This is a genomic window from Vreelandella sp. EE27, assembly GCF_968206495.1.
In genome coordinates, this window is sequence record NZ_OZ309109.1 from 1,799,978 (window position 1) to 1,856,796 (window position 56,819).

Here is a 56,819-nt window from a genome sequence, read left to right on the forward strand (position 1 = left end):
CGAGCCGGCGCCGGGCTCGGACATGGCAAGCGCGCCGACATGCTCGCCGCTGATCAGTTTGGGCAGGTATTGCTCTTTTTGGGCGGGGCTGGCGTTACGCTTGATCTGGTTGACGCAGAGATTGGAGTGCGCGCCGTAAGAGAGCGCAACGGAGGCGCTGGCCCGAGAGATTTCCTCCATGGCGATGCAGTGGGCGAGATACCCCATGCCGCTACCGCCGTCCTCTTCCCCCACGGTAATGCCCAGAAGGCCCATGTCGCCGAACTTCTTCCATAAATCGTTGGGGAATTCGTTTTGCTGGTCTATTTCCGCAGCTCGGGGGGCAATCTCGCTGGCGGCGAAGGCGTTCACCTCGCGGCGCAGCATGGTCATGTCCTCATCCAGGCCAAAGTCGAGTTCCGAATAGAGCGAGTGCATGGTCGGTCACCTGCGTTTTGTTGAATTATTTTTGAGTTTTCCGTGAGCCTTGGCCGCCGATATCAGGAGGAGGGCTCCGGGCGCTTTTTCTCGGCCGGCTTTTGTTCGAGTTCTTCCAGTGCCTGGCGGCAGCGACTTTCGGCGCTTTCGAGCTCGAGCTGCATCATGGTGATATCTTTTATCTGCTGCTCGAGCGCGGCGCGGCGCTCGCGGATTTTGCTCAGCATCAGTGTGAGCTGCTTTTCGCTTCCGCTGCGGGTTTCGTCCCACAGCTCGAAAAGTTCACGAATCTCGGCAAGCGACAGCCCCAGCCGTTTGCCGCGCAGGGTCAGCTTGAGCCGCACCCGGTCCTGGCTGCTGTAAATACGCGTTTGGCCGCGCCGCGTGGGGCTTAAAAGCTCCTGGTCTTCGTAAAAGCGAATGCTGCGGGTGGTCACATCGAACTCGTTAGCCAATTCGCTGATCGAGTAGGTTCTGCTCATAAAAGGTGTCTCTGACAGGGTGTTTTAAGCCGACTCTTGTATCGAGGCTAAAACAAGTTGACGTTAACGTAAAGAAATAGCCGATTGCGCCCTCATCGCCTGTGCCAGGAAGCGGCGGAGAACGTTGCGCTTGGGCAGGCAAAGCGATAAGTTAACGTATACGTCAATTCAATGGACGTCTAATCAATAACGACAACACGTAAGGCCCGCGCCGCCACAGCGGGGGCATTTGCAGGAGACTCGCCATGGATTTCGAGCTGAGTGACGACCAGGTAGCCTTTGCCGATATGGCAAAGGTCTTTGCCCAGAGGGAGCTGGCGCCTAACGCGGCCCGGTGGGACGCCGAGGCGCTCTTTCCGGTGGAAGTGATCAGAAAGGCCGGCGAGCTAGGGTTTTGCGCCCTTTACGCCCCGGAACGCGTAGGCGGGCTTGGCCTTTCCAGGCTGGATGCCAGCATCATCTTCGAGCAGCTTTCGATGGGCTGCACCTCGACCACGGCGTATCTCACCATTCACAACATGGTGACCTGGATGCTGGCGGATTTCGGCAAGGCTCACGTAGTCGAGCAGTGGGGGCCACGGCTTGCCACTGGCGAACTGCTCGGCTCGTATTGTTTGACCGAGCCGGGAGCCGGGTCGGACGCCGCCTCGCTCAAGACCACCGCCAGGCGGGAAGGCGAAGAGTACGTGCTCAGCGGCAGCAAGATGTTTATCTCCGGCGCCGGTAGCACCGACTTTTTGGTGGTCATGGCGCGCACCGGTGGCGAAGGCGCGGCCGGCGTTTCCGCCTTTGCCGTGGACGCCAAAACCGCGGGTATCAGCTACGGGCGTAAAGAAGACAAAATGGGCTGGAACAGCCAGCCGACCCGCATGGTGACCTTCGAAGACGTACGCGTACCCGAAAGCCACCTGCTGGGCAGCGAAGGCGAGGGGTTCAAAATCGCCATGAAGGGCCTGGACGGTGGGCGGATCAACATTGCCACCTGCTCGATAGGCACCGCCCAGCAGGCGCTCAACATGGCCTGTGACTACATGCGCGAGCGCAAGCAGTTCGGCAAACGACTGGCGGAGTTTCAGGCCTTGCAGTTTCGCGTGGCCGACATGGTGACCGAGCTGACCGCCGCCCGCCAGCTGGTGCGCATGGCCGCTACCCGGCTGGACGCCGGCCACGCGGATGCGTCCACCTACTGCGCCATGGCCAAGCGTTTCGCGACCGATGTGGGTTTCAAAGTGTGCGACGAGGCGCTACAGCTCTACGGCGGTAACGGCTACATCAAGGAGTACCCGCTGGAACGCTTCGTTCGCGACACGCGAGTGCACCGCATTCTGGAAGGTTCCAACGAGATCATGCGCTTGATTATTTCCCGCCGGGTGTTGGCCGAAGGCGCGGGCGAGCTATAGTGAAGATGACGTTTGACTGAACAAGGATGCTTCAATGAGTAGCGTACTGTTTAACGAGCACGCCACCAAAGACGGCCACACCCTGGCTGAAATCGTGCTCAACGCCGAGCGCTCGCTCAATGCGTTGACCCTGGAAATGATCGAGGCGATCCGCCCGCAACTGGCCACCTGGCAGGATGATCCGAAGGTCGTGGCGGTGCTGCTCACCAGCGCCGGGGATAAAGCCTTCTGCGCCGGCGGCGATGTAGTGAGCCTGTATCAATCGATCACCGGCGAGAAAGACGACCCGGACTTCCCCGAGCGCTTTTTTACCCATGAGTACCAGCTGGATTTCGAGCTGCACACCTACGCCAAACCGATCATTTGCTGGGGCAGTGGTATCGTGATGGGCGGTGGCATGGGACTATTGAGCGGCTGCAGCCATCGCGTAGTGACCGAGACCTCGAGACTCGCCATGCCCGAGGTCACCATCGGCCTTTACCCGGATGTCGGGGCGAGCTGGTTTTTGAACCGCCTGCCCGTGGGCACCGGGCGCTTTCTCGCCATGACCGGAAGCCCCGTGAACGCCCGGGACGCCGTCCACCTGGGGCTGGCCGACCGCTGCATCGCCGCCGATCAGTTCGAGGCGCTGATGAGTTCGCTCACGCTTGCCGACTGGCAAAAAAATGGCACCATCGACGCCCTCGGCGTGGTCAACCGCTCACTGCGCGAGTTGGAGCAGGCCTCTACCGCCAGTTTCGTCGAAATGGCCACCCCGGTACTCGATTCGATTCCGCTGATCCGTGAGTTGATGGATCACGACACCACCGAGCAGACCGTGGCCGCCATTCTGGCGGTAGAAAGCGACGACAGCTGGTTTAGCCGTGCCCAGAAAACCCTGGCCCACGGCAGTCCCGTGTCGGTCACGTTGATCGACGAGCAGCTCAAGCGCGCCCGCTATATGTCGTTGGCCGAGGTGTTTCGCTCGGAGCTTTCGCTGTCGGTGCAGTGCTGCCGTCACCGGGAGTTTCCCGAAGGGGTACGTGCGCTACTGGTCGACAAGGACGCCAACCCGGCCTGGACCTACCCGGACGCCGCCTCGGTGGAACAGTTCTTCATCGACGAGCTCTTGGCCTCGCCCTGGGAGGAGAGCCCGCTGGCCTCGCTTCGCTAATAAAGGCGGCTATCGATAAAACCAACAACAAGGACAATCCTGATGACCAGTATCGCCTTTATCGGTTTGGGCAACATGGGAGGCCCGATGGCTGCGAACCTTGCCAAAGCCGGGTTCGATGTTCGCGCCTTCGATGTCAGTGAGCAAGCATTAAAGACCGCCAAAGCCCAGGGGTGTGAAGTCGCGGCCTCGGCGGTGGAGGCCGTGCAAAGCGCCGACGTTATAATCTCCATGCTGCCCGCCGGGCAACACGTTCGCGCGCTGTTCCTGGAGGGCCAGGCGCCGCTTTTCGACGTCATCAAACCCGGAGCGCTGGTGATCGATTCCTCCACCATCGATGCCGGCACCGCCCGCCATGTGGCCGCCGCCGCCGAAGAGAAAGGCATCCATTTTATCGATGCACCGGTTTCCGGTGGCGTAGGGGGCGCCCAGGCCGCAACGCTTACGTTTATCGTGGGCGCAAGCTCAGAGCAGTTCGCCCAGGCCAGGCCCATACTCGATGTCATGGGCAAGAACATTTTTCACGCCGGCGAGCACGGCGCGGGGCAGGTGGCCAAGGCGTGTAACAATATGCTCCTCGCGATCCTGATGGCCGGCACCTGCGAGGCGATCAATATGGGCGTGAAAAACGGCCTCGACCCCGGCGTACTCTCCGAGATCATGAAGCAGAGCTCCGGCGGCAACTGGGCGCTCAACGTCTATAACCCCTACCCGGGGGTGATGGAAAACGCGCCGGCCTCGAAAGGCTACCAGGGTGGTTTTTTGGTGGATTTGATGAACAAGGACCTGGGGCTTGCCATGGACATCAGCCAGCAAAGCGCTGCTCCCGTGCCCATGGGCTCGGCCGCCCGCGCGCTCTTTACCCTGCATAAAGCCCAGGGCCACGGCCGGCTCGATTTCTCCAGCCTAATGACTTTTTATCAAGGCAATGAAAACCCATAACGGGGTAGCGAATCCTGCGAGGTGCAACGTAAGGTGCCCGCAAAGGCCAGCCTTGCCACGCTATTCAACGCAAGCCACACTTCATGTCTTACCATCGCTCAACGACAAGGATTGCCATGATTACGCTATGGGGCCGCGACAACTCCACCAACGTTAAAAAAGTACGCTGGGTACTCGAAGAGCAGGGCCAAGACTACGAGCAGATCCAGGCGGGCCTGCAGCACGGTGTCAACGACACGCCACAATACAAGGCGATGAACCCCAACGGCCTTGTGCCGGTTCTCAAAGACGACGCCACCGACAGCGTGCTGTGGGAATCCAATACCATCATGCGGTATCTGGCGGCTCAGTACGGTGAAGGCACGCTCTGGCTTGAGTCACCGGCCAAGCGCGCCCAAGCCGAGAAGTGGATGGATTGGGCTAATACGCGGCTCTCGCCGAACCATCGCGTCATGCTGATGGGCTACGTGCGCACTCCGCCGGAGGCCCGCGATCTCGAGAAACTCGAAGCCGGCACTGCCGCGTGTGAAGAGCTTTTCCAACTGCTCGATGAGGCGTTGGAAAATCAAACGTGGCTTTCCGGCGAGCAGTTCGGTCTGGCCGATATCGCCGTGGCCCCGTTCGTCTACAACCTCTGGAACTGCGGCCTCACCTGGAACCCACGTACTCACCTCGAGCGCTGGTACCAGGCCCTGACCGAGCGCTCTGCCTTTCAGAAAGTCGTCATGATCCCGGTCAGCTAAACAAAACAGATCGCACCCCCGGTAACACCGGGGGTGCGTTAATGACTCGCCAGATCTGGGCCGAATGGCAGCGCTCGACAAAATCATGGCAGGGCGCCGACAGGCTTTTAAACCCTTGACCCCATGCGGCTAGCAACAAAGACGGTTTCATCAGCATAAAATTAATCAGGATTGATGCAATCAACGCAAACTTGAAGCTAAGCTGGGATTGGCGCTGCGTTACGGGTATCACGCTCGGGTAGAAGTACTCGCCGTCTAACGCCTTTTCTGTACGGTAAAATAAAAAGAACAAAGCTCCTGTATTTATTTTCCTTGGTAAGGCTCTTTACAGGCGATCGACATGGCTTTTGTTGGCAATGAACCTCATCACAATGCTTTGAGCTTGCTCGTCAAGGCGGCAGCCTGCTCAGTAGATTGCCCAACCGGGCTCCTGGTAGGCGGTGTAGAGACTGAATGGGGCCTTCTGGCAAGCTACCCAGACGAGCGCCAACTGGCGTTTAATAGCCAAGCCGAACAGTGGCTGAAATCGAATTTCACCGACAGCCAGCCCCTCATCATCGATGACGCGTTAGCTCGATCCCTGCCCGATTTTTTTCGAAAGCTAAGTGGCCCCGGGCATGAATTTATCGTTGGCCAAGCGGTAGAGGACGAAAAGGGGGAAACGATAGGGGTACTGTTGTTAAGCGGTTCTTCGCCACAAAAGCGATTGAGCAATGCACAAATCTATGCCTTACAAACGCACGCGGCGCTCATTAGTCAAACGCTTCAACGACAAGCCGAGTCGTTTGTTTCGCAGCAAAAAACGTTCATGGAACGTCTTCGTTTATTAGAGTCCGTCGTGGTCAATGCCAAGGATGCGATCCTGATTACAGAGGCCGAGCCCATCGACGAGCCTGGCCCCAGGATCGTCTATTGCAACCCGGCTTTTTTGAATACCACGGGTTATACGTTATCCGAAGTGATCGGGCAGACGCCGAGAATACTTCAATGCGAGCAGACCAGTCGTGACACCCTGGATCTCATTCGAAACGCGCTTTCAAAATGGCAGTCCATCGAAGTCGAAATTCTCAATACCCGCCGCGACGGCAGCCACTTTTGGGTCGAGTTGAGCATTGTCCCGGTAGCCAACGAGAAAGGCTGGTTCACTCATTGGGTTTCCGTGCAGCGGGATATCAGCGAGCGCAAGAAATCCGAGCATTTGACGTTACAGGCGCTTGCCGACCGGGAAGAAAAGGTCGCTTTGGAAAGTCGTTTAAAAGAGCGCGAGCGCATCGAAGAAGAGTTGTCCTACGCCGCTTACCACGATGACTTGACGTCGTTGTATAACCGGTCTTACCTGATGACGCTGCTGGGAGACCTCTTTAGCAATGACGACTACCCCAAAACACCCGACGCTACGGTACTTTTTCTGGATGTCGATAGGTTCAAATTCGTCAATGACAGCCTTGGCCACCGAACAGGCGACATACTGCTCGAAAAGGTCGCACGGCGGCTCGAAAAATGTATTAGAGAAGAGGACGTATTAGCCAGGGTCGGTGGCGATGAATTTGCCATTCTGCTGGTGGGCGAGGCCCCATCGTCGCTGGCGACCAGGCTTGCCCAACGCATTGTCGATCAACTGAGTTTGCCGATCGTGATCGATGGGCACGACCTTTATACCTCCTGTAGCATCGGTATAGTCACCGCGGATGTGGCGCATACCTTGCCAGAGGATCTACTGCGTGATGCTGACATTGCCATGTATGCCGCCAAGAAACATGGCCGGGGGCGGTGGGCCCTGTTCGATGTATCCATGCGCGAGGCGGCCATCGAAGCGCTGGCAATGCAGAATGCGCTAAAGCAGGCCGTAGCGAATAATGAGTTCTCCGTTGTCTATCAGCCTATTTACAGCACCCTTTCAGGGGATATTTCCGGCGCCGAAGCATTGGTGAGATGGCATCATCCGGTGCTTGGCCGGGTATCGCCGGACCGCTTTATCCCTGTCGCCGAAGATATCGGGGTCATACACGAACTAGGCCGCTGGGTCATGCAAGAAGGGTGTGCTGAACTCAAGCGCTGGAAGGCCGCGTTCCCTGGGCTGACATTGCACCTGAACGTGAATGTCTCGGGTATCGAGCTTAGCCGAGCCGGTTACGTCAGCCAGGTAAAGGATATCCTCGCGCAGACCGGTATCGATGCCCGTGATCTTCAAGTCGAAATCACGGAATCCGTTTTTCTCCACCAGCCCGATAAAATAGCCAGCGTGTTGGAGAGCCTTCGAGAGCATGGCGTGCGTATCGCACTGGATGATTTTGGGACCGGATACAGCGCCCTTGGCTACATCGACCGCTACCCAATCGATGCCATCAAAATCGACCAGTCATTCGTATCCCGAATGATGACTTTCCAACGAAGCGAAGCCATCGTTAGAAGTATCTTGTCGTTAGGCCGGGCCTTGAATATCGATATTACGGCCGAAGGTGTCGAGACCGATCCTCAATTACAGTGTTTAAAAGAGATGAAGTGCCCATTTGCTCAAGGCTATTTGCTAAGTCGCCCTGTCGATGCTGAACAAATCATGACACTTTTAAAGCTTCAGAACGCCAGGTCGACCTTCTCGTCTTAAACATATAATACGCGGCTGGCCTATCGAACTTGGCAAGGTATTGGGGTGTTTGAACGGGGAGACTCGTTCAATTCCCCAATACGTTAGTCTCTTTTTTCTTCGATGCTTTTGCGGCTTTCTTTTCTTTAGCTGTTAAAAGGGGTTTCTTTTTTGTGTCTTTTTTACTGTCTTGGCCTTTGCTCATGATAGCTACCTATATGAGTTAATGAGTTGACTAATAAAACAGTATTTCAACAATGCTTGAAAGTCGATAGTAGCTTAAAAAGCCGCAATGTACATTGTTATATAGTGCTGGCTTTCAAGAAAAGGTAAAACCTTCTTTTTTTAGAGTGCATACTCGAGCCAACGACCCTTTTGCAAGGGTGAGCTTTGGACAGTCGGCTGGAGCGAAAGGCCGCAAGCCCAAAACGGCGCTTTGCCCTGCCCCCAGGTGCCACGGGGTGCGTTTATCGCGCCGCGATCGACCTCGGCCAAATTTGACATACCCAACGCTTGCCCGAAGCGCTGCCGTCAGTAGCGCCATGTTCAGTGGCGGCGTGTCAGTTCTTCGCTGGCCGAAACGGAAACTTTCCTCCATATTTACAAGGGGTAAGATCACGAGTTACCGATGTATAGCCGTGGTAACGATAATGAGCGATAGATCGAGTGAGAGGGATGCACCAATGACAGGGAAAAATAAATCATCATCGACAGGATTTCTGAGTGATAACCGGGTAAAGGTGCTTTTGGTACTCCTGATGGTGGCGGTCGTCTGGGCCGTCGTGGCGCACTTCATTGCCAACTCGCGAGGGGAGACGAACGACGCGCTTGAAGCGAGATTGGCCGAAACAGAGCGTGAGCATCAACAGGTTCAGGCTCAGATGTCAGAGGTGGAGGCCGCGGAGCTGGACCTTGCCACCTTGCAGCAGCGAAGGAACGCTCTCGAGGCCGAGCAGAGCGAAGCGCAAGCGGCGCTGGCTTCGACGCGAGCGGACATCGCCAATGCCGAAGAAGATTTGAGCGCCTTGCAGGGAGAGCGTGAAAGCCGTGAAGAAGAACTGACGACGCTCAACGAGCAGATCGACGAAAGGCAGCGCCGTCTCGAGGAACTCGAAGAGACCACCACCGAGCGTGAAAACGAGATCCAGCAGGCAGAAGCTGCCCGGGACGATGCACGTCAATCCCGCCAGGAGGCTGAAGAGGCCCGCGAACAGGCCGAATCGGAGCTTGAGGCGTTAAACGCTGAGGTCGATGAGGCCAATGATCGGCGCGACGCCGTGCTTGAAGAGGTAAGTGCGTTGGACAGAACCCGCGAAGCGCTCGTTATCGAAATTAACGCGCTTCGGGTGATGGGCAACGCCGCGCGCTGAACGTCTCTCCCCGTTCATTGAACGGGGAGGTCGCCACTCGAGAAAGTAAAAAGCGTCTGAGGGTGAAAAGTAATCACCCCAAGCGCTACTGCAAATCGTTGGAAAACCGCTGTACGGCATCGACGACCTGTTTAGCGCCTTCCTGAATCTCCAGAATCACCGTACCCGCTTGGCTTGCCAGTTCCAGTCCTTGTTCGGCTTCTTCCCGGGTGCTGAAAACCTGGCGCATGACATCATGCGAGAGCGTCTGATTCTTCTGAACGACTTGGGTAATCTCCACGGTGGCTGCGCTGGTACTGGCCGCAAGCTTTCGCACCGCATCGGCCACTACTGCGAACCCGCGCCCCTGCTCGCCGGCCTTGGCGGCTTCGATGGCAGCGTTGATCGCCAGCATGTTCGTTTGTACCGCGATTCCGCCAATGGTTTGTACAATGGCGTTGATCTGTAGGGACTGTTTATCCAGCGCTTCGATGCTATCTGACGCTGTCTGCATTTCCGTGGTGATATGGCGCATGGTTTCGACGGTTTGCTGGATCACGGTTGCGCCTTTATCGGCGCTCTCATCCGTTCGTTGAGATATCTCGAACGCCAGGCTGGCGCCTTCGCGTACCTGGGCTTCCTGCGCCATTTGATCGGTGATGACGGTGGCGAATTTCACCACCTTGCAGAGGTGGCCTTCCGCGTTGTAAACCGGGTTATAAGTGGCCCTCAGCCACACTTCGCTCCCTCGGCTGTCGATCCGCTTGAAGCGGTCGGCGACATACTCACCGCTGTTGAGTTTGTCCCAGAACGCCGCGTACTCCGGCGAGCCAACTTCTTCTTTGGTGCAGAACATACGGTGGTGCTGGCCGACTATCTGTTCGAGCGGGTACCCCATGGCCTGCAGGAACTGATCGTTGGCGGTGATGATGGTGCCATCGAGCTTGAACTGGATGACCGCGGTGGAGCGGATCAGCGCGGCAATGAACGACTCGCTCTCTTTGGCGCCTTCTACCTTCTGGGTGACGTCGCGGCCGTAACCTTGCACATAAGCGAGCTTACCGCCGGCACCGCGTACCGGTAGCCAGTCGATATTCAGCCAAATCAGGGAGCCATCGGCTCGCAAGTAGCGGTAGTTGTCGTTGACCGGAGCGAGCACCGAGATGGCTTGTTTGAAAGCGCGAAAGCAGGAAAGCTCCGCGACGTAGGAGGGCAAAAAATCCGTCATCGGCCGCCCCAGAACTTGCTCTCGCGGGTAACCAAGGGCATCGACAAACCCTTGGTTTAGCCCAGAGATAGCCAGGTCGGCATCCAGCGTGATGGAAAGCGTACCCCGTTCCATCTGATCATGTAGCTGGCGAAGCGCAGCCCATCCTCCGCGCGGGTTCTTGGTTTTTTTCTTGAACAGAAGATTAAACATCAAAGGACTCCAATCAACGATAACAGTAGCTATCGGCAAGTCGAATCGGCTCTTGAATCCGCTCGTTAAAAAAGCGTTGTCGAGTAATTTAAGGTTTACAGTCCACCCTATGGCATTCATGCCGGTAGGAGAACGAGATAGCCAACTCTGTCGTGATTGTCGGCTGGAAATGAAGGCAACGGTGAAGCCAGTTCGGTGAATGCTTAACTGGCTGATGACATGGCCTATCACCATTTGCTAATTTACTGAGTAAAATAATCGTTTATAGGGCAGGGCAACCCGATAAGCGTGAACATCGTGGATCGTAAAGGCGGTGTCGACATGAAGCCCATCTCCGCCTTGAGCCGGGTGTGCTGGCAAATGCAGCGGCTACGTGAATTATGCGTACGCAGTCAATTTGAAGTTTCAAATCAGTAATGCCCAACAATCAGGGTGGATTTTATAGGCAGTATTTTTCTGTTAAACGTGCAAGCACGTTTACTGGATAAAATATTGGGCAGTCTGATATCTTTGAGGCTTTTTCACCGTAGGCAATAGGGTTTAAAAAAAAGGAGTATGTGAGTTGAAGAAAATTGGATTAGTGGGTGGGCTAGGCTGGGTGTCTACACTCGAGTATTACAAACATATAAATGTTTTGACCCATCAAGAATGTGGTGGCCATAAAAGTGCCCACCTTTTAATCGAAAGCCTTGACGAGGGATTGTTCCTCGAAAATCAAAGTAGCGACCCGACAGAAAAGTTGTGCGAGAAAATGATTCTCGACGCTGTAGAAGTACTTGTTTCTGGAGGCGCAGAGGTAGTCGCGTTATGCGCGAATGGGTTGCATCGTTTTATGTGTTCTATAAAAGCCAGGTATGATGTTGAATTGGTGGATATTAGAGATGCAACTGCTAAATCCATTCAAAAAATGGGCTTGGATCGTGTGGGTCTTATGGGCGTACAAAAAACCATGGAAACAGAGTTCTATAAAGGTGCCCTTCAAAACTTTGGCATCGAAGCCATAGTGCCTGAGCAAGCCTCTAGAAACTACGTTCATCAGAAAATCGTATCAGAATTGGTATTAAATGACTTCAGTGAAGCAACAAGGCATGGCTTTTTATCCGTCATAGAAGAATTGATTGCGCAAGAGGCGCAAGGTGTAATTTTGGGTTGTACTGAAATTCCTTTGCTAATAACTGATTCAGAACACAAGGGGGTTCCTTTGTTTTCAACGACGGAAATTCATTGCCGTGAAATAGTGGAAAGAGCACTTAATTAGTATCGTCCTTAAAAGGTTCTAAGGGGGGGGCAAAGTGGAGTGCTATAATTATAAATTGACGTGGTGGTGAGGGTGTTTATGCCCGCTTGATCGGTAGCGGGTGGCCGTCCTCGAAGATATCGACTCACGAACGGATTGACCCACAGAGCCGCTCATGCCTGCCATCCCTATTATTATCATCTCCCTGTTCTTCGTTCTCGGCGGCGTCGCGCATTTCGCGCTGACCGATTTTTTCGTGCAGGCCATGCCGGGTTATCTGGGCTATCACCGCGAGCTGGTCTTGATTAGCGGCGCGTTCGAGCTTATGGGCAGCATCGGCATTTTGCTTCCCCGAACCCGGCGGCTGGCAGGGTGGGGGCTAATCGCGTTGATGGTGGCGGTCTTCCCCGCCAATGTACAAATGGCGCTACACCCCGAGCAGTTTCCGGCCATTCCCCTGTGGCTTTTGTATTTTCGCTTGCCGCTGCAGGCGCTGTTCATCGGCTTCGTCTGGTGGGCCATCCGCCGAAAGAGCGCCAATTGAAGGGCGTCTTTTTTCATTGCGTATTTCGAAATATGAATGACCGTTAGGTTATGAGCGCAAATTAAAAGGTCCTGGCATCATCAGACACATGCATTAGGCTGAAAGCATGAGGCATTTCATCGCTTCCAGCCCTTACGCAGCTTTCTGGAACCTTGATCGGCCTCTTCAGGCGGCCCGTGGCCCTCGGGTCGCCCTCCAGCAAAGTGCAATCAGGAGGACATCACCATGGCGACGAAATCGAAAGGTAACGGCGGCGGGAAATCCACTAACGCGAATGCACCGATAAAATCGATCGCTTGCGGGTCGGAACGGCTGCTGATGGCCGCCCTCGAGCGAGGCGGCAATTGTCTGGAAACCGGCCGGTACCTGGTGAGCTACCGCGAGGGGATGCTGGATGAAGGAATCAAGGTGCTGAAGGATCAGCAGTTTCGCGTGGCCGATGCGCGGGATTTCAGTGAACAGGTGGCCAACCTGGAAGAGGCGGGGGATGCGGAAGTGATGGTGTTTCCCGAGCTGGGCGTGGCGCTATTGGGTGGCGATGCTCTAGAGCTGCGGGAGATGCGCAGTGACGACAAGCTGTTCGCCCAGAGCGCCATCGCATCAATCGAACCGGAGTACTTCACGTTTTCGGAAAGCGCCGAGTATCTGCGGGGCTTTCTACGCGCGGCCAATGCCATCGCCGAGGACCTGGGCCAGCTCGACGAACGGGGCAGCCAGCCCTTCGAGCCAAGCGCCGATGAAGTCACTTGGGGGCTGGCACAGTGTCGCGTGCCCCAGAGCGCCTGGACCGGTGCCGGCATCAAGGTGGCGGTGCTCGATACCGGCATCGACCCAGGGCATCCGGATTTTGCGGGCCGTTCGATGTTCGGGCGCTCCTTCGTCGGTGAACCCGTGCAGGATCTTCACGGCCACGGCACGCACTGTATCGGCACCGCCTGCGGGCCCCGCGCGATGAATGGACGTACACCCGCTTATGGTGTGGCCTCGGCCGCCGAGATCTACGCCGGCAAGGTGCTGACCAACTCCGGGGGCAGCGCCGGAGGGAGCGTGCTCTCGGGGATGAACTGGGCGGTCGCCAACCGCTGCGAGGTGATCTCCATGTCGCTGGGCGGTCAAAGCCCGGTGCAAACGGCGTTCACCCGTGCCGGGCAAGCCGCGCTACAGAGTGGCTGCCTGCCCATTGCCGCGTCCGGTAACGAAGGGGCGCGTACCGGCTCCCCGGCCAATTCGCCGACCATCATGTCGGTGGCCTCGCTGGACCCGAACCTCGCTCGTTCCAACTTTTCTAACTTTGGTAAGGTAGAGATTGCCGCCCCGGGGCGGGACGTGTTCTCCGCCTGGCCAAGGCCCCAGAATTACCGCACCATCAGCGGCACCAGTATGGCCACGCCCCACGTGGCGGGCTGCGCCGCGCTTTGGGCGCAGTCGGATGCCTCGCTGCGCGGAACCGAGCTATGGCAGCGGCTGGTCGCCTCGGCGCGGCGTTTGTCTGGCTCGGAGGCTTACGTTGGCGCGGGGCTGGTGCAGGCGCCCTGAATGCGAAGATAATGACGAATACAAGAGCCACGGCGGCCGCGCTCGGCGCGGCCGCTTACGTAGTGCCGGGAGGTCACGATGCAAAAAGTCGAGTTCTGGATCGTTACGCTGTCGAGTGAGTATTCGATGAGCGATATGGCGACACATTTGCAAGAACAGGGGCTTCGAATCAAGGAGCAATTGGACGCAATCGGCTGTATCACCGGCGAGGCGGACAGCGCCGCGGCGGAGCGTATTCGCTGCCTGGAAGGCGTGATCGATATCGCCCCGGATACGCCGCTGAATATCGGCCCGCCGGACGCCGACCAGACCTGGTGAAAATGCCTCGGCCGAGACGTAACCCGCTAGACTGATGGCATGCTATTTTGCAGACAGACACGTCAGACAGACACGGATGACCGCCATGACCCACGACTGGCTCGCTTTCGCCAAGTCCCTTCGCTCGATCGCCCAGACCGGGCAGACCTACACCACCAACAAGTACGAGCTGGAGCGCTACCGCCAGCTCGAGACGCTGACCAACCAGATGTTTGCCGTCCTGGGCGATGTGCCCGTCGAGAAGATCGAAAACCTGATCATCCCGGACAAGGGCTACGCCACGCTCAAAGTGGACGTGCGCGGCGCGGTGTTCGATGAAAAAGGCCGGGTGTTGCTGGTGCGCGAAATCAAGGATGGCCTTTGGACGCTGCCCGGCGGCTGGGCGGATGTCAACGAAGGCCCGAGCGAAGGCGTGCTCAAGGAGATCTTCGAGGAGTCCGGGCACCGGGCGAGCAACCCGCGTCTTGCCATGCTCAAGGATCGAAGCCTGCACCCCTACGCTTACTACTCGCCGGATCACATCTATAAGCTGTTCTACGTATGCACGTTAGAAGGCGGCGCATTCGTGGCCAATAACGAAACCGACGCGGCGGCGTTTTTCCCTCTCGATGATTTGCCGCCGCTTTCCGAAGGGCGCACCTTGCCCACCGATATTCATGAGTGCTGGGCGTTTGCCGAATCCGGCGCGCCGGGGATCTACAGTGACTGATCCACGCGCCCATTCCTGGCGTTGGTCTTAAAGTTTTTCCAATACGTCGAAGTGATCGCACCCGGCGATATCGTTTCGCGTGACCTCTACGCCCGCCGCCTTCAACGCGGCGGCGAAATTCGCGGCCTGCTGATGAAAGGTGGGCGGGTCGTTTTCGGCAACCACCACCTGGCAGGGCGGTAGCCCGCTTAGCGGGCCGAACTGAGGGCTGAGCGCCCGCGCCTGGGCGTGGCTCAGGCCAAGCGCGGCGTTCACGTAGGTATCGACCAACGGTGTCAGATCAAAAACGCCGCTGACCAGTACCAGCTCATCGATGGGAACGCCGCTGCGGGCGGCCACCCAATAAGCCAGTTGGGCGCCAGCGCTGTGCCCGCCCAGGGTGATCGACCAGGTCCCGCCGTTTTCTGCAAGCCCTCGATACGCTGCCTCCAGGCCTTGAATGCACTGCTCGATCATCGCCTCGATAGTGGCGCCGGGGGCCAACTCATAGCTGATCGAGGCAAACGCCATGCCCCGGGCCAGGTAACGGCGGGCGAGAAAGTCCGTGGCCGTGTTGTCGAGTTCCTGCCAGTAGCCACCGTGGATGAATACCATCAACGGCCAGGGGCCTTCGCCCTGGGGGAGAAAAAGGTTGAAACATGGCGCAGGGGAATTGCCTGGGCTGATCGTCACCGGGCGGTGATGGGCGGCGAGCTCGCGCCCGGCGACGGCCTGACGGGCGAGGGTGGCTTCGAAATCCCGCGCGAAGTGGCTCGGGGAATAGGCAGTATCCTGGCGTGTCTTACTCATCTCGATCTCTCAGGTAACGGCGCCGCGCACGTGAAACTGCGGGTCCTTGTACTCACCGCTTTCGACCACGTCGCGAAACTGGCCGGCGGCTTGCCATACGTCTTCATAGCTAAGGTAAAGCGGGGTGAAGCCAAAGCGCATCAGGCCGGGCTCGCGGTAGTCGCCGATCACGCCGCGGGCAATGAGCGCCTGCACGATGGCGTAGCCGTTTTCAGTATCGATCAACGAGACCTGGCTGCCCCGGCTTGCGGCCTCGGGGGTAATGTCATCGATGCCGTGGGTTTTAAAAAGATCGCCCAGGCATTCGCGGAACAGATCCGACATCGCGAGGCTTTTTTCGCGCAGAGCCTGCATGTCGACCTCATTCCAAAGCGCCAGCGAGGCCTCGAGCGCCGAATAGGCCAGGGCTGAGTGGGTGCCGGTACGAAAGCGCGATATGTCCCCGGCGGGGGTGTAGTCGGTTGCGAACTTGAAGGGCGCTGCATGGCCGTGCCAGCCGGAAAGCGGCTGCCAGCCGCCGTTTTGAACGTCGCTTCTAACGTAAACGAAGGCCGGCGCGCCCGGGCCGCCATTCAAGTACTTGTAGGTACAGCCAACCGCGAAGCGCGCACCGGCCTCGTTGAGCTCGACGGGTAAGGCCCCGGCGGAGTGGGCGAGATCCCAGATGACCTCGGCGCCCTGGGCGTGGATGAGCTTCGTCGTAGCGGCCATGTCGCGTAGCTTGCCGGTACGGTAGTTCGCCTGGCTGAGTACGACCACCGCCACCCCCTCGAGGTGCTCGGCAAGGTCCGCATCTTCGGGTAGAAAGCGGTGCTCGAGGCCACTCACCTGGCAAAACCCCTGGGCGATGTAGCCGTCGGCCGGGAAGTTGCTCTCCTCGGAAAGCACCGCCTGGCGTGTCGCCGGGGCTTGCCTTGTGATATAGCCCAGCAATTTGAAAATATTGAGCGTGATGTTGTCGGTGACGATCACTTCATTTTGGCTGGCGCCGATGACCGGGGCCAGTAGGTTACCCAGGCGCTCCGGAGCGTCGAACCACCCCTGGTTCCAGCCCTTGATCAGCTCGTCGCGCCATTGATCGAGCGTGTCGTCCACGGCTTTTCTGGCCGCCTGGGGCTGGGCGCCCAGCGAGTTACCGTCAAGGTACAGCATGCCCTCGGGCAGGGCGAAGTGCCCCTTGAAGGCGGCCAAGGGGTCGTTGCGGTCGCGCTCTCGTACACTTTGCAGGCTTACACCGTTATAGCTATCACTCATGACACATCTCCTGCTAGGGTCTGTCTGAAAAGTCGACGAGCGCAGGCACTTTTCAGACAGAGCCTAAATCGAATGGCGTTTCTATCAAGGCTTTCGCCTTCGGAGTCAGATCGTGGTTCTAACGCTCCAAAGCTCGGGGAAGAACTGCAAATCCAGTGCCTTGACGAGATAATTGACGCCTGCAGTGCCGCCGGTACCGCGCCGGTAGCCGATGATGCGCTCCACGGTTTTCATATGGTTGAAGCGCCAGCGCTGAAAGTTGAATTCTACGTCCACCAGCTTTTCGGCCAGCTCGTAAAGGTCCCAATACTGCTCGCTTTGGCGATAGATCTCGGTCCAGACTTTTTCGACATCCGGGCTCGCCTGGTAGGGCTCGCTCCAGTCACGCTCGATTTTATCCGCCGGTATGGCGAAGCCGCGCCGCGCTAAAAGCTGCAAAACGACATCGTAAATGCTCGGCGCGTGAAGCGCGTCCTGCAGCTTTTGGTAGTGTTGGGGTCTGGCGCGGTGCGCCTCGATCATTTTGGCGTTCTTGTTGCCCAGCAAGAATTCGATTTCACGGTACTGGTAGGACTGAAACCCGGAGCTTTGGCCGAGGCTGTCGCGAAAACTCGCGTAGTCCGCCGGGGTCATGGTGACCAGCACTTCCCAGGCCTTGATCAGTTGCTCTTGAATACGCGCGACGCGGCTGAGCATTTTGAAAGCGGGGGATAGATTGTCCTGGGCGATGTGCGCCGCGGCGCCCTGGGCTTCGTGCAGGCAAAGCTTGATCCAGAGCTCGGACACCTGGTGAATCACGATGAACAGCAGCTCGTCGTGCTCATCGGATGCCGGGGTTTGGCAGGCCAGCAGCGTTTCCAGGTCCAGATACTGGCCGTAGCTTATGTCTTGGTCCCAGTGAATGGCTTCGTTATCGACGGCGTTTTTAGACGTGGTCATGAGGTTGTCGCCTTGGCTGCGGTGAGTGGTTGCGCCTCGGGTTCGCCCAAATCCCAAAAGACCCCCACGGCCATTTTGAGCCCTTGCTCGACGATGGTTTCCAGCAGGTGCTCGTTCGGCGCGTGCTGATTGCAGGAAGGGTAGGAGTGGGGTAGCCATACCGTGGGCAGCGTTAGCACGTCGGCAAAGCAGTGGTTGGGAATGGTGCCGCCCAGGTTGGGAAGAATATGGATGGGCTCGTTCAAGGTCTGCTCGGCGGATTTGGCGACGAAGCCGACCCAGGGGTGGTCGGCGTCCAGGCGCGTGGCGGCGTAACCTCCAAGCATTTCGAGGGCCACTTCTTCGAATCCGTGCATGTCCAGGTGCTGGCGTAGACGGGCTTCGATCGCTTTCCAGTCGGTGCCTTTCACAAAGCGCAGTTGTAACACCGCCTCGGCGAGTTCCGGAATCGCGCCTACCGGCTTGTCCGTACGCCCGGCGCTCAGCCCTAAAATCTCCAGCGTGTTGGCGCCGTAAAGGCGCTCGCCGCCGCTGAGCGCGCGTTCACCCCAGCAGGGGTTGATAACGGGGTCGAGGGCGCCGCCGCCGACCGGCAAATGGCGGATCAACTTGCCCACGCCATCGGTGATGGCCGGCGCTTTCATGAAGTTGGCGAGCACTTCGCCCTTTTGTGATACAAGCGTGGCCAGGGCGTTACTCAGCACCACCGCGGGGTTGGTGATGACCCCGCCCCAGTTGCCCGAGTGGCGCCCACCATTGCCGGTGTTGAGCGACAGCTTGAACTGGAGCACCCCGCGTGAGCCCAGAAAGAGTGTGGGCATGTCGTCGCGAATACGCGGGCCGTCCGAGGCGAGAAAAAGGTCCGACTTGAGCGCGTCACGGTAAAGGCGGCAGGTCTCCTCGAGCCCCGGCGAGCCGATCTCTTCGCTCATCTCGAAGAGTATTTTGACGTTGTAACCAAGCTTGCCTTCCCGCGCCTTGAGGGTTGCTTCAAGTGCGGTCAGGTTGACGCTATGCTGGCCCTTGTTGTCCGCCGAGCCGCGGCCATAAATGTGGCCATCGATGAACGTCAGCGCCCAGGGGTCGATGTCGCTGGACCACTGCGTTTCCTGGCCGTCAGTCACATCGCCGTGCCCGTAGAGCAGAAGCGTCGAGAGCGATACATCCTCGATACGCTCGCCGATCAGCAGCGGCGGCATGCCCTCTTGGGGGTTATCGATCACGCGGCAGGTGAAGCCAAGCCCGCTCAAGAAGGGTTCGATCTCGGTATCGAGGTAGCGCTCGAGCATCTTTTTGCACTCGGCGTTCTGGCTCACCGTGCGCATGGCGACCCGCCGCGCCAGGGTTTTGTAAAAGTTGCCGTTCGAGAGCTCTTCCAGGGCCAGCTTGATGGCATCTTGCCGGGTCGAGCGGGCGCTCGTTTTGGCAGTCGGTTGCTCGTTCGAGTACGCAGTCGTCATGGCGGGCCTCGGCTAAAGGGGCAAGTAAGTACGAGAAGCCTAGTGCTTGCTCCGGTTTGCCACAATTATTAATATATCAAGTTATGTTTATTTTAATTAGAAACCGCTAGCGCCTTGCCAGGCGTTTTCTCTTGATGGGCGATGACCCAGGAGTGGCCATGCTGGAACTCAACTTACGCTACTTTCAAAGCGTGGCTAAAACCGGCTCGCTTTCCGCGGCGGCGGAGGAGCTGCACGTGGCGGTATCGGCGGTCAGCCGTCAGATTACCAACCTGGAGCAGCGCCTGGAGCTAAAGCTCTTTATCCGCCAGCCCCGGGGGATGGCGCTCACCGAAGCGGGGAAGCTGCTTCAGGCTTACGCGCTGCGTAATCAGTTGGAGCTCGAAAGCGTGGTCGACGAGATGCATAGCGCCACCACCCGCCAGCGCCAAACGATTAGCGTGGCCTGTCCGGACGGCATGGCGTGGCACTTTCTGCCCAGCGTGATTGCGCGCTTTATCGGCGAGCATCCCGAGATCGGCTTCGACCTTCAGGTGGTGGGGTCCGCGCGCGCCTCGGAGCTGGTCAAGCAAGGCAGCGTGGATATCGCGCTGACCTTCAGCCTGTCGGTGGATATTGGTGTGCAGGTGGTATCGAGTCACAGCGCGGCGATTAGCGCGCTGATGTCGGCCCAACACCCCCTGGCACAGAAGGCTTCGCTCCAGGTAAAGGATTTGCGCGACTACCCGCTGACCATGTCGGTCACAGGTTCGACGGTGCGCCACCTGTTCGACGTCGCGTGCAGCTTGTCCGGCGTCAAACTTCACCCAAGCGTTGCCTGTAATACCCTGGGGGTCACCTACACGGTGGTTAGCGAACATCCGAGCATGATCGGGCTTTGCAGTGCGGTGTCGGTCAGTGGCCGAACCCAGGAGGAGGGCTTGGTGCTAAGGCCGTTCGAGGAACCCCAGCTTTCACAGCGAAGCCTTCAGGTGCAGGTCATGGCCGAGCGCCAGCTTCCGGAGCACATCGAAACGTTTTTACGGTGTTTGGAAGAGCAACTTGCAAAGGCGGGGGAAACACCTTCGTCGGGGCTTGGCTGACGAAGGTGTTTCAGGGGAGGCAAGCGCTTGCGTTAAAACGGGCCGTAGTCGATGGCCACGGCCACGCCCACGAAGAGCGCCCCGATCAGGACCCAAAGCGACACCAGCGGCAGTACGAACCTGAACCATTCCACGTAGGAGACGCGGCCGATCGCCAAACACGCCATCAAGGTGCCGGAAAGCGGCGTGACGATATTGGTGACCGCATCGCCCAGCTTGAAGGTGATGAACGTGGCCTGGCGGGTCACTTCGAGCATGTCGCCGATGGGCACCATGATCGGCATCACGATCGCGGCCTGGCCGGTGCCCGAGGTAATCAGGCCGTTGAACAGCAGGTTGAAGCCATAGAGCAGTTCCATCGCCACGATCTTGTCGTGGCCATGCAGCGAGGTCGCCACGCTATGGACGATGGTATCGATCAACTCGGCCTGTCTAAGTAGCACGATCACTGCCGCGGCCACCCCGACCACCAGCGCGCCGTACAGTACTTCGCCGGCGCCGGCCATCAACCGCTTGATAAAGGCGTTGGGTGAGATTTTTGCGATCACCGCGGTGAGTACGCCCATCATCAGAAAGGTGGCGGAGAGCTGGGGAATGCTCCAGCCGTGATTGAACGCCCCATAAATAAAGAAACCGAAGCCGAATACGAAAAGCGCCAGCACCAGCTTGTGGGTCAACGTAAAGGTGGTGGCTTCGGTCGGCTGCTGCCCATCCTGGGTCTCTTCGATGAACGACGCGCCCATGACGCTTGCCTTTGGGTCTGTCTTGATGCGCCTGGCATAGCGGCAGATATAGACGGCGGTCACGCCCAAAAAGACCACGAAAATCGCCCCGCGGTAGAGGACACCGGAAAACAGCGGAAGCTCGGCAATGGTTTGGCCGGTCACCGTCACGGTGGGATCGAAAACGCCAGCGCCAAAGCCTGCGTAGGAGCCCAAAAAGATGATCGCCACGCCAACCACGGGGTCGAGGTTCATCGAGCGGGCCAGGTAGAGCCCGATGGGGATGAAAGCGATAGCCAGGTTGGCGCCTACACCTACCGAGGCAAGCGTTGCGAAGGTCGCGCAGAAGATGAAAATCAACACGTTCTGGCGCCCCCTGGCCAGCGCGATCAGCCGATGTATACCCGCGCTGATCGCCCCGGTCGATTCGATCACCTTCAGTACGCCACCCACGATCAAGATCAGAAAGACCAGCGTGGAAGCCGCGACCAGCCCGTTATGCATGGCGGTGAACAGGTCCATTACGTTCAGCGAATCGGCACTGATATAGCGAAAGCTTTCGGTATCGACCTGGGTCAGGCCGTTTTCGACGGTTCTTTCATAGGTACCGGCCGGCACCACGTAAGAGGCGAGGAGCACCAGCACCATAAAGCCAAACAAAATGATGAACACATCCGGCATGGCGCGTTTTTTCTTGCCCCTGGCGCTTGCCTCGGTCGAACGCAACGTCTCTTTCATCGATCTCTCCGCTTCCAGCGTTATGGTTTTAGTGTGCAGGCATGCTTCAGGGTTTTTAATTATCACGACACATAAAGGGCAACTACTTGGCATCAGATCTGCGCAGGTCGCCAAAAAGGCCAGCAGACGAGACGCTAAAAGGGGTAGCCCTTGACGTGCGGTTTATCCAAAAGGGCGTTAAGTGGCGGGCAGTTGCGCCGCAGGTTGCCGAAAATCAAGCTACCAGGTAAGCCAAAGGGCGGCAATTGTGTATTTTGCAAGTCTGCTTTCTATTTTATGCAAGCCAGATGTCTTAAAACGGCGCCGTTAGCGCTCGCCCCTTCGAGGTGAAACCTCAAAGCGCTTTAGGCGTCTCAAAACACACCTGGCGTTAGGGTGCTCAACCGTAGGCTATAAAGGCTCGCTATGTCGTCTTCCGTTTATCTTTTACTGGCTGATGCCGTACTCATCGTTCACGTACTGTTCGTTGCGTTCGTGGTGGGCGGCATACTGGCCGTTTACCTCGGGCGTTTGTTGGGCTGGCGCTGGGTGCGCAATCGCAGGTTCCGGCTAGTACACCTGGGCGCGATTGGCTACGTGGTCGTTCAGGCCTGGCTTGGCCTCATTTGCCCGCTTACCCGGCTGGAAATGGCGCTACGCTTTGAAGCGGGCCAAGCCACCTACGCGGGCGCTTTTATTCAGCACTGGCTGCAAAGCCTTATTTACTACACTGCGCCGGCCTGGGTCTTTGGATTGGTGTACTCGGTTTTCGGCGCGCTGGTGCTGGCAAGCTGGTGGGCCGTACCGCCTAAAAGAAAAACCGCCGGCACACGCCAGGATTGTAATAATAATCATTGTTAATTTAAGCTTAACCTTTATTAATACATATGAAAGGACCTGGCTATGGCCGTAAGTTCGAAAACGGTAGGGATTGTCGCAGGCGCGGTCGTCGTGGTGGGGGTGGGCGGTTATCTGGGCGCTCAGGCATTCGTGGGCAGCGAAGTAGAGAAATCGCTTGAGCAGGCCTTTACAAGACTCGATGCCTCGCCCTCCTGGCGCGTCACCGATGTTCACATCGACAAGTCTTTGTTCGATACCCGCGCCACGGCGACGCTCGAGATGGTGGCTTACGAGGGCGTGACCGCCGATGTCGATCTACTGGTCGATCACGGCGTTTTCCAAAGCCCGGTGACCGGCACCATTCTGCCCAACGAAGCACTGTTCAGCGGCGTCATCGACATCGATATGGTGGCCTCACTAAGCGGCGTAGAAGGGCAACTGAGCGCCGATACGCTTGGTCTTCTGCAGGCCGACGGCGAGATCAATGGCGCGGTCATGGATTTATCCTTCAATGACGAGCAGCGCTGGCGTTTCGACCTTCGAAGCGACGACATCCTGTTGACTGACCCGCCCACAGAGATGACCTACCGACTAATCTCGCCAAGCGCTACGATGGACGCGCGAGAGAGTGAGGAGGGAGTCCTTCGCCAGCGCCTTCACATACCGCGCCTTGAACTACTGACCCAAGGGGTGACGCTTTATATGGCGGATGTCGAGTTCGAGGCGGTCAACGAGCGTATCGATGATACCTCCTTGATGAACCAAAGCGCTTATTTGACGGTGGACGATATGGGCGTCGACGACACATCCATGGGCCGTTTCTCGCTCAATATGCCCGCGGAAAATCTGGACATGCAGGGCCTGCAGGACTTCTCAAAAGCCTACTTGCCCTTGGAGCAGATGCAGCAGACGCGGGAGGAGGACCCAGGCGCCGTGGACGAAGCGCGCTACCGCGAACACCTGATTGGCGCCATCGAAGGCGGCTATGAGATTTTGAATAAAAGCCCGACCCTGGCCATCGACCCGCTCGAAGCCCATATCGTGCTGCCGGAAATGGGCCTGGATTTCAAACCCCGCCTGACGGCGCAGATACGCTTCGATGGCGAGGGCCTTTCCAAACAGGCGCTTTATAGCGCGGTGTGGGATCGCGATTTGGCTTTGCCGGCGGCGGTAGACGAGGGAGCCGATACGCTAACCGAGGCGCAAGCCCTCGAGCAGCTTTTCGACCGCCTTTACATGAGCGTTAGCGTGAGTACCCCTCCTGAAGAGGCCATGATGCTAATCCCCATGCCGTTTAGTTTCATGCTCGACCCGGGGCTCGAGCAGCAGACGCTTACGGTCGAGCGCGGCGAGGTCACTCTCAACGGCGAGACGTTGATGTAGCCAAACGAGCTGGCCTCGTATCACCGAAGGGCCCGGTGCCAGTACGCTGGCGCCGGGCGTTTGAACGCTTCATTTAACATTTTCAAGGAATGAAAAATGCGTGCTGTTGCCATCGCAAAATATCTGTCGCTCGTGGTGGGCCTGGGCTTGTTGGTGGGGGCTTTTTTCCTTTATCAGAGTTCGGCGGCGTTTCTCGACCAGGCCGCGAGCGCGCAGGGTACGGTCACCGAGCTGATCAGGACTCGCTCTGAGGATTCCGTTACCTACCGCCCGGTGGTCGAGTTTACCGCCGAGGGCGGCGCGCCGGTGGAGTTCGTCTCGCCGGCGGGCAGTAATCCGCCAGGCTATTCCCCGGGGGAGCGTGTCGAGGTGCTGTATGACCCGGCCAACCCGGTGGATGCGCGGTTGACCGGCTTTTTCTCGGCCTGGGGGGCACCGTTGATCCTTGGTGGCCTGGGCGCCGCCTTCTTTTTGAGCGGCCTGGCGATGTTTGTAGTGCCGGGCTTCAACGCCCGTAATGACAAGGCCCTCATGGAAACCGGCCTGCGTATCGAGTCCACTTTTCAGGGCGTCGAGCGCAATACCGGTCTTTCCGTTAACGGCAAGAACCCCTACCAGGTGGTGTCTCAATGGCTGAACCCGGCGACCATGCAGGTACACGTGTTCAAAAGCGCCAATATCTGGTTCGACCCCTCCATGTATATCAGCACCGATACCGTGGCGGTATACATCGAGCAGGACAATCCCAAAAACTATTATATGGATTTAAGTTTTTTACCCGCGCTTGCCAAGTAGTGCGATGATGCAATGACCGAGCAGCTCTTTTGGCATGCAAACGTCGCGTTTCGGCGTCGTCTTGCCGCTTCGTTTCAATCGACCAAGACAAGGATCCCTCATGGTAGCCACTCTCATTATCGCGGCGATTATCGCGATCATCGTCTTTTACACTATCAGTGTTTATAACAAGCTCGTCTCGCTGCGCAATCGCTTTCAAAACGGCTTTGCGCAAATCGAAGTACAGCTCAAACGTCGCCACGACCTAATCCCCAACCTGGTGGAAACCGCGAAAGGTTACCTGTCCCACGAACGTGAGACCTTGGAAGCGGTCATCCAGGCGCGCAACTCGGCGGCGTCCGGGCTCCAGGCGGCGGCGGCCAACCCGGGAAGCAAAAAAGCCATGGCCGAGCTTGGCGGCGCGGAAGGGGCGCTTACCCAGGCGATGGGTCGGCTCAACGTGGTGATGGAAGCCTACCCGGACTTGAAAGCCTCCCAGAACATGCAGCAGCTCTCGGAAGAACTCACTAGTACCGAGAACAAGGTCGCCTTTGCCCGCCAGTCGTTCAACGATGCCGTCATGAGCTACAACACCTACCGCCAAAGCTTCCCGCCGGTCGCGATAGCACCGATGGTCGGCCACGGCGAGGACGCCGCATTTTTGGAGTTCGAGGACAGCGCGCAGATCCAGTCCGCGCCCGAGGTATCGTTTTAAGGCGTTTTACAAGGATGATGATGCATGGATTTCTTCACGGCGCAGGACGACGCCCGGCGTAAAACCGGGCGGCTGGTCATTTTATTGATAGCGGCCGTCATGGCCCTCATCGTCGTTACCACCCTGGTGGTTACGCTCGTTGTTTATTTCATGGGCGATCAGGGGGCGGGTCAGACCAAGCTGACGGCTAATGGCTTGCTGGCGGCACTCTCACCTGAGCTAGTGGGTATGGTAGCGCTTGGCGTGGTTGCACTGGTGGGCTTTGGCGGGCTGTTCAAGCGCTTTCAACTGCGCCGCGGTGGTGGCCGGGTCGTCGCCGAATCGCTGGGCGGCAGGGAGATCGACCCCGCCACCGAGAACGCCAACGAGCGCCGTATTCTCAACGTGGTCGAAGAGATGGCAATTGCCTCGGGTACGCCGGTACCGCCGGTGTATCTTTTACAAGAGGCGGGTATCAACGCCTTTGCCGCCGGCTTCGATACCCGCGATGCGGTGATCGGGATTACCCAAGGGGCAATCGGTCATTTGAGCCGCGACGAGCTTCAGGGCGTCGTGGCCCACGAGTTCAGCCATATCCTGCACGGTGACATGCGTTTGAACATGCGCCTGATCAGCGTGCTTCACGGTGTGCTTTTGATTGGCCTGTTGGGCTATATCCTGCTGCGCAGCACAGCCTTTCGCGGGCGCTCCATGCAGCGTACTAACGACAATAATGGCAAAGCGGCGATTGTTTTAGTGGCCTTGGGCGCGGCGCTCATGGTGATCGGCTACGCGGGCACCTTTTTTGGCAACTGGATCAAGGCGGCAGTGAGCCGCCAGCGCGAGTATCTGGCCGATGCATCCGCGGTGCAGTACACGCGCAACCCACAGGGCATAGGCTACGCGCTGATCAAGATCGGCTCGAGCAGCCGCGGCTCGCGACTCGACACCGCCCAGGCAAGCGAGTATAGCCATATGTTTTTTGGCCAGGGCTTGAAGGCTGGCTTTACGCGCTTGCTGGCCACCCACCCGCCGGTCGAAAAGCGCATCCGGCGCGTAATGCCAGGCTGGAACGGCGCCTTCGATGCGTCGTTGAGCGCACCCACCGCCGGCGGCGCTACCTCCGGGGCGGCCTCCTCTCAGGCCGCGGGCTTTACAGATACCGGTCCCGCACAAAGCGTTGGTACGGGCATGACCGGCGCTTCGGCCCAGGCGGCCATTACGGCCATGGGCCAGCCGGGGCCGCGCCATCTTTCCCAGGCGCGTGCGACCCTCGATGCGCTGCCAGCGCGGATCAAAGCGGCCGCCCAGGACCCCTATGGGGTACGGGCGCTGATGTACGGGTTGTTGCTGAGCCAGCAAAACCAGGTGCGCCAGGCGCAGCTCGAGCTTTTAAAGCAGTCCGCCCAGCCGGATGTCTATCGCGCGGTGATGAGCCACGCCGGTGAGATTCTGACCCTAAGAGACGAGCTTCGCTTGCCGCTGATGGAGCTTGCGCTGCCCGCACTCAAGAGCCTTTCCGAGAGCCATGCAAACCGCTTTAGTGACTGTATCAAAGCCCTGGCCGAAGCCGATGGCCAGATTAGCCTGTTCGAGTGGACGCTTTATCACTGGCTGGTTCATCATCTGGGGCTGACCAAAAGCGCAGACGGCCCGGCCAATCGCAAGCTCACCGATTTACACAACGAGTGCCAAATCCTGCTTGGCGTACTGGCAAGCGCCGGGCAGGATGATACCTCGGCCATCGATGCGGCCCTCAGCGCCGCCGCCCAGGAGCTACCTTTTGAGTTGGCTTTGAGCGCCAACGTCGATGACCGGCGTGCGCTAAGCCAGGCGGTGAGCCGGCTGCGCCGCTTGAAGCCGCAGCATAAATCGAAGCTTTTGCAGGCCATGGCCCGCTGTATCGAGCACAGTGGCGAGATTCGCCCGGCGGAAGCCGAGCTGTTTCGCGCCACGGCGGACATGTTGGGCGCCCCGGTACCGCCGCTACTCATCGAGCCCTGATCAGGCTAATGGGCCAACGGCCAGGTGTTATACCCGGCCGTGCGTTGGGTTTGGTCAAACCGGTTCAGGTGCCGCCCCTTTGCACAACCTTTCTTGCAGCGTATCGACCAGGCGCGCGACCTTGCGCGTCGCCTCGGCAATCGATGCCGCCAATACCTCACCTCCCGCTTCCTGGCCCTCGATGGCAATGGTGTGAATGCGGGTAATTCCCATGAATTCGAGCGCCGTGGCCAGGTGGGTTTCGAGGTGGTTCATGTGCGCCATTTCTTCGCCTGGCGCCATGTGCATTCCCCCTCTGGCCGCCAGTATGACCACATGGCGTTCGCGCTCGCTTAGTGTGCCGGTATAAGGGTCGAGCGGTTGGGTCGTGTCGATATCCACCGTTCGACCGGCCCTGATGACCTGGTCGACCCACGCCTTGAGAGGAGCCGGCATGCCGAAGTTATAAAGCGGCGTACCGATCACCAGGAGGTCGGCGGCGATCAATTCATCGACCAGCTCATCGCTTTCCGCCAGCGCCGCGTTCATCCAGGGCTTGCGGCGCGCTTCAGGCGTAAAGGCGGACGCTATCCAGTCGTGGTCGATGAAAGAGGGTGGGTGTTGCCCTAAATCGCGGTAGGTGACAGCGTCTTGCGGCTGGCCGCGCTGCCAGCGCTCGACGAACCGATGCGATAAATAGCGGCTATGAGAACCGCGGGGGTCGGTACCCGCGATGCCGGGCCGGGCGCTGATATCCATATGCAGAACGTGGGACATGAAGGGACTCCTTTTATGAATTGCGTTCATCTATGATTAACGACACAGCCAGCATAAGCCGGCACTAATAAGCCGGACAAACGACCTTTTTATTCAGCAACAGGTGAGATGAATTCATCCATGAAAAAACGTCGTTTACCCTCGTTATCCGCGCTTCGGGCCTTCGAAGCTGCGGCCCGGCACGAAAGCGCCAAGCAGGCGGCACTGGAGCTTTCGGTCACGGCGACGGCGATCAGTCACCAGATACGCATTTTGGAAGAGGCGCTGGGTATGGCGCTATTTGTGCGCAAGCCAAGACAGCTCGAGTTGACGCCCCGCGGCCGCGCGTTGTATCAGGTTTTGGAGTCGTCCTTCGATGCCATCAGCCATACGATCGAGCGGCTAAGATCCATACCCGAGCGCCAGGCCATCACCCTGACCACGACCCCGGTGGTCGCCGTGCGCTGGCTACTTCCCTGGATCTACCAACTGCGTGCGTCCAGTCCGGATATCGACCTGCGTCTGCATGCCTCTCAAGAGCCCGTTGCCCTGGATGGCATAACGGCGGATATCGCGATTCGCCACGGCGACGGGCGCTGGCCCGGGCTAATGGCCAAAAAGCTGTTCGATACTACCTTGCTGCCGGCCTGCAGCCCGGCCCTTGCCCGGCGTTTGCAAGCGGACATAGCGGCGTACCCGCTGATTCACTTTCGACCCCAGGGCGTTATCGTATCGCCCATGGACTGGCCCGGTTATCAGAAGAAAACCGGCATGAAAGGGCTGGATATTGGCGCCGGGCTGGCGTTTTCCGACGAAAGCCACGCCATTTCAGCCGCCGTGGCTGGTCAAGGTGTCATTCTGATGAATCGTCAGCTGATCGAGGAAGAGTTGGCCGAGGGGCGCCTGGTTCAGCCCTTTGGCGAGGAGCTTGAAGATCGAGCGTACTTCCTGGTTTATCCGCAAAGCCGCCGTCTTGATCCGGCCCTATTAGCCGTTATCGAATGGGTCATGGCGGTGTCACAGGAGGCGGCTCGAATACCGAAGTAAGACCCAGTTTTATACCGTTATCTTGTTTAGGTGGTCCGGACATACGACGTCTTATTTTTCGCCTTTACTGAAAAAAGGGTCATCAAGACAGGCGATTGAGGCCCGTTCGTTTTACTGAGTCTTCTGACGCGTCGCGGTGGTTTTGCGCTTGGTGTAGCGCTTTTTGGGTTTGCCGGCGCTGCGCTTGGCCGGGGTGGCCGCTTCGCCCTGGGCGCTTTGCAAACTTTGTCTTAGCTTGCCCGCATCGCTTTGGCCAAGCAGCCCGCGCAGGTCGTCGACCAGCGCTTGCTGAAAGGCGCCGGCGTTGTCCTGGCGCTCGGCAATACCGCTTAGGCGCTGCTCCCAAAGCGCGGTGCGCTCCGGCGTACTCACTGCGCTGGGTAAGGCGGCAATCAGCGCAGTGCCCAGTTTTGTGGCGCGCAGCGCCTTCTGTTTGCGCACCAGATACCCCCGCTGCACCAGGGTTTCGATGATACCGGCCCGGGTTGCCTCGGTGCCCAGGCCGTCGGTGTCGCGAAGCGTGCGGCGCACCTCCACATCTTCCACGTAGCGGCCGATGTTCATCATCGCCTTGATAAGGCTGGCGTCCGAAAACGGCTCCGGCGGGCGGGTCTCTTTCTCCTCGACCCCCGCGTTCACGACCTGACAGGTTTCGCCCTGGGTAAGCGGCGGTAGCGGCGGGGCGTCTTCTTTGGTGGTGAACAGCGGCTTCCAGCCGGGGTCGAGCACGCTCTGGCCTCGGGCGCGAAAGGCTTCCCCCAGAATCTGAAACTCCGCCTTTACCTCAAAGGTTTTGAGCGGCGGGTAGAACTGGGCCATTACGTTGCGCACCACCAGGCGGAACACCTGGCCCTCGGTTTCCGAGAGCGCGGAGAAGTCCGCCGGTTTGCCGGTAGGCGCGAGCGCGTGGTGGGCGCCGACCTGCTTGTCGTTCCAGGCTTTCGAGCGCAGGCTGAAATCTGCGCCTTCTAGCCATTTCGCAAGTGTCTCGTCATTTTGACAGGCCCCGGTCAGGCTACGCTTGGCAAGCGGCAAGTGCTCTTCGGGTAGATAGCGGCAGTCCGAGCGCGGGTAGGTAATCAGCGTGTGGCGCTCGTAAAGACGCTGGCACACGTCCAGCACGGCCTGGGCCGAGAGCCCGAAGCGCCGCGCGGCGTCCACTTGAAGCGCCGAGAGCGAGTAGGGCAGCGGCGCGTTCTGGCGCTTTTGCTGCTGGTCGAGTTTGGCAAGCGTGCCCTGAGCGCCGGGGAGCTGGCTCGCCAGGGCGTCGGCGGGGCCGCGCTCGACCAGTCGGCCCTGGTCGTCTAGGGGCTGGCGCTCGTTGGGTACCCACCAGGCGCGTAGTTGGCCCTGGGCCACTTTGAGCTCGGCCCAGAGCGGATAAAACGGGTGGGGCTTGAAATCGCGAATGGCGTTGTCGCGGCGAACGATCAAACCCAGTACCGGGGTCTGCACGCGACCCACCGAGAGCACGCCGTCGTGGCCGGCCTGGCGGCCGGTGATCGTCCAGGCGCGGGTCAGGTTGATGCCATAGAGCCAGTCGGCCCGAGAGCGCGCCTGGGCGGCCTGATAAAGCGGCTGAAACTCCTGATTGGGGCGCAGCTTGTCGAGGGCGCGCGCCACCGCCGGGCGGTTAAGGTCGCTCACCAAAAGCCTCGAGACCGGGCCTCGGTAGTTCAGGTACTCGATCACCTCCTGCACCAGCAGTTGGCCTTCCCGGTCCGGGTCGCCGGCGTGAACCACCTCGCTTGCCTGTTTGATCAGCTTGCGAATCACCGCCAACTGACCGCGCGCCTGGCTGCGCGGCGCTAGTTTCCAACGGCCGGGTACGATGGGTAGCCGGTCCAGGCGCCACTGTTTGTCCGCCGGGTCGTAACTCTCCGGTGGGACCTGCTCTAAAAGGTGGCCCAGACACCAGGTCACGGTGGTATCGCCGCATACCAGCGCGCCGTCCTGGCGCCGGGCGCTACCCGGCAGGGCATCGGCAATCGCCCGGGCGAGGCTGGGTTTTTCGGCGATAATCAAGCGCATACGCGAAGGGCCTTCGAGTGATTAGAGCGCTCCATGGTAGCAGAGTCGACCCTTACACTCGAAAGCCCAAAAACGCTTGGGGCGTTATCCACCCCCGCCTGGCGGCGGCGCTAGAACTTGACCTCCATGCCGATACCGAATAGATCGTCCCGGGTTTGGCCGTCGACGTTCACGCGGTCAACGTTGTATTCGGCGTATACCTTGGCCCGGGGGATTGGCTGGTAGGAGACGCCGAACACGACCTCGTCGACACGTCGGCCCTGGTAGGCCAGGTCGTCCTCGGCCTCTTCGTTGTTGTAGCCCGCCATGATCAGAAATTTGCCTAGCTCATAAGCGGCGGCCAGCTCATAGAAGTGGCTGGAGAACGTCTGATCGTGGGCGGCGTTCATGGTCTTGTAGCCGTTGAGGGCACCAACGTAGAACGGGTCGAAGCGCCAGCCTACGCCCAGCCCCCAGCTGGTCATATCGCCGAGTGTGTCGGTGGTGCCTTGAAAGCTTTGGCGCTCATAGGCGCCGACGAAGTCGATTTCGTTGTCGGTGGTGTAGCGCGCCGAAAAGCTGTATTGGTAGTCGCGATCGCCCACGCTGGTTTCGCGAGGGCGGCGTTCGTCCTCGAACACGTAGCTGCCGCGCAAGTCCCAATTACCGATATCGTAGCCCAACGTCAGCTGGTCATCCTTTTTACTGGCAAAGGGTTTGATGCCGTTGATCTTGTTGTCGTTGGCCGAAGAACCGTACAGCTCGAAAATATCCGTAACGTCGATGAGCTGGCTGGTCGAGCTTTTCGTCCGGCCGATGGCCATTTCGAGCTGATCCTGGTAGCGAAAGCCAAGCCAGGCGTAGCGAACGTCGATGCCGTCGGTCTTGGCGTCGTTTTCGTCCTCGGCGCTAAGCTGCCATTCGAGCTTACCCAAAAGGTCCAGCTCATCGGAAAAGCGGTACTTGAACTGGGGCCCCAGGCGCGCCTTACCGTCGCCGCCAAAATGCAGGCGCCTTGCCGGGTTATCCTTGTCGTACTTGAAAGCGCCGGCTTCGTATTGCACTTTGCCTCGCAGGTCGACCCGAAGGTCCTCGTCCTGGTAAACGATGGCCGCGTGGGCGCTCTGAAACGCCGCAATGGCAAGCAGTAGGGCAGTGAGTGAAGTCTTCATGTTCGTATCCCTTGATGAAATTTGGGCAGCAAGTGGCCGCTCCATTGATCGAAGGATCAAAAGAGGGCGTGGTTATCAGTGTGTTAATTCTTTGGGTTAAGGGCGCTTACTTGTTAAAAATCGTTTTTTAGCGCCTCGATATCGTCTTGTAGGGTGTTGCCCAGGGCGATTCCGCTTTCCTCGACCTTGTCGGCGTAGTACGCCTTGACGCTTTCCCACTCGTAATACGGGTAGGCCGTCGTCGCCACGGGAAACGCGACTTCGCGTTCGTTGTGCAGCATCTTGACCAAAAGCTCGCCGCTATTTTCGTAAAAGATCCACTGAATATTGGCCGCCATGGCCGTGATCGCTTTGCCATTCCAGGTCGTAATAACCCGCGCCGGGTCGTCCTGGCTTTGATCGGCGCCCTCGATTTCAAGGTACGCGGCCAGCGGCATGATCATTTCCGCGTGGGTAAAGTTGAAAATGCCGCTGGCGTTATCCTCTTCGAGCGCTTGGTCGGTCGAGGTGATCAGCTCCTTGACCATGGGGGCGGCAATTTCTCGAGGCAGGTCGCTCGTGGTGAGCGAGGGGCCCTTGGCGTAGAAGGCGTCCATCAGGTCGAGGTCTTCGTACCAGGCCAGCTGCTCTTCGCTGAAGTACTGCCCGAAGTCGAAAGCCCCTTCGCGGGCGATGTTGGGCGAGATGATGTAGAGCTGGTAGAGATTGTTGGCGGCGTCCGTGGGGGTGGCGAGCTTGACGCGGCCTTTGGCGTCCTCCAAGGCAAATTCGCCCTGCGCCAGCTCCTCGAACAGTTCGTCGTCGATGAATTGCTCGAGAATATCCCGGGCGAAGTCGCGGGTCTCTGACCGCCCGTCGAGGTATGTCTCGAGCACCTGCTGCCATTCACCGCCGCTTTTGTAGTCGCGATACCGGGTCGCCAGGTCATAAGGTCTTAGGTAAGGGTCGCGGCCTTTGGCGTACTGCTCGGCGATGATCGGCGGGGTGGCATCGCCTAGCGCGCTTTGAAGCCCTGCCAGGAAGTGGTCGCGGCTTTGCGGGGTCCGGTCCTTGTAGGTGGCGTGGGCAAGGATCGGGCGACCCTGTTCGAACAGGGCCGTGAACCGATCGCCCAGGCGCTCGCCTATCCCGTAAAGCTCCTCGCCGCCGAGGATCGAGAGTTCGCCGTAAACGCCTTCTTCGAGTGCCATGAGCCGGGCGATTTGCTGGCGCAGTTCGCTTCCGGCGGCGGTGAGTTGGCCGCGCTCGTCGGCCAGGGTGAGCAGATCGAAAAGCGTTTTATCGTACTTGGCGCTGGAAAGGTGGCGCGAGCCGTGTCGGCCCACGTACTGGATAAACACCGGCTGGTAGCCTTCCGGGGCCGGGGTGAGGTCGGCGGCCACGTAATCGTAGGGCGACTTGGTGCTGAAGTAGGTCGTGGCTTTAGCGTTTTCATCGTTTGCCTGGGCTTGCGCCAGGGCCTGGGTGGCGGCCAGGCCGCAGCAGAGCGCGGCGGCGCCCACGGACCAGTGAGTCAACTGCATGGGAAATCTCCTTTGGCGAGTCAATGACGTTATGTCGTTTTGGGCATACGGATGATGCGTGGCCGTTTTTAAAGGCACAGCGGGGCCCCTTCGCCGCGTCATGGCGAATAAAATCAAGGTATTGAGTTTTTAAACGGTGGTGGTTAGCCTGGCCGGATGGTGTTACGCCACACCGGTCTTGCGGGTAGCTGGATGGTCTGGCCCGCCACGCGCTCGTCCGCCAACTGCTGGGCCACCGAGGCCGCGATCTCCTCGACCGGGTGATGAAACGTGGTCAGTCCATAGCTTTCCCAGCTGGCTTGCTCGATGTTGTCGAAGCCCATCACGCACACATCGCGCGGAACATCGAGCTTGAAGGTGTGCCGGGCGGTATCCAGAAAGCCGCAGGCGAGTAGGTCGGTGGTGCATAGCACCGCGTCCGGGCGTTTGGCGCGGCCGAGCAGCTGACGGGCGGCTTCCTGGCCGGTGGCGTAGCGGGTGGGGCCTGCGCGCACCGTGGTGACGGCAAGCCCCGCTTCGTCGATGGCTCGAATGAACGCCTGCTCCCGGGCGAGCAGGCTGGGGGTGCCGGCGGTCGAGGTAACGAGCCCAAAAGAGCGGCAGCCCGCGCGATAGAACAAATCGAAAGCCTCCTGCATGGCCTCTTCATGGCCCAGGGTAATATGCACCGGGCCATCGAAGACCTGGCCGCGGTTCACCAGCACGACGCGCAGCCCGCTTTGGATACAGGTCTGAACGAGGGATTCTGCCGGTGCGCCGGAGAGCACCACGACGGCGCTCGCCCGGTATTGCAGGGCCTGGTGAAGGGCGCTCTCGACGGCCTGGGCTTCTCCAGAGGTATTGATCAGCATGACCGCCCGGCCAAGCGCCTGAATATGGCGGCTCACCGCCTCCAAAAGGCTCGAGAGAAACGGTGAGCCAAGATGGTTGCCGACCAGGCATACCGGCCGTGAACTCTCCTGGGATAACCCGCGCGCCAGGTGATTGACGTGGTAATTGAGTTCGGCGGCGGCGGCGAGCACCTTTTGGCGCGTCTCGTCGGAAACGCTGGCGCCGTCGGTGAACGTGCGCGATACCGCCGAGCGCGAAACGCCCGCCAAGCGTGCGACTTCTTCCGCGCTAGCAAACTTGCGTGAGCTGCTCATCGGGTGCTCCCTGACGCAACAAAGTGACCTGGTCGGCGGCGATGTGCGCCGCCTCCAGAAGTTCCGGCTTGGGCGTTTCGAACCACTCGTCCGGATGCAGCTCGCGCTTTTGGCGCACGTGGGCCACCGCGCTTTCGAGCGTAGGGTAGCGGCTGGGCAGCTCCAGGTGCAGGAATAGCGCCACCAGCGTGACCGAGCGGCTGCGTCCTCCGCGGCAGTGAACCAGCACGTTGCCTTTTTCCCGCAGCGGGTACGAGGGCTTGTCCGGCATGACCTGGTCGAGCGCGGCGCGAACGATGAAATAGCCCGCCAGTATCTGCTCGTGGGGGTTACCGGGGCCGTCGATCATGCCGATCTTATAGTAGCGAAACGCGCCGGTGCCGTGCGTTAAACCGCCAGGCGCCGGGGCTGGCCCGGGTTCGACCAGGTTGATGTCGAGGTTGACCGCGCAGTTGATCACGGTCGTAATCCCGCGCTCGTGAAGTAGCGCTGGCTGGCTGGCAGCGTCGCTGTCGCCGATATAGAGCGCGACGTTTCGCCCGGGTAGTTCGGACTCGATCAGGCTCAGGGGCGGGCGCGGGTAGTGGATTTTGGTCATGCGATTTCAGGCTCTTCGAGTTGACTGCAGTGGGTTAGGGAGTCCGCGATACCCGGTGCCGCGGCAAGCACCGGGCCACCCCGGTCGAGGGTGCCGGCCAAAGAGAGGTACGGCTGGGTTATCCCGCCGGCCTCCTTGACCATGAGAAGCCCCGCCAGGCTGTCCCAAGGGTTCATGTGCTGCTCGAGATAACCGTCGATACGGCCTTCGGCCACCCAGGCCAGCGCCAGGGCGCCGGACGCCCCGCGGCGTATATTGGCGCCCTGGCTCAAAAGCGCTTTTTGCACGCTCAAATAGTCGTGCAGGGAAGTTCGTGTCGACCAGCCCATCTCGATCGTGGCGGCGGTGAACGTATCGGTATCGGCGACGCGAATCGGGTCGCCGTTTTTGTAGGCACCTTGGCCGCGTTGGCTGAAATAAAGCTCCTGGGTGCAGGGGTTGTAAATAGCGCCCAGCTGGGTTTTGCCCTCATCCACGAAGGCGATACACACACAATAATGCGCAATGCCCCGGGCGTAGTTGGCGGTCCCGTCGATCGGGTCGACGACCCAGGTCGCGTTACCCGTGAACTCACCGCCCGTTTCTTCGCCTAAAAAACCGTCCTGGGGAAAGCGCTCACAAAGCGCGTCACGAAGCGCTCTTTCGACCAACGTATCGGCTTCGGTCAAAAAGTCCTGGGGCCCCTTGAGCGTATAGCGCCCGGGCGTACGGTTTTCAAACAGGCGGTGTGCCGTAAGACCCGTTTGCTGAATGACCTCTTTGAGAAATTCGGCGCGGGCCGTCAGCGCGTGTGACGAAATGGGCATAGTAGTCCTTGGCATTAACGTTTGAGCATTGTGTCTTGTTATTGAGCCGCCATTTTTAAGATAGCGTTTTAAAGTTGGCTTCAACGACGGTAGTTGAGCATCCAAAGATCCTGCCACTCCTGCCGATTATCCCAGTCGTCGATGGCGGTACTCGGCGAGTAGTCGAATAGCTGTGCCTTGAAGGCGCCGATACCCGAGGGCTCTTGCGCGGGTAAAGCGATATCCGAGCGGGTCGAAATTTTTCCATCCACGGCCTGGGGGGCGATGCCTTCGGCGGTCAGCAGGTAGTGAATGAAGAGTTTGGCGGCGTTGGGGCTTTGCGTGCCGCTGGCGATCAGCCCGATCGAAGGGTAGGTCCAGCCGATCCACGGGGTCAGATCCTCGCAGATTCCAAGCTTCATGCCGTTGGCGTTTTCGCGAAACTTGGCGGTACTGGTCAAACCGATAAAGCTGTCTTGCTGGTCCGGGGAGCCTACCGCTTCGGCAGCGTTGGAGTCCGAATCGGTGAGCAGCGGCGCGTTGGCCGCCAGCGCGCTGACCCAGGCCGCGGTGGCACTTTCTTCGCTTTCATCGAGCGGGTGGCCGTAGTGCGCCTCGAACGCCTCGGCCATCGCCTGGTCGCTGTGCTGCGCCATCTGGTTGAACCAGTCCACGTAAGAGGGCTTGCCCAACGGGTCCTGCATGGTGACATGGCGCGCCCACTCCGGGTCGGTCAACGCCCAGACGTTGTCGATAGGGCAGCTCTCGTGTAGCGCGGTGTTATAGGTCCATACGTTGGGCGCCATGACGATCGCCAGCGGGTCGCGGTAGCGCTCGCTGACCGTGTCGGCCATCTCCTCGGGAAACCAGTTGAAGGCGAACCCGGTCTCGAGCAGTTGGGCCACGGCCGCCGGGGCATCGGCCAAAATGGCCACGTCGGTTTGGATGTTGTCAGCCTGCGCCTCGCGAATGATCCGCTCCAGCGTATGGGGCGCCTTCGACTTGACGCCTTCGGCTCGAACGCCGTATTTGGCAGAAAAGTTGGCCGCCTGCTCGACGATCTTGCCGGTCGAATCGTAGACCGTGATGGCCGGCTCCTCGCGCGCGGCGGCGATGAGTTCATCGAGCGAACCTGGCTGTTCGGCAAAGGCAAGCGGCGTCGAAACGAGACTGACGGCAAGGGCGATTCTGGTTAGCGTGCGCATGGCGAATTCCTTTAAACGGCGTGCATGTAAGAGGTGGTGGAGGCGCTGTCGGGCGCCGCGTTGGCTTTTAAAAGATGAGGGCGTTCGAGGCGGCGGCCGTGGTGGTCAAAAAGGTGCAGATGCTGCGCCTGGATATGGCAGTAGGTGGCCTCGCCGGCCTTTACGCCGGGGCGCATTTGGGTCGAAAGGTGTAGCGTTTGGCCTTCCACTTCGAGCTCCAGTATCCAACTGCCGCCGGTGGGCATCACGTTTTGCACCCTGGCCGGCAAGGCACCGGCTTGTCCGGCACCGGCCAGGTGAATGTCTTCCGGGCGTATACCCAGGCTGTGCGTGGGTGGGTCCCCATTGAGCCGGCGGCCCAAACGGGACGCGGCGGCGACCTGGTTGATCGGCGGGTTGCCGATAAACTCGGCCACGAAGCGGTTGGCGGGGCGGGCGTAAATATCGTCCGGGCTGCCGACCTGCTGAAGCGTGCCCTTACTCATGACGGCGATGGTATCCGCCAGGGTCATGGCCTCCCACTGGTCGTGGGTGACGAAGACGATGGTGGTGTCGAAGGCCTGATGAAGGCGTTTGAGCTCGGCGCGCATTTCGATGCGCAGCGAAGCGTCAAGGTTGGAAAGCGGCTCATCCAGCAGCAGTACCCTGGGTTTCAATACCATCATACGAGCGAGCGCCACGCGCTGCTGCTGGCCACCGGAGAGCTGGGACGGGTAGCGTTTGGCATAGGCGGCGATGCCGAGCTTTTCCATGACATCTTGGGTGCGGGCGCGCTGCTCGCGCTCGGGCAACTTGCGAAGACGCAAGCCAAAGGCGATGTTCTGCTCGACACTCATATGCGGCCAAAGCGCGTAGCTTTGAAAGACCAGCCCCAGCTCGCGTTTTTCCGGTGCGACGAAGCACCCCGCCTTGGGCGAGTCGACCAGTTGGCTGCCAATGAAGAGCTGGCCCTGGCTCAGGTGCTCGAGCCCGGCGATCATGCGCAGCAGGGTAGTTTTGCCGCAGCCTGAAGGGCCGAGCAGGCACATGAAGTCACCGTCTTTGATCGTCAGGTCGATCGTGTCGACGGCCATCGTTTGGCCGCCGTACTGCTTGCCAATGGCGTCTAGCGTGATAGTCGGCATGATTAATGCTCCAGGCCCTGGGCCAGGCCCGTTTTGGTTAATTTTTGCGTCAGGATCGTGCCGCCCCAGGCGAGCAGGGCGATCATCAGGACAACGGCGTTGGCGGCCTGGGTGTAGTTGTAATCCACCAGCCGAAGTGAGTAGGTGGTCAGCACCTCGGTGGCCGGTACCGCCAGGATAATGAACAGGCTCACCCCCTTGATGCCGGAGATGAAGGGCAACACGATGCCCACGACCAGCGCCCCTTTTTGGATGGGAACGATGATGCTGACCATGCGCCGCCACCAGGTGGCGCCGGCGATCTGCGCCGCCTCTTCCGGCTCCTTGCCAAGCTGGGTCATGGCGGAAATCCCCGCCCGCGAGGCAAACGGCATTTGATCGGCAATCAAAGCGAGCATGAGAATCAGCGAGGTGCCGTAAAGCGCCGGCACGGGGCCGCGCTGTACCGCAAAGAGCGAAAGCGTGGCGGCGGCGAACGCGATACCCGGCACCAGGTAAGGCATGAAGGTGAGCTGGCGTAAACCGCTGGCAAGCCAGCGCCAGGGCGTGCGCGTCACGACATAGCCCACCAGCAGGCCCAGCAAACCCGCGCAGATAGAGGCGCTACCCACGATACGCAGGCTATTGCCGGTGGCCGACCAAAACTCGGGCGTGAGCAGGATGCCGTTTTGCAGCGCGATCGTATCGAGGTCGGTGCCGATCCAGTAATCCAGCGTGAAGTTGGCGGCGTTGAAGCGCCCCGGGATATGCATGACCGTGGAAAGAAAGAGCGTGAGAAGCGGCAAGACGACACCGATGATAAACAGGAAGGCGGCAAGCAGGGTGGCCGGTAGGCGCCAAACGCCCAGCGGGCGGCGGCGCTGCATGGCGCCTTTGCCCCCCAAAGTGACGAAGCGGCGCGCTTCGCGCATCAGGTATAGATCGATGGTCAGCGTGATACAGCCCAGCACCATGATGGCCCCGGCCAGTACGGAGGCCACGCCGGTTTGGCGCGAGGAAATGGACCGAAAAAGCGACGTCGAGAGCGTATCGAACTGCACCGGCAAGCCCAGAATATAAGGTACGGCGAATTCCCCCAGCGCATCGGCCAGAATCAGCACCATGGCGGACATCAGCGCCGGGCGCATGAGCGGTAAAATGATGCGAAACGCCACGGTGGTGCGGCCAGCGCCCATGATCCGCGCCGAGTCCTCGAGCTGGGAATCGAAGCGGCGCAGGGCGTTTCCAAAAAGCAGTATGACCAGCGGAATATAGTGCAGGGCGAGTATCAAAATCATGGGCACCGCGCCGTAGGCCAGCCAATCCGGCGAATCATAACCCATGGACTCTACCCAGCCGGGCTGGCCGCCCATCGAACGGTTTTTAAAAAGCGTCGTCCAGGCAAGGGCGAAGGTCCAGGTGGGCAGCATGAAGGGCACGATCAGCGCGGTGGCAAACCAGCGCCGCCCCCAAAGGTCGGTACGGCTCAAAAGCCAGGCCATGACGCCCCCCACGACCATGGCGATGCTCATGGCGCCGATGGCAACGCCCAGGGTGTTGAGCAGCGGCTGCCAAAACAAGCGGTGGGAAACCGGGGAGGTGAACACGCGTTGGAGATAGTAGAGCGTAAAGCTGCCCTGCTCGGTGCCGATGCGCTTGGCGTCGCCAAAGTTGACGTTGATGGCGTCCAGCAAAATCGACAGCACCGGCGCCAGGATCAGATAGCTGAACGTAGCCAATAAGGCCAAACCCAGCAGCGTCGCCGGATTTTTCAAGCTCAGCTGCAACGCTCGATAACGGGGGAGCGGCGTGTGAATCGACCCGGCCATGAGTAGTCCTCGTAAACGCAATTGACAGCCGACGGCATCGGCCCGATATAAAACGCATTCTAGGAGGCGAACGTGACAGTACGTTTACATTTGCACATACGTGCAAATTTATTTCTTGTAAAATAAATCAATTAAAAACAGACGTTTAATATGTGTATTGGTGTTTGGGTTGAGTTGATTAAAGAAAAATTTGCACCTAAGTACGACCGGCTTCGATGCATGGAAGGCGTTTTGGTCAGTGCCTTTAAAAAAGCGGCCGGGCGCTGGCGAAGTGCGCGATGAGCTACGCTTGAAGAAGTATCGCGGATGCGGTATCTCCGGTGTCACCCCTTCAAAAAAGGATAGGAAGCTATGCGCGATCGCGGAAGAACGCGGCGGTTGATGGGCCTGGGCGCCCGTACCGGCGGGGCGATGCTTAAAACCCGGCTGGGCGGCCAGGCGGACTGGCGCTCGCTCGGGGAGGCGCTGTTCGAAGGGCTTTCCGAGCTCAAGGGCCCGGCGATGAAGATGGCGCAGATGATGTCCCAGTGGGACGACCTGCTGCCGCCGGATTTGGCCGAGGAACTCGCCAGGCTGCAGCGCCAGGCCGAGCCGATGCCCTGGCCGCGCATCCGCGAGGCGCTGGTGCTCCAGTACGGCGATTTGGACGGCCACTTTAGCGAGATCGAAGAGCGGCCCTTCGCCAGTGCCTCCATGGGCCAGGTACATAAAGCGGTGACACTCGACGGCGAGACGGTGGTCTTGAAGGTACAGTACCCCGGCCTTGCCGAGGTGCTGGAGAGTGACCTGGTGCAATTGCGGCGCATCATGCGGCTGGGCCGCTGGTTCAAGGTGCCCCAGGCGCGGCTGGATGCGATGTTCGAGGAGCTCGCCGCGGGGCTACGCGACGAACTCGACTATACCGCCGAGGCGCAGGCGCTGGCCCGCTACCGCGAGCGCTACATAGACGAGCCAAGGCTGGTGATCCCGGAGCCCGTCATGGCGCTTTGCGGCACCCACGTGCTGGCCATGCGCTTCGTCGACGGTACGCCGCTGCGCGAGCTGGAAAGCGCTGACGACGCCACCCGCCAGAAGGTGGCGCAGGTATTGGCGGACTGGATCACCGAAGAGCTTTTCACCCATGGGGAGCTTCACGCCGACCCCCACGCGGGCAACTTCGCCGCCGACGCGAACGGGCGGTTGGTGATCTACGATTTCGGCGCGGTGATCCCCGTGCCCAGGGAGCGCCTTGCGGCGATGATGGCGCTTTTGAAGGCCACGTTGGACCAGGACCCAATGGCGATGGACGAGGCCATGGTGAAGATGGGCGGCCGCCAGGGCCAGGGCGCGCCGCTCACGCTTTATCGCGAAGCGGCGGAAAGCATTACCCCGCTTTTTGAGCCCGGCGAGCAGGACTTTGGCGACGTGCGCGTACACCAGCGCCTGCGCGAGCTTTCGCCCAAGGTGTGGGGCGCGATGGACCGCCTTCAGCCCCCGGCGGACACGCTGCTGCTTTCCCGCGCGCTCAACGGCCACTACTGGAATCTGGTGCGCCTGAAAGCGCGCCTGGACATGCACGAGCGTACCCGTCCGCTTTTAAACTGGGCCGGCCACGTGCCGCCGCCGACGCCTTAACGCTACCGTGACGACATGGCGAAATGACTCTTGAGGTGTGCGTTTGACGCGGGGCGGTCGAGCCGGCGCTCGACGCACAGTAACAGTCGTTCAACGCCCCGCCAATCCTCCTGCGAGAAGCCCCGTGCTCATGCTAGACTATGGCGCTTTCTAAACAGTGGAGTTGGCAAATGCTGGCGGTATGGGTCGATCAACTGCTGGGATTCGCCTCAGGGGCACTCTCGGCAATCAGGCAGCAAGAGCACTATCCGGATTTCATGACCTGGGTTCGGGCGCAGGGTGCTGAGTACTTCAACGGCGATATAGCGACCGCCCAGGCGCTGGCGCCGATTCTTTGGTCGCAAGCACCGCTCGAACGTCTCGAATTCGCAAGCGAGCCGCTGGCCACACCCGGGCGCAACGAGCCTTGCTGGTGCGATTCCGGGCGCAAGTACAAGCAGTGCTGTCAACGGGTGAGTTTTCCCACCGAGATCCCCGGCCAGGTAATGTGGATGCTTTCGCTCAAGGAGTGGAAGGGTGCCACGCTCAAGGCCGCCCTCGATAGCCACCACGCCCCGGCCCAGGCGCTTCTCGAAGCCGGGCTGATCGCGGCCGAAAGCGGCCAGAGCGGGCGCGCCATGCAGATTCTCGAGTCGCTTTTCGATGGCAGCGACTGGTCGCGCCTGCCCGACCAGGCCGAGCCCGCCTTCGAGATTCTGCTCGATATCTACCAGGAGCGCGGCTTCACCCGCAAGCGCGCCGACCTGCTCGACGACGTGATGGAGCGCGGGCCGATGTTTCTACGCGGCGTCGCGCTCGAGCGGCTTTGCTTGATGCACCTGGATAACGACGACCTGGACAGCGCCCGCGGCGCGTTCATCAAGGCGATGCAGGCGCTGCCCGACTCGCCGACGCTTGCGTATATCGAGGCGATGCTGCTGCTTCACGAGGGGCACGAAGAGGAGGCGCGCGAGCGGGCCAACTTCTGGTATCGCCGGCTGGTGCGCCAGGGCGGGCTCGACGAAGAGCAGCTCGAGTTTCTCTCGGCGCTGGCCGATAACCCCGGCGCCACCCTTGCCGACCAGCTTTTGAGCGCCGAAGAGGACCTGGCGACGCCGCTGATCTCGCTACAGTCGCTGTTAGCGGCACTGCCGACCGCGCCGAAGCTCGATCTCAAGGCATCACAAGACGATACGCGCCTTTATTACACCACCACCGCCCGCGAAGAGACCCTCTTTGCCGCCTGGCACGAGCAGTTCCAGGTGTGGGTCGATGACGACGTAGCGCTTGGCTTTCGCGACGACCCCTGGGGCAACGCGGTGGAGTGGATGTCGGCGCTTTGCGCCAACCCGGAGTGGCTGGATTCGCCCCAGGTGATGCAGGATGTCACGCTGGCGCTGACCAGCCGCTTCGGCAGCCTCCCCTGGATGGCGCCGAGCCTACTGGAGCCACTGGCGGTGCGCCTTTCGCGTTGGCTGGAGCAGGCCCGCGCTGCGGGTAGCGGTAGCCTCTGCTGGGACGACGCGCAAAACGTCATGCTGCTACGCACCGGCCTGGCGCTGGTGGTGGGCATGGAGCGGGGAGCCCGCCAACACTCCCGGGAGCTTGCCGAAGAACTGCTGGCCATCGACCAGGAGGATAGCCTCGGGCTCAAGGAGCTGGTGCTGGACCAGCTCTTGCGCGATGACCGCAACCGCGAAGCGCTGACGCTTACCGAGGAGTGCGAGAAAGACGACGGCTCCCAGGTGCTGGGGCTTTTGATGGGCAGAACCCTGGCACTTTATCGGCTGGCCGAGCACCAGGCCGCCGAAGGCGCGCTGAATCAGGCCGTGGCCCACAACCGCCATGCCCTGGAGCTTCTCTGCGCCGAGAGCCCCAAACCCTCGCTGCCCCACGCGGATGGCCAGGTCGACCCGGGCTCGCGGGCGGAGGCCTGGCAGTACCGCACGCTAATGCGCGATCAGTGGCGCACCACGCCGGGTGCGCTGGACTGGCTTTTAAAGCACCGCTAGCGCGGCGTCTCGAACAGCGTCTTGTCCTTGTTGACCCAAATTGCCAGCAGCACCGCCGGTAGCCCTAAAAGGGTCGCCACCAGGAAAAAGGTGGCGTACCCCTGGGCGCCGACCACCAGCCCGCCAAAGCCGCTCAAAAACTTGCCCGGCAGCGTCATCAGCGACGAGAACAGCGCGTACTGAGTGGCGGTGTAGGCCTTCGAGGTCAAACTCGATAAAAAGGCGATAAAGATGGCGCTGGCCAGGCCGTTGGCCAGGTTGTCGCCGATGATGGTGACGACCAGCATCGGCAGCTCATCGCCGATCAGCGCGAGCGCGGTGAACAGCAGGTTGGTCACCATCACGAAGGCGGCGCCACCGATCAACAGCGGCTTCACCCCGTAGCGCGCCACTAAAAGCCCGCCCAGAACCCCGCCGGTAATGCTCATGGCGATCCCGAATATATTGGTCACCGCGGCGATCGTCTCGAGCGAAAAGCCCAAATCGATATACAGCGGGTTCGCCATCGAGCCCATGGCCAAATCGCTGATACGAAACACCGCGATGAAGGCCAAAAGCCCCAGCGCCTTGACGCCGAAGCGGCGAAAGAAATCGATGAACGGGCAGACCACCGCGCCGATCGCCCAGGCCACAAGGCGGCGCCGCCACTTGGGCTGGCCGCGGCTTTGGCGAAGGTAGGCGCGCACGCTGGGCTCGTGTACCAGCTGAATGGTCAATGAGGCGCGCTTGGGTTCCGGGCGAACCAGCACGGCCAGCACGCCCACGCCCATCAGCGCCGCCATCGCCAGGTACGCTACCTCCCAGGAGTAGTGCGAGGCGACGTAGAGCGCCCCGGCCCCGGCGGCAATCAGCCCGCAGCGGTAACCGATGATGTAGGTCGACGACATGGCCGCCTGTAGATCGTCGCTGGCCGACTCGATCCGGTAGGCGTCCACGGCGATATCCTGGGTCGCCGAACCAAAGGCGACCAGCAGCGCAAACGCCGCCACGAACCCCAGGTTGCCCACCGGGTCGATGCCCGCCATGCCGACAAGCCCGGCGGCGATCGTCACCTGGGCGATGAGCATCCATCCTCGGCGCTGGCCAAAACCCCGCGTCAGCACCGGAAGCGCCAGCCGGTCGACCACCGGCGCCCAGAAAAACTTGATCGAATAGAGAATGCCGATCCAGGAGAAAAAGCCGATGGCCGCCACTTCGACCCCATCGCTTCTAAGCCAGGCCGAAAGGGTAGAAAACACCAGCAAAAAGGGCAGCCCCGCGGAAAACCCCAGAAACAGCATGGTGATCACCGGCGCGCAGAAGTAAACGGCCAGGGCGCTTTTCCAGCTGCGCCTGGGAGTAGGGGATACCATGGTGATAGGACTCCAGAAAAAGCCGTTAACGGTGGCCTTGGGAAAACGCGGCAGGATAAACTGGCCGCCTGAAAGAGCCGATAGCTTACCGGAGAGGAGTTTTCCGTGTCGATTACGTCACACCAGGTCGTCAGTCTGCATTACGTATTGAGCGACGTCCCCAGTCACGGCCAGCCCGAAGTGCTCGATGATTCCCAGGCGCGTCAAAAGCCTTTGGAGTACCTTCATGGCCACGAGAACATTTTACCAGGCCTCGAGCGCGCTCTCGAAGGCAAGGCCCCGGGGGATGCGTTCAGCGTCACCCTTGCGCCCGTCGAGGCTTATGGCCTGCGCGACGAGGCGTTGATCAAAACCGTGAGTCAAACCGCTTTTAGCGGCGCCGAGCTCACCCCGGGCAGCCGCTTTCAAACCGAAGGTGAAGCGGGCCCGCAAATCGTGACGGTGCTCGAGGTCGCAGGCGATAAGGTCCGTGTGGACATGAATCATCCGCTAGCCGGGCGCACGCTTGCCTACCAGGTGAAGGTACTCAGCCTGCGCGAGGCGACCCGGGCCGAGCTTGCCAAGGGCCATCCGCTGCCCCCGGGAACCGAGCACAAAAAAGTCGAAGATCGCAAGGTGCTTTGATCGATGCACTTTAGAAAGCCTTAACGGCTCAAAACGTGACCGAGATCACGGTTTTCAAAGCCGATGGCCGTTAAAGTAGTTGAAAGCGTTGGGCACGCAGCGTCTTTATGGTGTCGCTGCATGTGTGCATTTGCTTTGTCAGGGGGAAGGCGTCGAGCCTTCACTTAGCCGGCCGGGGAGGCCGGCTTTTTTTTGCCTATCGATCCGCGGTCTACGCGCAACGGGGCGTATCGAGCTTGGCCCAATGGGGCGTTCGTCGCGGCGAGCTATTGATAGCGCATGATATCGCCATGCATCGGCGCCAACCGGCCGAGCAGGTCGTTGCGCATGCCAAGCGGTACCCGTTGTGCCTGCAGGGCGGCGTCGAGATGCTCGACGAGTCGATTGAAATGGGCGTCGGTGATGCCCATGTTTTGGTGGGCTCGCTCCATGGGCGGGCCCTCGTAACGGCAAGGGCCGCCACTGACCTCGCAAAACTGGCTAGAAAGTGCGTCGGCCAGGTAGTCGATATTGGTATTGGCAAAAAAGCCGACGAGTGCCGGGTCATCGGCGATGCGATAAAGAAAATTCTCGACCACCGCGTCGATCGTGGCTTCACCGCCCATTCGATCATAAAGCGTTTCAGGCGGTGAGCTCGCCGCGCAGCTTGCAAGTGTCAATACACCGGTAAGCGCTACCACGGCCAAGAAGCCAGAGTGAGCACGGCGTTGGTTTTTCGAGCGTGTCATCGAGCCCCCTTTAAAAAGCTGCCTGAAGTGAAAGATAGCCGCCGCGCTGGGAGGGCAGGCCGGCGATGCTGCCAAGATCCAGCCAGGCGCCGGTCACCGACACGTGCTTGTTGAAGAAGTAGGCGCTGTAAATGCTTTGCCAGTCATCTTCCTGGGCCACGCTCAGGTTATCCGGTTTTTGGCGATACTCGGTGCCCAGAACCCATTGCGGGGTGATGAAAAGCCCTACGCTTCCTTCCGCTACCCACTGGCGACCCCCGTCATCGCCCCCAAAACCCAGCAGCCCGCCCTGGTTGGCATCGGTGTTGCGAAGCGTTGCATTGAGCAAAACGTTACGCCCGGCCACCGCCCCGAACAACAGCTTGCTGGCACTCAAATACCCATCGTTGCCTTGTGTACGGTGGGCGCCTAACGCCGTGGGGGTGCTGCCATCCACGAGGCGCTTGTGCTGAATGCCCGCGCTCCAGATCCCCCAAGGGTGATAGAGCACATCGCCCCATAAGCGCAGCTTGAGGCCATAAATATCCTGCTCCAGCTGGCCGCCCAGGGTTTGTAGGTCGAGGGTTTGGCGCGCGTAAGAGACCTCGACGCGATCGTAAATGTTCGCGCTGGCGCCCATGACCGTCAGGCGGTAATCGTCGAGCCATGCCCGGGACGCCGCGGTCGTCACCCCGATTTCCTCGGCGCTCGCCGTACTGGAAAGTACCGCCCAGGGCGATAACCCGCCCCCGGCGGCGCCTTCTATGGCGCTAACGCCCCCGGTGCCGATAATACGGCTACCAGCCCAGGCGTCGGTTGCCGGAAGCGCCAGGCTCACCGCCGCAAGGCTTGCAAGCCACCAGGGCGTCTCCAACAACCGCTTCATCGAAGCCTTTACGCAGGCCAAGGCAGGTGTGATGGCCGATACGGGTAAGTAGTCCATCCGGAAGATTCCTTCAGTGTATTAGACCGATCAATCGGGCAAGGGGAGCGAGAGCGTCTCGAAATTATCCAGCCACCCCGTCAGCGCCTCGCTGGGCATCGGTTTGGCGATCCAGTAGCCCTGCAAATAGTCGCAGCCAAGCTTGCTCAAAAGCTCGGCACTGGCCAGGTTTTCGACACCCTCGGCGACCAGCCTCAGCCCCAGGCTATGTCCCATTTCGATGGTCGAGCGGACGATAGTGAAATCATCGGCCTGGGTATCCAGGGCGAGCACGAAGGATTTATCGATTTTTAGTTCGTTCACCGGCAGGCGTTTGATTTGGGCAAGCGAAGAGTAGCCGGTCCCATAGTCGTCGATTGCGATCGAGAGCCCCAGGCCTGCAAGTTCGAGCAGCGTTCTGGAGGCGATGTCCACATCCTGCATGACCGCACTTTCGGTCACCTCGACGCTCAACTGCCAAGGGGTGAGCTGGTAGCGCTCCAAAAGCGCCGCGATCCGCTCGCAAAGCAGCGGATCCATGACGTCGCTCGTGGAGAGATTGACCGCCACGGACAAGTGGTAACCGCGCTGTTTCCAGTCGTGCAGTTGCGCACAGACGTGGGAGAGCATCCACTGAGACAGCATGCCGATATGGCCGGAGCGCTCCGCGAGCCCGATGAATTCGTCCGGGGGAACGAAGCCAAGCTGGGGGTGTTGCCAGCGCATGAGCGCTTCGCATTGATTGACCAGGCCCGTTTGCGTAGTCGCCTTGGGCTGGTAAGCCATCCAGAGCTCACCGTTGTCGACGGCCCTTTGAAGATCGCGAATCAGGGTGAGCTGGCGCTGGTGCTGCTCGTCCTGGCCCGTTTGATAGCGCTGATGCGTGCAGTGCGTGCGCTTGGCGGTATCGAGCGCGACATCCGCCCGGCGCAACAAAAGCTGGGGAGTGTCGCCATGTTCGGGGTAGTTGACTTCACCCGCACAAAGCGAAGGCACGATAGGCGATTTATCGAGGGTGATCGGGTGACAAAGCGTCTCGAAAAGGGGAGCTCGTCCGCTGGCGCTGCTGCTGGCCTGGCGGTGAATCAACAATAGCTCATCGCCGTCCAGCCGGTAGGCGGTGCTTTCGAAAGCCTTCTGGTTTTGCAGACGCTGGGCCAGGGTGACCAGCACGTTGTCGCCCACCGCGTAGCCGAAGGTGTCCTTGATATCGCGAAAGTTGGCAATCGCCAAACGCATGAGAGTGAAGGCGTTGCCGGCGTCGATGGCCGCGCGGATATCTTCTTCTGCGCTAACCCGGTTGGGAAGGTCGGTCAGCAGGTCGTGGCGCGACTGGTAGTGGAGCACGGCTTCGCGCTTTGCAATCTCGTCTTGCATGGTGAGCAGGGTCACGGCGAGCTGACGGGTCTCGCTACGCTGATTGCCCTGGCCCAGGTCGGTGACGCGCTCGCCCTGGCCAATGCGCTTCGCAGCCTGGGCGAGCGCCATGAGAGGTTGGCTCATGCTGCGGGCGCTCCACATGGCCACCAGCGCCGTGAACAAAAGTATCAGCGCCACGATACCCAGCAGCTGCCACCAAAGGGAGCGGTAAGCACCCAGCAGCTCGTTGCGTGATAGCTGCAAAAGCACGTGGGTTTGATAGGTGTCGTTGGCGTAGAGGGTGCTGGCGTAGGAGAGATACTCGTCGTCCGGGGTCATTTGGCTGGTGTTGGCGTACTCGCCGTCCATCAGCTGTTCGCGGCTGCTGCTTGCAAGCTCCATCGCGACGGGCCCCGGGAGCGAGCTGGCCAGTTCGCTGATCCGGTCGTCTTGATAGGTAACGACGTTGATATCGAGGCCGGTCAACGCCTTGACCTCGTTGGTGACCGTTTCGTCGATCAGAAAGCCCATACCCACCCAGCCGATTTGATTGGGCGCGCGAACCGGCAGCAGGGCGAACTCGTAGGGTTGGCCGTCGATGACCACCACACTGACCGCCGAGCCGTTCAAATTGGCGCGCTCGAAAAGCTGTGGAAAGGGCATTTCGCTGCCTTGCGCGTGATGACTACTCGCCAGAATACGCCCCTCGAGGTCGCTAAGAAGCACCGTATCGGCGTTGGCGCGGGTGCCGTGGTTGACCAGCACCGAGTAAAGCGTTTGATTATCCTGGGTGGACACCGCGCTTTTGAAACCGAAGTCGCCGGCGAGAATGGCAATATTCTGGCTGAGCTGCTCGCCACGAGACGCGAGCAGCTGATTAAAGACGTTGGCGCCCACCTCGAGGCGCTGATGGCCCTTGGCAATGATGTCGTTTTGCGTGGCGCGAAGAAACGCCGCGCCGGTGGCAATCTGCGACACGAGCACGACGGCGAGCAGGACCAGCATCAGGCGTGTGCGAAAGCGCATGGCATCCTCGAGCAGATAGCGCCTGTCGACGCCAGCCGATAACGAATCATCATGACATCAGCTCCCGGTGGCCTGTCTAAAGCGTTCTTGAAGCGGCGAAAGAGAAGGTGCCACGGGGGCGAGCGCGTTGAGCTCGAGGCGAACGTCCAGCGGTGCGTGCTGAGTGATCTCGCCTTCCCACCAGACTTGTTGGCGGTCGTCCAGCTGCGGGTGCCAGACCCGAACGCGGTGTTCCCCCGGGGGTAATTCGGGAAGATCCAACACACCGTCAGCGCCGGTTTTTTGCACGTAGGGCGCCTCGCTTACCACGATGAACGCCTGCATATTGTCGTGAATATTGCAGCCCAGCACGACGATACCCGACTGGTCGAACTCGATGGGCGGCGGCGTTTCCTGCAAGTAGAGGTTGAGTTCGAAGGTCTTGGCCGGTGAAAACGAATAAACGTGGTGGCGCGTCGTATCCTGGTTCGGAAACGAAACGAAGCTGCCCACGGGCACGGCCAGCACCCGAGGATGAAACGCCGCATTGCGTTGATAGATACGGCCTTCTTCGGTGGGCGTATCCGCCTGATAGGGGGCGTAAACCTCGACCACCGCATCCTCGAGCGGCTGGCCACGGGTATCACTAACCGTAATGACCGCCCCGTAGCTATAGGAGGCCATCGCTAAAAGCGTCAGCACAGCGGCGCGTGCCGAACCTGCAAGGATACGACGGGTGGATAATGCCACGAGGCCCCCGGTTTAAATTGAGAAATAATGAACTTAATAGTGTGTCGCTTGACGTGAAAAGTCATGTTATCCGTTTAACGATAAGCCAACTTAACTAAAAAGAGTACTAGAAAGAAGCGGACCTTGAGGGAGGGGCTGGCAGGTATGTCTAACAGGTACGTATAACGGGGAGGTTTAAAAAGGGCGTGAAGCCGCTATGAACGCTAGCGCCAGGCGGATTGCCAGGCGCGCATTACCCGCTCCGGGTACCAGGTTTTGCCCTGGCTTCCGTTATAGCGGGCCAATGCCCGGGTAAAGTCGCCCCCTTCTACGGCCAGGTAGTGGGCCAGAATCGTACAGCCGTAGCGAAGGTTGCGGTGAGGATGGGTCAGGTCGTCCATGGGCAGGCCAAGCTCGGCTACCCAAAAGGGCATGATTTGCATCAGGCCCACGGCGCCGGCGGTGGAGACCGCTTCCTGTTTGAAGGCGCTCTCCACCTCGATCAGCGCAAGCACCAGGCTCGGGGGGAGTCCGGCCAGATGCGCCTCCTGGTAGAGGCGGGTCAACAGAGCGTCGCGCTCGGCGGGGTCGGCAATGAACCTGGCAAGCGGCGGGTGCATGCGCGCTCGCCACTGGCGCATCTCGGCACTCAACGCGTGCTGCTCGGCGCTGCCCGCGGCCTCGAACGTCGAGCGAAGCGGCGCCTCGGCCACGGCGACAAGCGGCGATAGGGCAAGGCATAGCGCGCTCGCCCCTACCAGGCGCCAAAGCCGCGCCGCCGCGCTCACAGCCGGTTAGCGGCCGGCGCGTTCGTTTAGAAACGCGGTGATCTGATCCTGGGCCACCATGGTCGCCTCGGCGTCGCGGCGGCCCTTGTACTCGAGCTCGCCGTTATCCAGGCTGCGATCACCAATCACGATACGGTGCGGTACGCCCATCAGCTCCAGGTCGGCAAATTTTACCCCCGGGCGTGTATCGCGGTCGTCCAATAGAACGTCGAAACCGGCCTTGGTCAGCGACTGGTAGAGCGCCTCGGAGGCTTCGCGCACGCGCTGTGATTTATGCGCGTTCATGGGCACCAACGCGACGTTGAACGGGGCGATGGCATCGGGCCAGATGATGCCGGCGTCATCGTGGTTCTGCTCGATGGCGGCGGCCACTACGCGGGTGATGCCGATACCGTAGCAGCCCATCCAGGGGTGGATGGTTTTGCCGCTATCCCCCAGCACTTTGGCGTCCATCGCCTCGGAGTATTTCTGACCGAGCTGAAAGACATGGCCGACTTCGATGCCGCGCTTGATCGAGAGCGTGCCTTTGCCGTCCGGGGAAGGGTCGCCTTCGACCACGTTGCGCAGATCCGCGGTCTGCGGCAGCGCCAGATCACGCTCCCAGTTGATACCGAAGTAGTGCTTGCCTTCGATATTGGCACCGGCGCCGAAGTCGGACATCAGCGCGACGCTGTGATCGATGATTATTGGCATATCGAGCCCCACCGGGCCCAGTGAGCCAAAGCCCGCGCCGGCGGCGGCGCGGATCGCTTCTTCGTCGCCCATGGTCAAAGGGCTTGCCACCTCGGGCAGGTTTTCTGCTTTCACTTCGTTGAGCTCATGATCGCCGCGCACCAGCAGCGCGATCAGCCCGCCTTCAGCGCCGCGTACGATCAGTGTTTTCACGGTTTTTTCGATCGCAAGACCGTGCTGCTCGACCAAGGCGGCAATGGTCTTGGCGTTGGGTGTGTCGACCAGGTGCATTTCTTGGCTCGGCGCGTCGCGCTTGGCGTCGCTGCCAAGCGGGGCAGCCAGCGCTTCGGCTTTTTCCATGTTCGCCGCGTAGTCGGATTCGTTGGAGAAGACGATATCGTCTTCGCCGGAGCTTGCCAGCACGTGGAACTCGTGAGAGCCGGTCCCGCCGATCGAGCCGTTGTCGGCGATCACCGGGCGGAAATCGAGCCCCAGTCGGGTGAAAATACGCGTGTAGGCGTCGTACATGTGCTGATAGGTTTCGCCGAGCGAGGCTTCATCGCTGTGGAAGGAGTAGGCGTCCTTCATGATGAACTCCCGCGAGCGCATGACGCCAAAGCGCGGGCGGATTTCGTCGCGAAACTTGGTTTGAATCTGGTAGAAGCTAACGGGCAACTGCTTGTAACTGGAAATTTCCCGGCGAACGAGGTCGGTAATGACCTCTTCGTGGGTCGGGCCCACGCAGTAGTCGCGCTCGTGGCGGTCCTTGACGCGCAAAAGCTCCGGGCCGTACTGCTCCCAGCGGCCGGACTCCTGCCACAAATCCGCCGGCTGCACGGCGGGCATGAGCACTTCCTGGGCGCCGGCGCGGTCCATCTCTTCGCGCACGATGCGCTCGACCTTGCGCAGCGTGCGCAGCCCCAGCGGCAGCCAGGTATAAAGGCCCGAGGTCAAACGGCGAATCATGCCGGCGCGCAGCATCAATTGGTGACTCACGACCTCCGCATCGGCCGGGGTCTCTTTTAGTGTGGCAATCAGTAGTTGGCTGGCGCGCATGAGCGAGGAACTTCCTTTAGGGTCGGTAATACGTTGAATGATTGCATTGTACGGGCAAGCGGTAAAGGCGGCAAAAATTAAGCGCCGTGCCAAAGCGTTAGCGCAATTATGCTAGACTGGGCCGCTCCAAATGGTATAACCGGTTTATAGCCAGGCCATTTTTTTCACTTTTTCAGGAAGGGTATCGATGAAACAGCTCGTACACCGTGGTTTGAAAGGCGCCGTCATAGGGGGGCTGATCATTAGCTTGAGCGGTTGCGGGACGTTGTTTCACCCGGAGCGCAAGGGCCAGCTTAGCGGCAACGTAGACCCGGTGGTGGCCATCGCCAATGGCGTTGGGCTGTTGTTTTTCATTCTGCCCGGCGTGATCGCCTACGCAGTGGACTTCTCCAACGGCACGATCTACTTGCCCAGCAATTCGAGCGCCTCTATCGATACCTTCAAGCTCGACGACTCCCAGGATCTGGCTTCGCTCGAGCGAATCCTTTCCGACAAGGCCGGCCAGCCCGTCAACCTGCACGACGAGCTTTTGATCATGGAAGAGGTCGAAAGCCTGGATGAAGCGCTCGCCCTGGTGCGGATGTCCGGCGTCATGGACGACGAGCGCCTGAGCACGCTTTAAAGCGCGCGCCGGGCAAGTTTTAACGTGATCAGCCCGGCCACCAGCCCCCAAAAGGCGCTGCCAATACCCAATAGCGAGATGCCGGAGCCGGTCAGCAAAAAGGTAACGATCGCGGCGTCGCGCTGATCGCTTTGCGCAAACGCGCCGGCAAGCCCCCCACTCAATGTGCCCAGCAGCGCAATCCCGGCAAGTGCGACGACCAGCGCCTGGGGCAGGGCCGTGAAAAGCCCGGTCACCGTCGCCCCGAACACGCCCATCAGGATATAAAACACGCCCGCCGCCACGCCCGCCGTGTAGCGCCGGCGCATATCTGCGTGGGCGTCCGGGCCGATACACACCGCCGCGCTGATCGCCGCCATGTTCAGCGCAAAGCCGCCAAGCGGTGCCAGCAAAAACGTCGCCGCCCCGGTCCAGCCGATCAGCGCGGAGCTATTGGGCTGATACCCCGCCGCGCGCAGTACCGCCACCCCGGGCAGGTTTTGCGTGGCCATGGTGATGATGAAAAGCGGTATGCCGATGCTGATCAGCGTGGTGGGTACGAAAGCGGGCGAGGTCCATACCGGTAGCGCCGGAGCAAGCGGGATACCCGCCATGTTCACCTGGCCCAGCAAAAGCGCACCGGCCAGCCCCACCAGCAGCACCACCGGTACGGCAAGCGTTGGCCAAAGCCGCCGGCCCGCAAGCCAGGTGACCAGCATGATCAGCGGTAACAGCCACTCGGTTTCCATCACGCCAAATAGCTCGAGCCCGAAGCGCAGCAAAATGCCCGCCAGCAGGGCCTGGGCAATGGCGTTGGGAATATGGCGCATCAGCCGCTCGAAAAGCCCGGTCACACCGCACAGAGTGATCAAAAACGCCGAGAATAGAAACGCGCCGATCGCCTCGTTGATCGGCACGCCAGGCAGGCTGGTCGCCAAAAAGGCCGCCCCGGGCGTGGACCAGGCGGTGAGTAGCGGCATGCGGTAGCGAAGCGAAAGCCCAAGCGAGGTCAATCCCATACCGATACCCAGCGCCCAAAGCCAGGAGCTGATCTGTGCCGCCGTCGCGCCCGCCGCCGCGGCGGCCTGAAAGACGATGGCCGCCGAGCTCGTATAGCTAATGACCACCGCCACCAGTCCCGCAGTAACCGTGGAAAGCGTGGTATCTCGCCAAAGCGAGGGGCTAGCAGGAGTAGAATGTTCAGGGGTCGTCATGGCGGGCCTTTAATCGTCGGTATACGTTATAACGCACAAAACGACGCTACCATTGTGCGCTATAGCGCACAATGGTTGTCGGGGCGTTCACCACGCTCGCCTTTGGGGGGAATTACCTACCCCGGCGTATGGGAAGGGTTGGGAATGCTTGGAAAGCGCGGCGGGTTATGGAGCATGTAGGCGTGGCACGCGCGCAGCACGCGTACATCGTCGAATTTACCGCCGGCAAGCTGAAAGCCTACGGGTAGCCCTTCGTTGGTAAAGCCGCAGGGCACGGAAGCCGCTGGCTGCTGGCTCAGGTTGAAGGGGTAGCTAAACGAGGCCCATTCTTCCCAATCGCGCATGTCGCTGCCCGGTGGCACTTCGTGGTTGGCCTCGAAGGGGGGAATCGCCACCGCCGGGGTCATCAGCAGATGGTAGTTCTGGTTGAAATATTCGAGGCGCTGAGTGATGTAGGCGCGCTCGTTGAGCGCCCGGAAAAAGTCCAGCCCGCTCCAGCCTTGTGCCTCCTTGGCGTTGGCCACCAGGCCCGGGTCGAGCAGTTCGCGCTGCTTGTCGTCCAGTTGATCCCACTGGTGAAGCGAGGCGGTGAACCAGAGCTTGCGAAAGGTATCGATCGCCGGGCTCAGGCCCGGGTCGACCTCGACGACCTCCGCGCCCAGCTCGCTCAACACCTTGGCTGCCTCACGCACCTTTTCCGCCACCTGGGGGTCGACGTTGACATGACCAAGATCCGGTGAAAAGCCGATACGCAAGCCTTCCAGGCTCTTGTGCAGGTCTTCGCCCCAGCAGTCGGGCTGGCCCCGAGTGGCGTAGGGGTCGCGGTAGTCGTAGCGGCCGATCACGTTGAGCATGCTGACCGAGTCTTCCACCGAGCGGGTAAGTGTGCCCAGGTGCGAAAGGCTGGGCTCCTTGGCCGGTGGCCACTGAGGCACCCAGCCGTAGGTGGGCTTGAAGCCGAAGGTGCCGGTAAAGGCGGCGGGAATGCGAATCGAGCCGCCGGAGTCGCCGCCCTGGTGCAGTACGCCCATATTGAGGGCCGCGGCCACCGCAGCACCGCCGGACGAGCCGCCGGGTGTGAGCCGCGTGTCCCAGGGGTTGGTGGTGGCGCCGAATACGCGGTTATCGGTCACCGCTTTCCAGCCAAATTCCGGCGTGTTGGTCTTGCCCAGAATGATCGCCCCGGCTTCGCGCAGCATACGCGCCGGTGGGGAGTCGGTATCGCACACCTTTTTGGTGGTGGTGAGCGAGCCTTCCCGGCACGGCATGCCCGCCACCTGGGCCAGGTCCTTCATCGACACCGGCACGCCGTCGATGGGGCTCAACGGTTTACCCTGGCCCCAACGCCTGGCCGAGGTCTTGGCAGCGCTTTCGGCGCCCTCGTGGTCCACGTGAACGTAGGCGTTGACCTCGTCATTGAAGCGATCGATACGCTCCAGCGCGGCGCGGGTGGCTTCAAGGGGTGAAGCCTGTTTGTTTTCGAAAAGTTTACGAAGCGAATGGGCATCCATTAAGCCTAAATCGGTCTCGCTCACAACGAC

The 56,819-nt window shown here is 60.1% G+C and carries 49 protein-coding genes (1 of these 49 cut by a window edge); 22 read left to right on the forward strand and 27 right to left on the reverse strand.

Annotated elements, in window-relative coordinates; all coding sequences use genetic code 11:
• On the reverse strand, window positions 1-417 hold the beginning of the coding sequence (locus ACWHVV_RS08685; protein WP_447928969.1) for an isovaleryl-CoA dehydrogenase. It extends 753 nt beyond the left edge of the window; 417 of the gene's 1,170 nt are visible here — the first part of the coding sequence; its start codon is at window positions 415-417; its stop codon lies off the left edge, out of view.
• Between the two features lie 62 nt (window positions 418-479).
• Complete coding sequence (locus ACWHVV_RS08690) at window positions 480-899, reverse strand: MerR family transcriptional regulator (RefSeq protein WP_447928970.1); 420 nt, start codon at window positions 897-899, stop codon at window positions 480-482.
• Between the two features lie 245 nt (window positions 900-1,144).
• Between ACWHVV_RS08690 and ACWHVV_RS08695 the strand changes: the two genes are divergently transcribed.
• The 6 genes from ACWHVV_RS08695 to ACWHVV_RS08720 all read left to right on the forward strand — a co-directional run bounded on the left by ACWHVV_RS08695 (window position 1,145) and on the right by ACWHVV_RS08720 (window position 9,091).
• Window positions 1,145-2,299, forward strand: a complete 1,155-nt coding sequence (locus tag ACWHVV_RS08695; protein WP_447928971.1) for an acyl-CoA dehydrogenase family protein — start codon at window positions 1,145-1,147, stop codon at window positions 2,297-2,299.
• 34 nt (window positions 2,300-2,333) lie between these two features.
• Window positions 2,334-3,452: an enoyl-CoA hydratase/isomerase family protein gene (locus tag ACWHVV_RS08700; RefSeq protein ID WP_447928972.1), complete on the forward strand. Its 1,119-nt coding sequence runs from the start codon at window positions 2,334-2,336 to the stop codon at window positions 3,450-3,452.
• 42 nt (window positions 3,453-3,494) lie between these two features.
• The gene (gene mmsB / locus ACWHVV_RS08705) at window positions 3,495-4,394 is read left to right on the forward strand and encodes a 3-hydroxyisobutyrate dehydrogenase (RefSeq protein ID WP_447928973.1); all 900 of its coding nucleotides are present in this window, start codon (window positions 3,495-3,497) and stop codon (window positions 4,392-4,394) included.
• Between the two features lie 116 nt (window positions 4,395-4,510).
• Window positions 4,511-5,137 carry a glutathione S-transferase family protein gene (locus ACWHVV_RS08710; RefSeq protein ID WP_447928974.1) on the forward strand — a complete coding sequence of 209 codons (627 nt, stop codon included), beginning with the start codon at window positions 4,511-4,513 and terminating at the stop codon, window positions 5,135-5,137.
• Window positions 5,138-5,477: 340 nt separating this feature from the next.
• Complete coding sequence (locus ACWHVV_RS08715; protein ID WP_447928975.1) at window positions 5,478-7,742, forward strand: sensor domain-containing protein; 2,265 nt, start codon at window positions 5,478-5,480, stop codon at window positions 7,740-7,742.
• Window positions 7,743-8,404: 662 nt separating this feature from the next.
• Complete coding sequence (locus tag ACWHVV_RS08720) at window positions 8,405-9,091, forward strand: hypothetical protein (protein ID WP_447928976.1); 687 nt, start codon at window positions 8,405-8,407, stop codon at window positions 9,089-9,091.
• An 85-nt stretch (window positions 9,092-9,176) separates the two neighbouring features.
• Here the strand turns inward: ACWHVV_RS08720 and ACWHVV_RS08725 are convergent, their stop codons facing one another.
• The gene (locus ACWHVV_RS08725; protein WP_447928977.1) at window positions 9,177-10,490 is read right to left on the reverse strand and encodes a methyl-accepting chemotaxis protein; all 1,314 of its coding nucleotides are present in this window, start codon (window positions 10,488-10,490) and stop codon (window positions 9,177-9,179) included.
• Window positions 10,491-11,052: 562 nt separating this feature from the next.
• Between ACWHVV_RS08725 and ACWHVV_RS08730 the strand changes: the two genes are divergently transcribed.
• The 5 genes from ACWHVV_RS08730 to ACWHVV_RS08750 all read left to right on the forward strand — a co-directional run bounded on the left by ACWHVV_RS08730 (window position 11,053) and on the right by ACWHVV_RS08750 (window position 14,834).
• The gene (locus ACWHVV_RS08730; protein WP_447928978.1) at window positions 11,053-11,748 is read left to right on the forward strand and encodes an aspartate/glutamate racemase family protein; all 696 of its coding nucleotides are present in this window, start codon (window positions 11,053-11,055) and stop codon (window positions 11,746-11,748) included.
• A 154-nt stretch (window positions 11,749-11,902) separates the two neighbouring features.
• Window positions 11,903-12,271, forward strand: a complete 369-nt coding sequence (locus ACWHVV_RS08735) for a DoxX family protein (protein ID WP_447928979.1) — start codon at window positions 11,903-11,905, stop codon at window positions 12,269-12,271.
• 225 nt (window positions 12,272-12,496) lie between these two features.
• The gene (locus ACWHVV_RS08740) at window positions 12,497-13,807 is read left to right on the forward strand and encodes a S8 family serine peptidase (RefSeq protein WP_447928980.1); all 1,311 of its coding nucleotides are present in this window, start codon (window positions 12,497-12,499) and stop codon (window positions 13,805-13,807) included.
• A 78-nt stretch (window positions 13,808-13,885) separates the two neighbouring features.
• Window positions 13,886-14,125 carry a hypothetical protein gene (locus tag ACWHVV_RS08745; RefSeq protein WP_447928981.1) on the forward strand — a complete coding sequence of 80 codons (240 nt, stop codon included), beginning with the start codon at window positions 13,886-13,888 and terminating at the stop codon, window positions 14,123-14,125.
• A gap of 85 nt (window positions 14,126-14,210) precedes the next feature.
• Window positions 14,211-14,834, forward strand: a complete 624-nt coding sequence (locus ACWHVV_RS08750; RefSeq protein WP_447928982.1) for an NUDIX hydrolase — start codon at window positions 14,211-14,213, stop codon at window positions 14,832-14,834.
• Between the two features lie 27 nt (window positions 14,835-14,861).
• Here the strand turns inward: ACWHVV_RS08750 and ACWHVV_RS08755 are convergent, their stop codons facing one another.
• The 4 genes from ACWHVV_RS08755 to ACWHVV_RS08770 form a co-directional block, all read right to left on the reverse strand.
• Window positions 14,862-15,623, reverse strand: coding sequence for an alpha/beta hydrolase (locus tag ACWHVV_RS08755; protein WP_447928983.1), 762 nt, complete (start codon window positions 15,621-15,623; stop codon window positions 14,862-14,864).
• Window positions 15,624-15,632: 9 nt separating this feature from the next.
• Complete coding sequence (gene kynU / locus ACWHVV_RS08760) at window positions 15,633-16,877, reverse strand: kynureninase (RefSeq protein ID WP_447928984.1); 1,245 nt, start codon at window positions 16,875-16,877, stop codon at window positions 15,633-15,635.
• Window positions 16,878-16,982: 105 nt separating this feature from the next.
• Window positions 16,983-17,816 carry a tryptophan 2,3-dioxygenase gene (kynA, locus tag ACWHVV_RS08765; RefSeq protein ID WP_447928985.1) on the reverse strand — a complete coding sequence of 278 codons (834 nt, stop codon included), beginning with the start codon at window positions 17,814-17,816 and terminating at the stop codon, window positions 16,983-16,985.
• Window positions 17,813-19,276 carry a M20 family metallopeptidase gene (locus ACWHVV_RS08770; RefSeq protein WP_447928986.1) on the reverse strand — a complete coding sequence of 488 codons (1,464 nt, stop codon included), beginning with the start codon at window positions 19,274-19,276 and terminating at the stop codon, window positions 17,813-17,815. Before ACWHVV_RS08770 ends, kynA begins: the two co-directional genes overlap by 4 nt.
• Before the next feature lie 158 nt (window positions 19,277-19,434).
• On the opposite strand from ACWHVV_RS08770, the gene ACWHVV_RS08775 reads away from it, so the two are divergent.
• Entirely contained in the window at window positions 19,435-20,358 is a 924-nt protein-coding gene (locus ACWHVV_RS08775; protein WP_447928987.1) for a LysR family transcriptional regulator, read from the forward strand.
• A gap of 32 nt (window positions 20,359-20,390) precedes the next feature.
• Here the strand turns inward: ACWHVV_RS08775 and ACWHVV_RS08780 are convergent, their stop codons facing one another.
• Window positions 20,391-21,818 (reverse strand): YfcC family protein, encoded by a 1,428-nt coding sequence (locus tag ACWHVV_RS08780; RefSeq protein WP_447928988.1) that lies wholly within the window; start codon window positions 21,816-21,818, stop codon window positions 20,391-20,393.
• A gap of 405 nt (window positions 21,819-22,223) precedes the next feature.
• Between ACWHVV_RS08780 and ACWHVV_RS08785 the strand changes: the two genes are divergently transcribed.
• The 5 genes from ACWHVV_RS08785 (at window position 22,224) to ACWHVV_RS08805 (ending at window position 27,492) form a co-directional block, all read left to right on the forward strand.
• The gene (locus ACWHVV_RS08785) at window positions 22,224-22,658 is read left to right on the forward strand and encodes a DUF2784 domain-containing protein (RefSeq protein ID WP_447928989.1); all 435 of its coding nucleotides are present in this window, start codon (window positions 22,224-22,226) and stop codon (window positions 22,656-22,658) included.
• Window positions 22,659-22,700: 42 nt separating this feature from the next.
• The gene (locus ACWHVV_RS08790) at window positions 22,701-24,020 is read left to right on the forward strand and encodes a DUF945 family protein (protein ID WP_447928990.1); all 1,320 of its coding nucleotides are present in this window, start codon (window positions 22,701-22,703) and stop codon (window positions 24,018-24,020) included.
• Between the two features lie 96 nt (window positions 24,021-24,116).
• On the forward strand, window positions 24,117-24,815 hold the full coding sequence (locus tag ACWHVV_RS08795; protein WP_447928991.1) for a DUF3592 domain-containing protein: 699 nt from the start codon (window positions 24,117-24,119) through the stop codon (window positions 24,813-24,815).
• Between the two features lie 100 nt (window positions 24,816-24,915).
• Window positions 24,916-25,509 carry a LemA family protein gene (locus ACWHVV_RS08800; RefSeq protein ID WP_447528703.1) on the forward strand — a complete coding sequence of 198 codons (594 nt, stop codon included), beginning with the start codon at window positions 24,916-24,918 and terminating at the stop codon, window positions 25,507-25,509.
• A gap of 24 nt (window positions 25,510-25,533) precedes the next feature.
• Window positions 25,534-27,492, forward strand: a complete 1,959-nt coding sequence (locus ACWHVV_RS08805) for a M48 family metallopeptidase (RefSeq protein WP_447928992.1) — start codon at window positions 25,534-25,536, stop codon at window positions 27,490-27,492.
• 54 nt (window positions 27,493-27,546) lie between these two features.
• On the opposite strand, the gene ACWHVV_RS08810 is transcribed toward ACWHVV_RS08805, so the two are convergent.
• Window positions 27,547-28,248 (reverse strand): FMN-dependent NADH-azoreductase, encoded by a 702-nt coding sequence (locus tag ACWHVV_RS08810; RefSeq protein ID WP_447928993.1) that lies wholly within the window; start codon window positions 28,246-28,248, stop codon window positions 27,547-27,549.
• 120 nt (window positions 28,249-28,368) lie between these two features.
• On the opposite strand from ACWHVV_RS08810, the gene ACWHVV_RS08815 reads away from it, so the two are divergent.
• A complete protein-coding gene (locus tag ACWHVV_RS08815; RefSeq protein ID WP_447928994.1) occupies window positions 28,369-29,274 on the forward strand; it encodes a LysR substrate-binding domain-containing protein in 906 nt (301 codons plus the stop codon).
• A 111-nt stretch (window positions 29,275-29,385) separates the two neighbouring features.
• On the opposite strand, the gene ACWHVV_RS08820 is transcribed toward ACWHVV_RS08815, so the two are convergent.
• From ACWHVV_RS08820 to ACWHVV_RS08860, 9 genes are all read right to left on the reverse strand, one after another.
• Complete coding sequence (locus ACWHVV_RS08820; RefSeq protein WP_447928995.1) at window positions 29,386-31,305, reverse strand: DNA topoisomerase III; 1,920 nt, start codon at window positions 31,303-31,305, stop codon at window positions 29,386-29,388.
• Between the two features lie 110 nt (window positions 31,306-31,415).
• A complete protein-coding gene (locus ACWHVV_RS08825; RefSeq protein ID WP_447928996.1) occupies window positions 31,416-32,456 on the reverse strand; it encodes a porin in 1,041 nt (346 codons plus the stop codon).
• Window positions 32,457-32,569: 113 nt separating this feature from the next.
• A complete protein-coding gene (locus ACWHVV_RS08830) occupies window positions 32,570-33,979 on the reverse strand; it encodes a histidine-type phosphatase (protein ID WP_447928997.1) in 1,410 nt (469 codons plus the stop codon).
• Window positions 33,980-34,122: 143 nt separating this feature from the next.
• The gene (locus ACWHVV_RS08835) at window positions 34,123-35,124 is read right to left on the reverse strand and encodes a LacI family DNA-binding transcriptional regulator (protein ID WP_447928998.1); all 1,002 of its coding nucleotides are present in this window, start codon (window positions 35,122-35,124) and stop codon (window positions 34,123-34,125) included.
• Window positions 35,099-35,722 (reverse strand): dual specificity protein phosphatase family protein, encoded by a 624-nt coding sequence (locus tag ACWHVV_RS08840; protein ID WP_447928999.1) that lies wholly within the window; start codon window positions 35,720-35,722, stop codon window positions 35,099-35,101. The genes ACWHVV_RS08835 and ACWHVV_RS08840 overlap by 26 nt, the downstream gene beginning before the upstream one ends.
• Entirely contained in the window at window positions 35,719-36,528 is an 810-nt protein-coding gene (locus ACWHVV_RS08845; RefSeq protein ID WP_447929000.1) for an inositol monophosphatase family protein, read from the reverse strand. The genes ACWHVV_RS08840 and ACWHVV_RS08845 overlap by 4 nt, the downstream gene beginning before the upstream one ends.
• 80 nt (window positions 36,529-36,608) lie before the next feature.
• Window positions 36,609-37,712, reverse strand: coding sequence for an ABC transporter substrate-binding protein (locus ACWHVV_RS08850; RefSeq protein WP_447528713.1), 1,104 nt, complete (start codon window positions 37,710-37,712; stop codon window positions 36,609-36,611).
• A gap of 11 nt (window positions 37,713-37,723) precedes the next feature.
• The gene (locus tag ACWHVV_RS08855) at window positions 37,724-38,836 is read right to left on the reverse strand and encodes an ABC transporter ATP-binding protein (RefSeq protein ID WP_447929001.1); all 1,113 of its coding nucleotides are present in this window, start codon (window positions 38,834-38,836) and stop codon (window positions 37,724-37,726) included.
• 2 nt (window positions 38,837-38,838) lie between these two features.
• Entirely contained in the window at window positions 38,839-40,644 is a 1,806-nt protein-coding gene (locus ACWHVV_RS08860; RefSeq protein WP_447929002.1) for an ABC transporter permease, read from the reverse strand.
• 351 nt (window positions 40,645-40,995) lie between these two features.
• Here ACWHVV_RS08860 and ACWHVV_RS08865 point away from each other — a divergent pair, with 351 nt between their 5' ends.
• Window positions 40,996-42,258, forward strand: coding sequence for an ABC1 kinase family protein (locus ACWHVV_RS08865; protein WP_447929003.1), 1,263 nt, complete (start codon window positions 40,996-40,998; stop codon window positions 42,256-42,258).
• A gap of 170 nt (window positions 42,259-42,428) precedes the next feature.
• Entirely contained in the window at window positions 42,429-44,249 is a 1,821-nt protein-coding gene (locus ACWHVV_RS08870) for an SEC-C metal-binding domain-containing protein (RefSeq protein WP_447929131.1), read from the forward strand.
• On the opposite strand, the gene ACWHVV_RS08875 is transcribed toward ACWHVV_RS08870, so the two are convergent.
• The gene (locus ACWHVV_RS08875; RefSeq protein WP_447929004.1) at window positions 44,246-45,601 is read right to left on the reverse strand and encodes an AmpG family muropeptide MFS transporter; all 1,356 of its coding nucleotides are present in this window, start codon (window positions 45,599-45,601) and stop codon (window positions 44,246-44,248) included. The two genes, ACWHVV_RS08870 and ACWHVV_RS08875, sit on opposite strands and share 4 nt — an antisense overlap.
• 105 nt (window positions 45,602-45,706) lie before the next feature.
• Here ACWHVV_RS08875 and ACWHVV_RS08880 point away from each other — a divergent pair, with 105 nt between their 5' ends.
• Window positions 45,707-46,225, forward strand: coding sequence for an FKBP-type peptidyl-prolyl cis-trans isomerase (locus ACWHVV_RS08880; RefSeq protein ID WP_447929005.1), 519 nt, complete (start codon window positions 45,707-45,709; stop codon window positions 46,223-46,225).
• A 266-nt stretch (window positions 46,226-46,491) separates the two neighbouring features.
• Here ACWHVV_RS08880 and ACWHVV_RS08885 read toward each other — a convergent pair whose 3' ends face one another.
• The 6 genes from ACWHVV_RS08885 to ACWHVV_RS08910 all read right to left on the reverse strand — a co-directional run bounded on the left by ACWHVV_RS08885 (window position 46,492) and on the right by ACWHVV_RS08910 (window position 53,463).
• On the reverse strand, window positions 46,492-46,953 hold the full coding sequence (locus ACWHVV_RS08885) for a group I truncated hemoglobin (protein WP_447929006.1): 462 nt from the start codon (window positions 46,951-46,953) through the stop codon (window positions 46,492-46,494).
• 10 nt (window positions 46,954-46,963) lie between these two features.
• Window positions 46,964-47,875 (reverse strand): DUF3034 family protein, encoded by a 912-nt coding sequence (locus ACWHVV_RS08890; protein WP_447929007.1) that lies wholly within the window; start codon window positions 47,873-47,875, stop codon window positions 46,964-46,966.
• 30 nt (window positions 47,876-47,905) lie between these two features.
• Window positions 47,906-50,239, reverse strand: a complete 2,334-nt coding sequence (locus tag ACWHVV_RS08895; protein ID WP_447929008.1) for a putative bifunctional diguanylate cyclase/phosphodiesterase — start codon at window positions 50,237-50,239, stop codon at window positions 47,906-47,908.
• 57 nt (window positions 50,240-50,296) lie between these two features.
• Complete coding sequence (locus tag ACWHVV_RS08900; RefSeq protein ID WP_447929009.1) at window positions 50,297-50,968, reverse strand: Cupredoxin; 672 nt, start codon at window positions 50,966-50,968, stop codon at window positions 50,297-50,299.
• A 203-nt stretch (window positions 50,969-51,171) separates the two neighbouring features.
• A complete protein-coding gene (locus tag ACWHVV_RS08905) occupies window positions 51,172-51,735 on the reverse strand; it encodes a transglycosylase SLT domain-containing protein (RefSeq protein WP_447929010.1) in 564 nt (187 codons plus the stop codon).
• Between the two features lie 6 nt (window positions 51,736-51,741).
• Window positions 51,742-53,463 (reverse strand): proline--tRNA ligase, encoded by a 1,722-nt coding sequence (locus tag ACWHVV_RS08910; RefSeq protein ID WP_447929011.1) that lies wholly within the window; start codon window positions 53,461-53,463, stop codon window positions 51,742-51,744.
• A 187-nt stretch (window positions 53,464-53,650) separates the two neighbouring features.
• On the opposite strand from ACWHVV_RS08910, the gene ACWHVV_RS08915 reads away from it, so the two are divergent.
• Window positions 53,651-54,085 (forward strand): hypothetical protein, encoded by a 435-nt coding sequence (locus ACWHVV_RS08915; protein ID WP_447528725.1) that lies wholly within the window; start codon window positions 53,651-53,653, stop codon window positions 54,083-54,085.
• Here the strand turns inward: ACWHVV_RS08915 and ACWHVV_RS08920 are convergent.
• Together ACWHVV_RS08920 and ACWHVV_RS08925 are read right to left on the reverse strand one after the other, a co-directional pair.
• Entirely contained in the window at window positions 54,082-55,278 is a 1,197-nt protein-coding gene (locus tag ACWHVV_RS08920; RefSeq protein WP_447929012.1) for a benzoate/H(+) symporter BenE family transporter, read from the reverse strand. The genes ACWHVV_RS08915 and ACWHVV_RS08920 overlap by 4 nt on opposite strands.
• A 116-nt stretch (window positions 55,279-55,394) precedes the next feature.
• Window positions 55,395-56,813 carry an amidase gene (locus ACWHVV_RS08925; RefSeq protein WP_447929013.1) on the reverse strand — a complete coding sequence of 473 codons (1,419 nt, stop codon included), beginning with the start codon at window positions 56,811-56,813 and terminating at the stop codon, window positions 55,395-55,397.
• Window positions 56,814-56,819 lie beyond the last annotated feature (6 nt).

What these genes read in the sequence shown, in the direction of transcription:
- ACWHVV_RS08690 (WP_447928970.1), bottom strand. Translation starts at nt 899, where the DNA reads ATGAGCAGAACCTACTCGATCAGCGAATTGGCTAACGAGTTCGATGTG.
- ACWHVV_RS08695 (WP_447928971.1), top strand. Translation starts at nt 1,145, where the DNA reads ATGGATTTCGAGCTGAGTGACGACCAGGTAGCCTTTGCCGATATGGCA.
- ACWHVV_RS08700 (WP_447928972.1), top strand. Translation starts at nt 2,334, where the DNA reads ATGAGTAGCGTACTGTTTAACGAGCACGCCACCAAAGACGGCCACACC.
- mmsB (WP_447928973.1), top strand. Translation starts at nt 3,495, where the DNA reads ATGACCAGTATCGCCTTTATCGGTTTGGGCAACATGGGAGGCCCGATG.
- ACWHVV_RS08710 (WP_447928974.1), top strand. Translation starts at nt 4,511, where the DNA reads ATGATTACGCTATGGGGCCGCGACAACTCCACCAACGTTAAAAAAGTA.
- ACWHVV_RS08715 (WP_447928975.1), top strand. Translation starts at nt 5,478, where the DNA reads ATGGCTTTTGTTGGCAATGAACCTCATCACAATGCTTTGAGCTTGCTC.
- ACWHVV_RS08720 (WP_447928976.1), top strand. Translation starts at nt 8,405, where the DNA reads ATGACAGGGAAAAATAAATCATCATCGACAGGATTTCTGAGTGATAAC.
- ACWHVV_RS08725 (WP_447928977.1), bottom strand. Translation starts at nt 10,490, where the DNA reads ATGTTTAATCTTCTGTTCAAGAAAAAAACCAAGAACCCGCGCGGAGGA.
- ACWHVV_RS08735 (WP_447928979.1), top strand. Translation starts at nt 11,903, where the DNA reads ATGCCTGCCATCCCTATTATTATCATCTCCCTGTTCTTCGTTCTCGGC.
- ACWHVV_RS08740 (WP_447928980.1), top strand. Translation starts at nt 12,497, where the DNA reads ATGGCGACGAAATCGAAAGGTAACGGCGGCGGGAAATCCACTAACGCG.
- ACWHVV_RS08745 (WP_447928981.1), top strand. Translation starts at nt 13,886, where the DNA reads ATGCAAAAAGTCGAGTTCTGGATCGTTACGCTGTCGAGTGAGTATTCG.
- ACWHVV_RS08750 (WP_447928982.1), top strand. Translation starts at nt 14,211, where the DNA reads ATGACCCACGACTGGCTCGCTTTCGCCAAGTCCCTTCGCTCGATCGCC.
- ACWHVV_RS08755 (WP_447928983.1), bottom strand. Translation starts at nt 15,623, where the DNA reads ATGAGTAAGACACGCCAGGATACTGCCTATTCCCCGAGCCACTTCGCG.
- kynU (WP_447928984.1), bottom strand. Translation starts at nt 16,877, where the DNA reads ATGAGTGATAGCTATAACGGTGTAAGCCTGCAAAGTGTACGAGAGCGC.
- kynA (WP_447928985.1), bottom strand. Translation starts at nt 17,816, where the DNA reads ATGACCACGTCTAAAAACGCCGTCGATAACGAAGCCATTCACTGGGAC.
- ACWHVV_RS08770 (WP_447928986.1), bottom strand. Translation starts at nt 19,276, where the DNA reads ATGACGACTGCGTACTCGAACGAGCAACCGACTGCCAAAACGAGCGCC.
- ACWHVV_RS08775 (WP_447928987.1), top strand. Translation starts at nt 19,435, where the DNA reads ATGCTGGAACTCAACTTACGCTACTTTCAAAGCGTGGCTAAAACCGGC.
- ACWHVV_RS08780 (WP_447928988.1), bottom strand. Translation starts at nt 21,818, where the DNA reads ATGAAAGAGACGTTGCGTTCGACCGAGGCAAGCGCCAGGGGCAAGAAA.
- ACWHVV_RS08785 (WP_447928989.1), top strand. Translation starts at nt 22,224, where the DNA reads ATGTCGTCTTCCGTTTATCTTTTACTGGCTGATGCCGTACTCATCGTT.
- ACWHVV_RS08790 (WP_447928990.1), top strand. Translation starts at nt 22,701, where the DNA reads ATGGCCGTAAGTTCGAAAACGGTAGGGATTGTCGCAGGCGCGGTCGTC.
- ACWHVV_RS08795 (WP_447928991.1), top strand. Translation starts at nt 24,117, where the DNA reads ATGCGTGCTGTTGCCATCGCAAAATATCTGTCGCTCGTGGTGGGCCTG.
- ACWHVV_RS08800 (WP_447528703.1), top strand. Translation starts at nt 24,916, where the DNA reads ATGGTAGCCACTCTCATTATCGCGGCGATTATCGCGATCATCGTCTTT.
- ACWHVV_RS08805 (WP_447928992.1), top strand. Translation starts at nt 25,534, where the DNA reads ATGGATTTCTTCACGGCGCAGGACGACGCCCGGCGTAAAACCGGGCGG.
- ACWHVV_RS08810 (WP_447928993.1), bottom strand. Translation starts at nt 28,248, where the DNA reads ATGTCCCACGTTCTGCATATGGATATCAGCGCCCGGCCCGGCATCGCG.
- ACWHVV_RS08815 (WP_447928994.1), top strand. Translation starts at nt 28,369, where the DNA reads ATGAAAAAACGTCGTTTACCCTCGTTATCCGCGCTTCGGGCCTTCGAA.
- ACWHVV_RS08820 (WP_447928995.1), bottom strand. Translation starts at nt 31,305, where the DNA reads ATGCGCTTGATTATCGCCGAAAAACCCAGCCTCGCCCGGGCGATTGCC.
- ACWHVV_RS08825 (WP_447928996.1), bottom strand. Translation starts at nt 32,456, where the DNA reads ATGAAGACTTCACTCACTGCCCTACTGCTTGCCATTGCGGCGTTTCAG.
- ACWHVV_RS08830 (WP_447928997.1), bottom strand. Translation starts at nt 33,979, where the DNA reads ATGCAGTTGACTCACTGGTCCGTGGGCGCCGCCGCGCTCTGCTGCGGC.
- ACWHVV_RS08835 (WP_447928998.1), bottom strand. Translation starts at nt 35,124, where the DNA reads ATGAGCAGCTCACGCAAGTTTGCTAGCGCGGAAGAAGTCGCACGCTTG.
- ACWHVV_RS08840 (WP_447928999.1), bottom strand. Translation starts at nt 35,722, where the DNA reads ATGACCAAAATCCACTACCCGCGCCCGCCCCTGAGCCTGATCGAGTCC.
- ACWHVV_RS08845 (WP_447929000.1), bottom strand. Translation starts at nt 36,528, where the DNA reads ATGCCCATTTCGTCACACGCGCTGACGGCCCGCGCCGAATTTCTCAAA.
- ACWHVV_RS08850 (WP_447528713.1), bottom strand. Translation starts at nt 37,712, where the DNA reads ATGCGCACGCTAACCAGAATCGCCCTTGCCGTCAGTCTCGTTTCGACG.
- ACWHVV_RS08855 (WP_447929001.1), bottom strand. Translation starts at nt 38,836, where the DNA reads ATGCCGACTATCACGCTAGACGCCATTGGCAAGCAGTACGGCGGCCAA.
- ACWHVV_RS08860 (WP_447929002.1), bottom strand. Translation starts at nt 40,644, where the DNA reads ATGGCCGGGTCGATTCACACGCCGCTCCCCCGTTATCGAGCGTTGCAG.
- ACWHVV_RS08865 (WP_447929003.1), top strand. Translation starts at nt 40,996, where the DNA reads ATGCGCGATCGCGGAAGAACGCGGCGGTTGATGGGCCTGGGCGCCCGT.
- ACWHVV_RS08870 (WP_447929131.1), top strand. Translation starts at nt 42,429, where the DNA reads ATGCTGGCGGTATGGGTCGATCAACTGCTGGGATTCGCCTCAGGGGCA.
- ACWHVV_RS08875 (WP_447929004.1), bottom strand. Translation starts at nt 45,601, where the DNA reads ATGGTATCCCCTACTCCCAGGCGCAGCTGGAAAAGCGCCCTGGCCGTT.
- ACWHVV_RS08885 (WP_447929006.1), bottom strand. Translation starts at nt 46,953, where the DNA reads ATGACACGCTCGAAAAACCAACGCCGTGCTCACTCTGGCTTCTTGGCC.
- ACWHVV_RS08890 (WP_447929007.1), bottom strand. Translation starts at nt 47,875, where the DNA reads ATGGACTACTTACCCGTATCGGCCATCACACCTGCCTTGGCCTGCGTA.
- ACWHVV_RS08895 (WP_447929008.1), bottom strand. Translation starts at nt 50,239, where the DNA reads ATGCGCTTTCGCACACGCCTGATGCTGGTCCTGCTCGCCGTCGTGCTC.
- ACWHVV_RS08910 (WP_447929011.1), bottom strand. Translation starts at nt 53,463, where the DNA reads ATGCGCGCCAGCCAACTACTGATTGCCACACTAAAAGAGACCCCGGCC.
- ACWHVV_RS08915 (WP_447528725.1), top strand. Translation starts at nt 53,651, where the DNA reads ATGAAACAGCTCGTACACCGTGGTTTGAAAGGCGCCGTCATAGGGGGG.
- ACWHVV_RS08920 (WP_447929012.1), bottom strand. Translation starts at nt 55,278, where the DNA reads ATGACGACCCCTGAACATTCTACTCCTGCTAGCCCCTCGCTTTGGCGA.